The organism is Sulfuriferula sp., from assembly GCF_054605375.1.
In genome coordinates this window covers 1-57,671 of sequence record NZ_JBTSEG010000004.1, presented here as the reverse complement: position 1 = coordinate 57,671, position 57,671 = coordinate 1, and the positions used below count along the sequence as shown (strand labels likewise).

Below are 57,671 nucleotides of genomic sequence, written 5' to 3'. Positions count from 1 at the left end.
ATCCTTCCGGCGTTGCTGCATGCGCGCGAGCATACCGGACGGCGCTTGCGCATCTGGAGCGCCGGTTGCTGCACGGGCGAGGAAGCCTATTCCATCGCCATGCTGCTCGACCGGTTGATCCCCGGCCATGAAAAATGGAATGTCACCATCCTGGCCACCGACATCAACCCGGCGTTTCTGGGCAAGGCGGCAGCGGGGATATACGGTGAATGGTCGTTCCGCGACACGCCGGCCTGGATCCGGGCGCGTCATTTCAAACATGAAAAAAATGCGTGCTTCGAAATTCAGCCGCGCATCCGAAAGCAGGTGACATTTTCCTACCTCAACCTCGCCGACGACGTTTACCCTTCGCTTACCAACAACACCAACGCGATGGACGTGATCTTCTGCCGCAATGTGCTGATGTATTTCACTGCGGCACGGGCGAAGCAGGTCATCGAGAATTTCCGCCGCTCGCTCGTCGATGGCGGGTGGCTTATCGTCAGCCCCGTGGAAACCTCGACCAGCCTGTTTTCCGGGTTCACCGCCGTCGGCTTTCCCGGAGCGGTTCTCTACCGCAAACTCGCCAACTCGGAATCGCCGGCTGTCGCAAGCATTTACCCCGCTGCGCTACCCGGCCTATTGCCCGAGACCTTGCTGCCGGAATGCATGGTTGGGGATGCAATCCTCTCTATCCCGTTGCATAAAGCGCTATTGAATTTGGATCGCCCGGCAGAGCAACCAGACGAAGCACCTCTGGTCGAGGTGAATGATAACGCAGCGCCGTCCCGCGCGGCGCGGGCCTGTGCCAACCAGGGCAAACTCGCCGAAGCGGCCGAATGGTGCGAAAAAGCAGTCGCCGCCGACAAGCTGAATCCCGCGCACCCGTATCTCCTCGCCACCATCCTGCAGGAGCAGGGCCACTATGACCTCGCCGTGCAGTCGTTGATGCGCGCGCTCTATCTCGATCCCGATTTCGTACTCGCGCATTTCGGGTTGGGTAACCTGCGTCTGGCGCAGGGCCGCCGCCGCGAGGCAGAGCGGCATTTCAGAAATACCCTCGCGCTCCTGCATCGGCACCCGCGCGACGAACCCCTGCCCGAGTCGGACGGGCTGAGCGCCGGCCGGCTGGTCGAGATCATCACATCCGTGCTGTCCAGCCTGCCGCGCGCTGCGCCGGCCGGCATATGAGAGGAATAGGCATGAGCACACCCAAGCCAGGGTCGCGAGAACAGAAAAAAGCGTCTGTCGACTGGCGCGATATAGAGCGGCGCATGGCGGCCACGCGCGCCGCGATCGAGCTTGGATCGACGCCGCCACCCGCAGAGACGCAACGCATCCTGAAGGCAAGAGCGCAGGCGCTGGCCCGGGAGCCCGCGCCGGAAGAGGCCGCCAATGCGCGCATCGAGGTCGTGGAATTCCTGCTGGCCTACGAGCACTACGCGGTCGAATCGCGTTATGTCCGGGAGGTTTACCCCTTGGAAAGCCTCACGCCGCTGCCGAGCACGCCGGCCTTCGTGCTCGGCATCATCAACCTGCGCGGCGAGATTCTCTCGGTCATCGACATCAGGAAATTTTTCGAGCTGCCGGAGCAAGGGCTGACCGATCTCAACAAGGTCATCGTGCTGCGCTCCGGAAACATGCTCTTCGGCATCCTGGCGGATGCGATTACCGGCGTGCGCCGCATCCCCATCGCCGGCATTCAGTCATCCCTGCCCACGCTCACGGATGTCCGGGCAGCGTATTTGCGGGGCGTGACGCCTGATCGGACAGTCATTCTCGATGCGGAAAAACTCCTGTCCGACGCAAACATCATCGTGCAGGAGCAAGTGGACGGGTAAGAGAACGGCCCGGACTGGACAGAATCACAAGCGGAGGCAGCAAAATGAAATGGAATATTGGCACAAAGATTGGGGCTGGATACGCGCTGGCACTGGCCATGCTGGTCGTCCTTGGGCTGGTCTCATACCGGAACACGACCGGCTTCATCGAAGCCGAGCAGATGAAAGCGCACTCCTACCAGGTGCTCGACAATCTCAACCAGGTGCTCTCTACCTTGCAGGATGCCGAGACCGGACAGCGCGGCTATATCATAACCGGAGAAGACCGTTATCTGGAGCCGTATCAGGCGGCAACGGCAGAGGAGAGCCAAACCATCCGGAATCTCCGCCGGTTGACGGCGGACAACCCCAGCCAGCAGCATCGGCTCGATGCGCTCGGGCCCCTTATTGCGGCAAAACTTTCCGAACTCAAGGAAACCATCGGTTTGCGGAAGACCAAGGGGTTCGAGGCTGCGTTACAGGTGATCCGTACGGACAAGGGAAAGCAGGCGATGGATGATATTCGAAAACTCATCGCCGCGATGGGGAGCGAAGAGAAGGCGTTATTGGAACAGCGGGATGTCGGGGTAAAGGCGAGTTCCAAAGCCACGATTTCCACCATTATTTACGGTATCCCCCTTGCCTTTGCGGTATTGGCCCTGTTTGGTTTCCTGGTCACTCGCGTCATTGTCCGTCCGCTGCGGGTGATCTCGGATGTCGCCGAGCGGGTAACGTCAGGCGATCTTACCGTCAACGTCCCGGAAAACGATCGCGCCGATGAGATCGGGATCCTTGGACGCGCGTTCCACGGGATGGTCGAAAATCTGCGGCGGCTCACACGCGAGATTAACGAAGGGGTTGAGGTACTGACCTCGACCTCAAGCGAGATTTTAGCCACCACCACCCAGGTTGCCTCCGGCGCGGCCGAGACCGCCAGTGCGGTGAGCGAGACCACGGCGACAGTAGAGGAAGTCAAGCAGACCGCCCAGGTGGCGAGCCAGAAAGCGCGCTACGTCTCCGACAGCGCACAGAAGACCGCGCAGATCTCGCAGACCGGAAGCAAGGCGGTGGAAGATGCGACTGCCGGCATGCAGCATATCCAGGAACAGATGGAATCCATCGCCGAAAGCATCGTGCGCCTGTCCGAACAAAGCCAGGCCATCGGCGAGATCATCGCCACCGTCAACGACCTTGCCGAGCAATCGAACGTGCTGGCGGTGAACGCCGCCATCGAAGCGGCCAGGGCCGGCGAACACGGCAAGGGCTTCGGCGTGGTGGCGCAGGAGGTCAAGAGCCTGGCGGAACAATCCAAGCAGGCCACCGGCCAGGTGCGCGCGATTCTGGGCGACATCCAGAAGGCCACCGGTGCCGCCGTGCTGGCCACCGAGCAGGGCAACAAGGCGGTCGAGGCCGGAGTCAAGCAGACCACGGAGACCGGTGAATCCATCCGCCTGCTGGCCGAGAGCATCCATGAAGCGGCCCAGGCGGCCACGCAGATTGCCGCATCGAGCCAGCAGCAGATGGCGGGTATGGATCAGGTGGCGCTGGCAATGGAGAACATCAAGCAGGCCAGCGTGCAGAACGTGTCCGGCACCCGGCAGGCGGAAGTCGCGGCGCAGGGGCTGCATGAATTGGGGCAGCGGCTGAAGCAGTTGGCGGAACAGTACAAAGTTTGACGGTCTTCAATCCAAATAGAGAGGATGGCTATATGAAATGGTCCATTGGCACAAAAATTGGAGCCGGATACGCGCTGGCACTGTTTATTCTGGCTGTTCTCGGCATGGTTTCATACCGGAACACGACCGGCTTCATCGAAGCCGCACAGTTGAAAGTTCATACCTACCAGGTACTTGATAATCTCAACAAGGTGCTCTCCGCCTTGCAGGATGCCGAGACCGGGCAGCGTGGCTACATCATAGTCGGAGAAGACCCTTATCTGGAACCGTACCAGACCGGCACGGCGGCTGTGAATAAGGCGCTCCAGAATCTCCGGCACCTGACGGCGGACAACCCCAGCCAGCAGCATCGGCTCGATGCGATCGAACCGCTCATTGCGGCGAAATTTTCCGAACTCAAGGAAACCATCGATTTGCGGAAGAGCAAGGGGTTCGAGGCTGCATTACAGGTGATCCGGACGGACAAGGGAAAGCAGGCGATGGACGATATTCGAAAGCTCATCACCGCGATGGGGAACGAAGGGAAGGCATTATTGGAACAGCGGGATAATGAGGTGAAAGCCAATTCCGAAACCACGATTGCCACCATCGTTTACGGTATTCCTCTTGCCTTTGCAGTATTGGCTCTGTTTGGTTTCCTGCTCACTCGCACCATTACCCGCCAGTTGCGTGAAAGCATTAACCTGCTGTCGTCCTCCGCAGCCGAGATTTTAGCCACCACCACCCAGGTTGCCTCCGGCGCGGCCGAGACCGCCAGTGCGGTGAGCGAGACCACGGCGACAGTAGAGGAAGTCAAGCAGACCGCCCAGGTGGCGAGCCAGAAGGCGCGCTATGTTTCCGACAGCGCGCAGAAGACCGCGCAGATCTCGCAGACCGGAAGCAAGGCGGTGGAAGATGCGACTGCCGGCATGCAGCATATCCAGGAACAGATGGAATCCATCGCCGAAAGCATCGTGCGCCTGTCCGAACAAAGCCAGGCCATCGGCGAGATCATCGCCACCGTCAACGACCTTGCCGAGCAATCGAACGTGCTGGCGGTGAACGCCGCCATCGAAGCGGCCAGGGCCGGCGAACACGGCAAGGGCTTCGGCGTGGTGGCGCAGGAGGTCAAGAGCCTGGCGGAACAATCCAAGCAGGCCACCGGCCAGGTGCGCGCGATTCTGGGCGACATCCAGAAGGCCACCGGTGCCGCCGTGCTGGCCACCGAGCAGGGCAACAAGGCGGTCGAGGCCGGAGTCAAGCAGACCACGGAGACCGGTGAATCCATCCGCCTGCTGGCCGAGAGCATCCATGAAGCGGCCCAGGCGGCCACGCAGATTGCCGCATCGAGCCAGCAGCAGATGGCGGGTATGGATCAGGTGGCGCTGGCAATGGAGAACATCAAGCAGGCCAGCGTGCAGAACGTGTCCGGCACCCGGCAGGCGGAAGTCGCGGCGCAAAACCTGCATGAACTGGGGCAGAAACTGGCCATATTAATCGGCCGCAAGGCCGCCTGAGCGGACAGCCGAATACTGGAAACGGAACAGAACCATGGCCAAACAAAACGATGAATTTCTGAAAAGGCTGCTCGCGACGTTCCGGATCGAGGCGGACGAGCACCTCAAGGTGATGTCCGCCGGGCTGTTCGAGCTGGAGAAAATGCCGGTTGGCGCCCGGCGCGCGGAAATTGTCGAGCGAGTGTTCCGTGAAGCGCACAGCCTGAAGGGCGCCGCCCGTGCCGTGAATCTGACGCAGATCGAAACGGTCTGCCAGCCGCTGGAGAGCGTGTTCGCAGCGCTGAAGAGCAATCAGCTCGCCGTCTCGCCGCCGTTGCTGGATTTCCTGCACCAGACGATTGATGCCCTCGGCGGCTTGCTGATTCCGCAAACCGGTGCGCCGGAAACCCGCAATCCGGTAATCGGCAGGCTGATTCGGCAACTAGACGATGCGTTGACAGGGCCATTGCCGATGCTCGCACAGCCGGACGCAGCGCCGCCGCATGCGATTCCGCCGGTATCCACGCCCACCGCACCGGATGAAGCTGTCGAGACGGGCAGTGTACCTGCACCCATTCCACCACACAGTTTGACCTCCAAAACCATCCGGGTTTCCACGGCGAAGCTCGACGGCGTGATGCGGCAGGTTGAAGAACTGCTATCCCCCCGGCTGGCGTCAAGTCAGCGCGCCAGGGAGCTGCGCGAGACCGCTGCCTTGCTCGCAGGCTGGAAAAAGGAACGGGTGCGGATTCAGCCCACACTCAGGCTGGTCGAAAGTTTATGCGAACCGGGTGGCAAGAACAACGAAGCCGCCAGGGGCCCGCAGCAAATCCGCAAGCTGCTCGACTATCTGGATGTCGAACAAGGCTACATCAAAACGCTCGAAGACCGTCTGGCGAAATTGAAGAAATCCGCCGGACACGATCTGCGCACGCTGACCGGTATGACCGGCAGCCTGCTGCACGACGTGAAGGAGATGCAGTTGCTGCCGTTCGCGTCGCTGCTCGAGATTCTCCCGCGCTTCGCCCGCGAGCTGGCGCGCGAGCAGGGCAAGGAGATAGAGCTGCTGTTCCAGGGCGGCGAGATTGAAATCGATCGGCGCATTCTGGAGGAGATGAAGGATCCGCTCATCCACCTGTTGCGCAACGGCATCGATCACGGCATCGAAAAACCGGCGCTGCGCCGGGAGAGGCAGAAGCCGCCGCACGGAACGTTCAGCGTGGCGATCTCGCAACAGGACAGCGGCAAGGTCGAGATACGCATTGCCGATGACGGGGCGGGCATCGACGCCGCCAGTGTGAAGGCCGCGGCCGGCAGGCTTGGCATGGTTGCGCCCGAGGCTGCAGAAAGCCTCGGCGAAGCGGAAGCGCTGGCACTGGTTTTCCAGTCCGGCATTTCCACCAGCCCCCTCATCACGGACGTCTCCGGGCGCGGGCTCGGTCTTGCGATCGTGCGCGAAAAGGTCGAGCGGCTGGGCGGCACGGTCGCTATCGAATCCCACCCCGGCGCGGGAACGGCGTTCCGCATCGTCCTGCCGCTGACGCTGGCCAACTTCCAGGGTGTCACCGTCCGCGCCGGCGGTCACCTGTTCATCCTTCCCGCCATCAGTATCGAGCGTGTGGTGCGCGCGGCCAGCCAGGACATCCAGACCGTGGAAAACCGGGAAACGATTGCCCTTGATGGCCAGGTGCTTGCGCTGGTCTGGCTCAGCGATGTGCTGGAACTGCCGCGCAAGGGCACGGCGGGCGAACCGGCGGACAGCCTGCAGGCCGTCGTGCTTGCACTGGGTTCGCAACGTATCGCATTCTGTGTGGAGGATATCGTCGGGGAACAGGAAGTGCTGGTCAAGCCGCTTGGGCCGCAACTCACGCGCGTGCGCAACGTCGCCGGCGCGAGCGTCCTGGGAACGGGGGAAGTCGTGCCGGTTCTCAATGTTCCCGACCTGCTGAAGTCGGCCGTGAAGCGGCCTATGGCGCCGTTTGCGCCCGCTGCCGAAAAACATGCGGAAACGGAAAGCCAATCCATCCTGGTGGTGGAAGACTCGATCACATCGCGGGCATTGCTCAAGAACATACTCGAATCGGCAGGCTATCGCGTCACCACGGCGGTGGATGGTGTAGACGCCTATACCGCACTCAAGACCGGCACGTTCGACCTGATCGTCTCGGACGTGGAAATGCCGCGCATGGACGGCTTCGACCTGACGGCCAAGGTGCGTGCGGATAAGCAACTCGCGGAGCTGCCGGTGGTGCTGGTGACGGCGCTGGGCTCGCGCGAACACCGCGAACGCGGCATCGATGCCGGCGCCAACGCTTATATCGTGAAAAGCAGCTTCGACCAGAGCAACCTGCTGGAAGTCATCGGCAGGCTCGTTTGAGCGGCGGGCGTCAGCGCCGGCGTTCGATGCAACGGCAACCATAATCTAAGTATTTTTGTAGGAAAAATCGTGACGAACCGACTATTCGTGAGTATGCGAACTTGATGAAAGCGATTGCCATGGCCCGCTTCCATGCACTGCAACTCTCTTTACGCATGCGTTTCACCCTGGGGCTAGTTGCGGTGCTGCTGCCGTTTCTGTTGGCGGCTGCCGTGGGTCTGTTTTATCTTTTGCCGCGTCTGGTCGATCCGCTGGAAGACATCGTCAGAGAAGTCACCGAGGAGATGAATCCCGTGATGCATCTTCAAGCGGATTTGCTCACGGCAGCCATGCCGGTCAACGATTACCTCGTCAATGGCGATCCAGGAGAGTTAATGCGGTTCATTCAACTGAGCCACCGGGTGGAGCTTGCCTTCAAGGAGGCCGCGCCGGAGCGATTCTCCCTGGCGCAGGAGCGCGAGCTGATCGTATCCGCCCGTAGGGAATGGCAGCAGGCCAGGCAGATCGGTGAGGCGCTGCTGCGTTTGCGCGATCCCATCGGCGACCCGCAAGCCGCGCGCGACATGAAGCGTTTCGATGCGCATGTCTATCTGTCCGTAGGCCTGTTGGACCAAATCCACGATATTTCCCGCCGGTTCATCGATGCGGATCGGGCAACAGCGCGTGTCACCAGGACACGCAGTATCTGGATCACATTCGGCGCTTTCACGGCAGCGCTGGCAACCGGCCTGCTGGTCAGCGTCGCACTGGCGCGCTCCATCCTCACCGGTGTGGACGCCCTGCGCCAGGGCGCCGCGCGCCTGTCCGCAGGCGAGCTTTCCCACCGCGTAAGCCTGGCGCAGCGCGACGAACTGGGCGAACTCGCCACGACGTTCAATGCCATGGCGGAGAAGCTGGAACAAAACCAGAAAGCCCTCTACGAACTCGCGACCCGCGACGGCCTCACCGGGCTCTACAACCACCACACCTTCTACGCGCTGCTCGCCGATGAAATCGGACGCGCGCAGCGTTTCAAGCGGCCTGTCGCGCTGCTGCTGCTCGACATTGACCACTTCAAGCACGTCAACGACACGCACGGACATCAGGCGGGAGACACCATTCTCAAGGGACTGAGCGAACTGTTGAACCATCAGGCGCGCGTCATCGACCGCGTATGCCGCTACGGCGGCGAAGAAATCGCTGTCATCCTGCCGGAGACTGATTCCGACGCCGCCGCCGATATCGCCGAGCGCCTGCGCGCCAGCGTGGAAACGCAGCCGTTTGACATCAACACGGGCGCGCCTGTACGCATTACCGTCAGTATCGGAGTCGCGTCCTGGCCGCTGCATGGAGACGGGGCGGACACGCTGGTCGCGGCCGCCGATGCGGCCCTGTACGCAGCCAAACGGAGCGGCAGAAACCGGATTAGCCGTTATGAACCAATGCGCCAGGGATGAGCATATGCAGAAGCTTGCACAATTCATCGTTTCGGGAAAAAGCACAATGAGGCAACTCCTTTGATCAACGTCCTGGTGGTGGAAGATTCGCCCGCGGTGCGTGAATTTCTCATTCACGTTCTCGGCTCGGACCCAGGTATCCGCGTGGTGGGCACGGCGTGCGACGGCGAGGAGGCGCTCGACGCCGTGCGCCGCTATCGGCCCGACGTGGTCACGATGGACATCCACATGCCGAAAATGGATGGCCTGGAAGCGACACGTCGTATCATGGAAACCGATCCGACCCCCATCGTGATCGTGAGCGGGAGCACCGATCCGCGCGAAACCGCAATGATGTTTCGCGCCATGGAAGCGGGTGCTTTGGCCGTACTCATGCGGCCAAACGGCATCGGCCATCCGCATCATGAAACCACCGCGAGGGAACTGGTGCAGACGGTGAAACTGATGTCGGAAGTGAAGGTGGTGCGGCGCTGGTCCCATGCGCGGCGCGATGCGCCGGCTCTACGCCCGGCGGAGATGGGGCTCGCGCGCGCGCCGGCACAAGTGCGGATCATCGCCATCGGCGCTTCAACCGGCGGCCCGCCGGCGCTCCATACCATACTGGCGGGATTGCCAAAGACGTTTCCGGCGCCGGTATTGATCGTCCAGCATATGGCGGCTGGCTTTATCCAGGGATTCGCCGAGTGGCTGGCACAGTCGGCCAGCCTGCCGGTGCATGTCGCCATCCACGGCGAGCTTCTTCTTCCCGGCCACGTCTACATTGCGCCCGACGAGTACCAGATGAAAGTGGAACGCAGCGGCAAGATCGTCCTGACCCGGGACGCGCCCGAAAACGGGCTGCGCCCGTCGGTGTCTTATCTTTTCCGCTCGATCGCCGATAATTACGGGGGCGACGCCGTCGCCGGCCTGCTCACCGGCATGGGCCGCGACGGCGCCGATGAATTGCGGCTATTGAAACAAAAGGGCGCAGTCACCTTCGCCCAGGACAAGGACAGTTCGGTCGTGCACGGCATGCCGGGCGAGGCAATCAAGCTCGATGCGGCGACATTTGTCCTTCCTCCGGACAAGATTGCCGCAGTGCTGACGAATCTGGCGAACCACCGAGGCAAAAATGGAGCGTGACCCATGAAATCCAGAAAGAACAAGAACAACGGCATTGAAATTCTCATTGCCGAGGACAGCCGCACCCAGGCCGAACAGCTCAGTTTCCTGCTTGAGCAGCACGGTTACCGGGTGACCATTACGGCTGATGGCAAGCAGGCTTTGCTGGCGGCACAGGCACAAAAACCTGCTCTGATTATCAGCGACATCGTGATGCCCGAGATGAATGGCTATGAATTGTGCAAGGCGATCAAGTCCGACGAGGCGTTGAAGGACATTCCGGTCATCCTGGTCACCACGCTGTCCGATGTGCTGGACATCATGAAGGGGCTGGAGTGCGGCGCCGACAACTTCATCCGCAAGCCGTACGATGAGAAATATCTGCTCGCCCGCGTCGATTACCTGCTGATGAATCAGGAAATGCGCAAGAGCCAGAAGATGCTGATGGGGATGGAAATCCATCTCGGCGGACAACGGCATTTCATCACCGCCGAGCGGCAGCAGATCGTGGATCTGCTGATTTCGGTCTACGAGGAGGCGATCCACCTCAACGAGGAACTCAAGGTGAAGCAGAACGAGCTGGCAGACTCGAACCGCGCGTTGACCGGCCTCTACCATGTCGCCGAGGGGCTGAATCATGCGGTGAGCGAGCGCGAGGTGTGCGAGAGGGCGCTCGAACACGTGGTGGAAATACCGGGAGTGCGGGCTGGCTGGATTTCCCTGCGAGAAGGCGAGACCGGATTCCGGCTCGCCGCCGCGCGCAATCTGCCGCCGGCATTGCAGGCCCCAGGCGCGATGGAGGGCTTGTGCGAATGCCGGCGCCGCCTGCTCGCGGGCGAGCTGGATCACGTCACCAGCATCCTGGAATGCGAGCGGCTCGGCAAGGCCGCGGGCGACACCCAGGGCTTGCGCTATCACGCCAGCGTGCCGTTGTGGAACGGCGACTATATCCTGGGCGTCATGAACCTGGTCGGCGCGGATCAGGGCCTGTTCAGGGAAGACGAACTGGAAACGCTCTACGGGGTCGGGCACCAGGTGGGCATCGCGCTGGAGCGCGCCAGACTGCATGAACATCTCGAGAGGCTGGTGGAAGAGAGAACCGCTGCGCTGACCGCAGAAGTAGCAGAGCGCAAACGTATTCAGGAAGAACAGGCAAGGCTGGTGGCGATTATCGAGGCTACACCCGACATGGTGGGTACGGCGAGCCCGGACGGCCGCCTGCTCTATATCAATCAGGCGGGCCTGAGAATGCTGGGGTACGAGAAAGGTGACGACGTTTCTACGCAACAGATCAAGGACCGCCATCCCGGCTGGGCTGGCAAGCTGGTGCTGGAAGAAGGCATTCCGCATGCTCTCCGTCACGGTACCTGGAGCGGGGAAACGGCATTTCTGCGGCGCGACGGGAGTGAAGTGCCCGTTCTGCAAGTGGTTATCGCGCACAAAAAGCCGGATGGATCACTGGAATACTTGTCCACAGTCGGGCATGACATCACTCAGCGCAAGGAGCAGGAATCAAAGATCAATCGCCTCAACCGCATCTACAGCGTGCTCAGCGGCATCAACACGACGATCGTGCGCGTTAGGGAACCGCAGGAACTCTTCGACGCAGCCTGCCGCATCGCGGTGGAGCACGGTAAATTCGCTTTCGCGTGGATCGGCACGTTTGACGCGGACACGCAGCAGGTCACGCCGGTCGCCAGGGCGGGTCGCGACGATGGCTATCTGGCGCGGATCAATTTGAGCGTTGTAGAAGATGCGCCGGGAAATTGCCCGCTGACGGCGGAGGCGATCACGCAGGCGAAGCCGGTCATCTGCAACGACATCGCCACGGACGAGTGCATCATGTGTTGGCGTGACGAAGCGTTGCAGCGCGGCTATCGTTCCGTGGTGGTTTTCCCCTTGATACTGAGAGATCAGGCGGTTGGCGTATTCGTGCTGTATGCCCCGGAAGCGAACGTTTTCGACGCGGAGGAGATGCGGCTGCTGGTCGAGATGGCCGGGGATATTTCATTCGCGCTGGATCACCTCGAGAAAGAACAGCGGCTCAATTATCTGGCCTATTACGATGCCGTCACCGGTTTGCCGAACCGAGCCCTGTTCCTGGATCGAGTCACCCAGAAAATCAATGCGGCGCACCGCGATGGCGAGATGTTTTCCGTCATCATGCTCGACCTCAACCGGTTCAGCGGCATCAATGAAACACTGGGCCGGCAGGCAGGCGACGATGTGTTGCGCCAGGTCACGCAGCGGCTGCAGGGAATACTCGGCGAAACGGACATCCTGGCCCATTTTTCAGCCGATTACTTCGGCATCGCCACCCGCTACGACGCTGCAAGCGCAAACATCATTCACGCCCTGGAGAGCATATTGTCCGTGATCCAGAATCAGCCGTTTGTGATCGGCGGACACGAGTTGCGTATTTCGGCCAGAGCCGGGGTGTCGTCCTATTCCGCTGACGGCGAGGACATCGAGACCCTTTTCCATAATGCCGAGTCAGCGCTGAAAAAAGCCAAGCTCTCCGGTGACAAGTACCTGTTCTATGCGCCTGAGTTCAATGCCCGCGTTGCCGAGAAGCTGTCGCTGGAAAACAAGTTGCGCCGGGCGCTGGAGCAGGAACAGCTGGTGTTGCATTACCAGCCCAAGATCGATCTCGACAGCGGGCAGATTTGCGGGCTGGAAGCGTTGCTGCGCTGGAACAATCCCGACACCGGCCTGGTGCCGCCGCTGCAGTTCATTCCCTTGCTTGAAGAAACCGGGATGATTCTGGAAGCCGGTCAGTGGGCGCTGGAAAAAGCAGTAGCGGATTCCCTGGTGTGGCTGGCGAAAGGACTGCTTTCTCCGAGGGTCGCCGTGAATGTCTCACCGATCCAGTTACAACAGAAAAATTTCGTCAGCATGATAGAAGGCGTGGTGAAGGGTAACGAGGGTGTCGCCAGCAGGCTGGAACTCGAGATCACCGAAAGCCTGATCATGCAGGACATCGAGACCAACATCGAGAAGCTTCAAGCGATCCGGGAAATGGGCATAGAGGTGGCTATCGACGATTTTGGTACTGGTTATTCGTCACTCAGCTATATTGCCAAGCTGCCGGTCAGCACCTTGAAGATCGACCGGGCGTTCATCATGAACATGACCAGCAACTCCGACGACCTGAGCATTGTGTCCACGATCATCTCACTTGCCCATTCTCTGAAGATGCGGGTGGTCGCGGAAGGTGTCGAAACCGGGGAGCAGGCAAGGCTGCTGCGCTTGCTCAAATGCGACGAGATACAGGGATTCCTGTTCAGTCCGGCGGTGTCTGCGGAACAGATTGAGCAATTCCTGCGCGAGCGGAAATCCCTGTTGGGATAATAAAACAGAAAGTGTCCAACCGACCTCCGTCTGTATCGGTGCTTGATAGCGTATTGGTTAGCGCCGGGCTTGGTGTTACGGATGGTGATATCTGTAAGCATTTGACGGTACTCATTTTGACGATAGGCCTGTTACCGTCAAAAAAATCGGATGTCAAAGGATTGGTTAGCGTAGTAATCGGCCCCATGCCGCAAATCGCGCCGAAGAAACACGTGGCGGCCACGTTGTGGCAAAGTGGAATGCGGCGCTGCGGAAGACCGATATAGCAATGGTGCATATTGCCCGCGGGTTAGCGTGGTCATGGGAGACGTCATCGACATTGGTGAATCGGCTTGGCGGTTCAGAGCCGCCGGGCCGATATCCCGTTTGAGAGAGTGAGCAAGACGACGTACCCGATGCGGCGCCCCATTCCAACCTGAATGATGGAGCAAGCCATGTCCCAACGCAATGCAAAAATCAGCCTCAAACCGGGCAAATCCCGAGCCGTCCTGACGATCACCCACCCCAACGCCGCCGGCATCGACATCGGCAGCGCCAGCCACTTTGTCGCCGTGCCGCCGGACCGGGATGACGAACCGGTGCGCGAGTTTCCCAGCTTCACGGTCGACCTCCATGCCCTGGCCGACTGGCTCATGGCCTGCGGCGTCGACACGGTCGCGATGGAATCCACCGGCGTGTACTGGATTCCCCTGTTCGAGCTGCTGGAATCGCGCGGCTTCACCGTACTGCTGGTTAATGCGCGGCATGTGAAGAACGTCTCGGGCCGCAAGTCCGATGTGCTGGACTGCCAGTGGCTGCAACAGCTCATGACCTACGGCTTGCTCAATGGCGCGTTTCGCCCGGCCGACGCGGTGTGCGCATTGCGCTCGCTGTGGCGCCAGCGCGGGATGCTCCTGCGCAGCCAGGGGCGGCATGTGCAACACATGCAAAAGGCGCTCACCCAGATGAACCTCCAGCTCACCAACGTCATCTCTGACGTGGTGGGCGAGACCGGCCAGAAGATCTTGCGTGCCATCGTCAATGGCGAGCGCGACGGTCAGGTACTGGCCGCGATGAAGAACGTGCGCATCCGCGCCAGCCGGGACGAGATCGCCAAGAGCCTGCAAGGCAACTGGCGCGCCGAGCATCTGTTTGCGCTGAAGCAGGCGTTGGCCATGTTCGACTTCATTGGCACGCAATTGGCCGAGTGCGACCGGGAGATCGAGCAACAGTTGCAAAGCCTGCAAGCTCATGACGGCGAACCGGCGAAGGGAAAAAAGCGTGGCCGTGCCCGTAACGCGCCGAAGTTTGATCTGCGCACGCAGCTGTTCAGGATGTGCGGCGTGGATCTCACGCGCATCGACGGCATCGACGTGACCACCGCGCTCGCGGTGATCTCCGAGACTGGCGCGGACATGTCACGCTTCGCCACGGTCGGGCACTTCACCAGTTGGCTGGGTCTGTGCCCGGGCACCAAGATCACCGGTGGCAAAGTGATGAGGCAAGACTAAGCGCGTGGCCAACCGCGCGGCACAAGCCTTGAGGCTGGCCGCAGCGGCGCTGCGCAGCAGTCAGTCGGCGCTGGGTGCGTACTTCCGTCGAATGTGTTCACGCATGGACAAACCCAAGGCGGTGACCGCTGCCGCGCACAAGTTGGCGCGGCTGATCTACACCATGCTCACCAAGGGCGAGGAATACACCGACCAAGGTCAGGACTACTACGAGGAACGCTACCGCCAACGGGTGCTGCGGCAACTGGCCCAGCGCGCCGAAAAAATGGGCATGAAACTCGTCGCCACCGAACAGCCAGCCTGAAAACATCATTTATAACCAGTTACTTGGGATGTGTTTCTTGAGAGGACTGTTCTGGACAAGAAAGCCTGCGCTATCCATTGCTAGATGCGGGGTTTGCGGACTTTCCTGGACTGCTGCGGAAGGGTGAATGGTGGGTCTGCACGGACTTGAACCGTGGACCAAGGGATTATGAGTCCCCTGCTCTAACCAACTGAGCTACAGACCCGAAAACGAGGCGAACTATACCATCGGTAGCTTTGCCGCGCTACGCCATCGAGCGTCGCGCGGCATGGGCAATTAAGAATTGCCGTTGCTATCGATGAAGCTCTTAAGGCGATCAGAGCGTGATGGGTGACGTAATTTGCGCAGCGCTTTAGCCTCGATTTGGCGGATACGCTCACGGGTTACGTCAAACTGTTTGCCGACTTCTTCCAGGGTGTGGTCGGTATTCATCTCAATGCCGAAACGCATGCGCAGTACTTTGGCTTCGCGCTGCGTGAGGCCGTCCAGAATATCCTTGGTCACATCCTGAAGGCTGTCGTAAACGGCAGCATCAATTGGGGCTAGTGTAGTGGTATCTTCAATGAAGTCGCCCAGATGAGAATCCTCATCGTCGCCGATAGGCGTTTCCATGGAAATAGGCTCTTTGGAGATCTTGAGTATCTTGCGGATCTTCTCCTCGGTCATTTCCATTTTTTCGGCCAGCAATTCGGGGTCCGGTTCCTTGCCGGTTTCCTGAAGGATCTGGCGCGAAATGCGATTCATCTTGTTGATGGTCTCGATCATGTGCACCGGAATCCGAATGGTGCGTGCCTGATCCGCGATGGAACGGGTGATAGCCTGACGTATCCACCATGTGGCATAGGTCGAGAATTTGTAACCGCGCCGGTATTCGAATTTGTCTACGGCCTTCATCAGGCCGATATTGCCTTCCTGAATCAGATCGAGGAATTGCAGGCCGCGATTGGTGTATTTTTTTGCAATGGAAATCACCAGGCGCAGGTTGGCCTCGATCATCTCCCGTTTGGCGCGGCGTGCACGCGCTTCGCCGGTCGTCATCTGGCGATTGATTTCCTTGAGGTCCTTGATCGGAATGCCGACTTTTTCCTGCAGGGCAATCAGGCGCTGCTGACGTTCGACGATGGTATGTTGATGGCGGGTCAACTCCTCAGCGTAAGCTTTTTTCGAGTTGATTTCCTTGGTTACCCAGTCCAGGTTGCTTTCGTTGCCGGGAAATACCTTGATGAAATGGGCGCGCGGCATGCCCGATTTGTGCACGGCGAATTCCATGATGTCACGCTCATGGCTGCGGATTTCTTCCACCAGCTGGCGTACACCATCGCATAATGCCTCAACCTGCTTGGCTGAAAAGCGGATATTCATTAATTCCGCAGAAAGCTCTTCCTGCAGGAGCAGATATTGCGGGTTGCCGAAACCGTTTTTCTTCAATGAAGCATGGATGCGCTTGAATATCTTGCGAATGACTTCAAAATGCGTCATCGCGTCGATCTTCAGCTGGGCGAGATTGGCCGCCGCCAATGCACTGCCGTCATCTTCTTCGGCGTCATCGTCTACTTCATCATCATTTTCTTCGGTTTCGTTATCGTCGGTCTCGGGCTCGTCAGCAATTTCTTCGATTTCTTCAGCGACGACGCCATCGACAAAGTCGTCAATACGGATTTCCTCACGCTCGACCTTGTCCACCAGTGCCAGAATTTCCTGTATGGTGGTGGGGCAGGCAGAAATCGCCTGAATCATGTGTTTCAGGCCGTCTTCAATGCGCTTGGCAATTTCGATTTCGCCTTCACGCGTCAGCAGTTCCACGGAACCCATTTCGCGCATATACATGCGTACCGGGTCAGTGGTGCGGCCAAATTCGGAGTCCACAGTGGACAGTGCTGCCTCGGCCTCTGCGACGACGTCCTCGTCGGTGACAGCCGGGGTAGCGTCAGACATTAGCAAGGTCTCGGCGTCGGGGGCTTCATCGTAGACCTGGATGCCCATGTCATTGATCATGCTGATGATGCCTTCGATCTGTTCGGCATCCAGCATGTCATCTGGAAGATGGTCGTTGATCTCGGCGTAGGTCAGGTAACCCCGCTCTTTACCGAGCACAATCAGATTCTTCAGGCGTGTGCGCCGGTCATCAGCATCTACCGTTTTCACCTCGCCTTTTTCGTGATCGTTTGCCATATATCTATGTCCAGTTAAATTTGGTGCATCAGAAAAACTGATAATTATACATTTGTTCGAGCCCCATCGCTCATTTTTTCACCTGCCCGGCTCCGTGAACCAGTTGTCGCGACGCCTCCTTTTCAGCATCGCTTAGCGAGTTGAAAGACTTGTCAGGAACCTGCGTACCGAGCAGTTTGTCGATTTGCATGCGTGCCTGATTACAGGCGCCCTCGAATTCGGCGCTTATGTCGAGATCATCTGTCCAGCTCATTATTTCCGCGCTGGCAGGTTGCAAGGTTGATATCAAGGGGCTATCCCGAAAATGATCCACTACGCTTGCAGTGCCTAAATTGGGATGGTTGCGCAGCAATTCAACTATGGCACGTAACGCATCGGCATCCGGGTCAGTTGGGGCAATCAAATTGGCATCAAGTTCCCGTGCCAGGCTAGGCATAAATAAAATCATACACAATAGCTTATGCCAAATGGAGGCAGGCGCCTGGCGGACGGCTCGGGCAGGAACGCGCCTTGCATTGGATTGCCGGGATTTGATTTCCCACAGGTTGTCGAGCTCGGACAATTGCAGATTTGCCAATTCGGCGCAACGTTTGCGCAACATGAGTGACAGTGCGGAGGCGCGTATCTGGCTTAACAGAGGACGCGCAGTCTGCAAAAAGGCGCTACGTCCTTCGCTGCTACCCAGGTCATGCAGCGCGGCCAGTTCCTTGAACAGGTAGGCGGAGAGCGGCACAACTTCGCCGGTCAGCAAGGCTTCAAAGGCCTCTTTGCCAAATGCCCGAATATAGCTGTCGGGATCATGTTCAGGCGCGAGAAATAGAAATCCGATACGGCTGTCATCCTTGAGTATGGCCAAGCTGTTTTCCATCGCGCGCCAGGCAGCACGGCGACCCGCGGCGTCACCATCAAAACAAAAGACGATTTCATCGGTATGGCGTAGCAGCTTCTGCACGTGGATTGGTGTAGTGGCGGTACCCAGCGTGGCGACAGCATAATCGACCCCGTGTTGCGCCAGTGCCACAACGTCCATATAGCCTTCCACCACAATTGCGCGACCGGCATCACGAATTGCGCGACGCGCCTGGAACAGGCCATAGAGTTCATTGCCTTTCTGGAACAGGGGCGTTTCCGGCGAATTCAGGTATTTTGGTTCACCAGCATCAATGATACGGCCGCCAAAACCGATGACATCCCCGCGTTGTCCCACAATCGGGAACATGATTCGATCCCGAAACCGGTCATAACGCTGACCCGCGTCATTAGTAATGACCAGCCCGGCTTCGGCCAGCGCGGGGTCGGTATAGCTGTCAAATATTGCTTCAAGATTCTGCCAGCCGGTTGGGGCATAGCCGAGCCCAAAACGTGCGGCAATTTCGCCCGTCAGGCCGCGTTTCTTGAGATAGTCAATTGCGAGCGGTGTTTGTTTGAGGCGCTGGCGATAAAATTGTGCAGCGCGTTGCATGATTTCCACCAGGCTGGCCGCCTGCTTGACGCGTTCCGGATTGACCGCGGTTGTCTCGGGCACGCTCAAGCCCAATTGGCCAGCCAGTTCCTTGATGGCGTCCACATAACCCAGGCCTGCGTATTCCATCAAAAAGCCGATGGCAGTACCGTGCGCGCCACAGCCAAAGCAATGGTAAAACTGTTTGGTGGGAGAGACAGTGAAAGACGGGGATTTTTCGTTATGGAACGGACAGCATGCTTGATAATTTGCGCCGGCTTTTTTCAGCGGCACGCGACGATCAATCACCTCCACGATATCCACGCGGCTCAGCAACGTTTGGATAAAATCCTGCGGGATCATTTTTACTCCCGGGGGTGGGCGTTACAGCGTCGCTACGCGGCGGCCAATCAGCCCGCCAGTTTAGCTTTGATGTGGGTAGAGACCTGCGCCATATCTGCGCGTCCGGCCAATTGTGTCTTCAGAATTGCCATCACCTTGCCCATATCCTTGATACCGGTTGCGCCGGTACTCGTAATGGCCTGGATGATCAGGCTGTCGATTTCCCCTGCTGAGGCAGCCTGGGGCATATAAGCCTGCAATATGTCTATTTCGGATTTTTCAATGTCGGCCAGTTCTTGGCGACCGGCAGCTTCGAATTGAGTAATCGAGTCCCGGCGCTGTTTGAGCATCTTGTCAATGACGGCAATGATTTGCGTGTCATCCAGCTCGATACGCTCATCCACTTCGCGTTGCTTGATCGCGGCTAGCAACAACCGAATTGCTCCCAAACGAGCCGTATCCTTGGCGCGCATGGCAGTTTTCATGTCTTCGGTGATTTGTGCTTTGAGACTCATAATCATAACGGGCTGGCAACATGCCCGATGTGATGATTAATACATCTTGGGAGGCAGGGTCTGGCTACGGATACGCTTGAAGTGACGCTTGACCGCTGCGGCCAGCTTGCGCTTGCGTTCAGCAGTCGGTTTTTCGTAGAATTCGCGTGCGCGTAGTTCGGTCAACAGACCGGTTTTCTCAACTGTGCGCTTGAAACGACGCATGGCAACTTCAAAAGGCTCGTTTTCCTTGACGCGAATGTTTGGCATGAAATCTGGTCTCCAGGGACGGAAAAAACCTCAATTATAACTGAAAAAGCGTTTTTTTCAAGGTTTGCATTGTCCTGCAGGAGCGGTGCGTCTAAACTGCTGCCCATGCTTATTCTTGGAATCGAATCTTCCTGCGACGAAACCGGTATTGCTCTCTACGATACCGGGCACGGTTTGTTGGCGCATGCGCTGCATTCCCAGATCGCCATGCACGCCGAATACGGCGGGGTCGTACCCGAACTCGCTTCCCGTGACCATATCCGGCGCGTATTGCCACTGACCCGTCAGGTACTGGCACAGGCAGGCCGTACGTTGACTGACGTAGACGCGATTGCCTACACCGAAGGCCCCGGACTGGCTGGCGCACTGCTGGTCGGCGCCGGGATCGCACATGCATTGGGCGTGGCGTTGGAAGTGCCGGTGCTGGGTGTGCATCATCTGGAAGGGCATTTGCTTTCAGCACTTATTTCTGAAGACGATCCACCGCCATTTCCATTTGTGGCCTTGCTGGTATCCGGTGGTCATACGCAGCTGATGCAGGTCGACAATGTGGGGTGCTACACCACATTGGGCGATACCCTGGATGATGCGGCAGGGGAGGCATTCGACAAGACCGCACAATTGCTCGGCCTCGGCTATCCCGGTGGCGCGGCACTCTCGGCGTTAGCGCTGACAGGTGACCCGCTGCGCTTCAAGCTACCGCGGCCGATGTTGCATTCCGGCGATCTCAATTTCAGTTTCAGTGGCTTGAAGACGGCCGTGCTCATCCTTACGCAAAAGCATCCGGATCCCGCCGACCATGCCGACATTGCTGCCGCATTTCAGCTCGCCATGGCTGAGGTGCTCACGGCAAAATCACTGGCGGCACTCAAACAAACCCGGTCCAGACGGCTCGTGGTAGCCGGCGGTGTCGGGGCTAACCGGCAGTTGCGCGAGGCACTGAATGCGGGGGTGGCCAAACTGGGTGGCAAGGTATTTTTCCCGCGTCTGGAATTTTGTACCGATAATGGGGCGATGATCGCGTTTGCGGGAGCGATGCGGTTAGTACACGGTGGACACCCCGCAGGTGTATTTACGGTTAAACCCCGTTGGGATTTGCAGGAAATGCCATCACTCTCATAACTTGAAATGAGGCGCCATGCCATGCACCCAGTCGAGCAGTGCCTTGCCGCCCGGCAGTTGCGCCAGTATGTCAGGAAACAAAACCAGGCCGAAAAGCAGTGCCAGCACACAGATTAATAACAGTGTGGAGAACACGCTCTGCGGCCGTAATACACCCCAGTAACGCATGGCAAGAAACATGACATCCTTGCGGTGTTCCGACATGCGTTGCCAGCGTAACATCAGGCGCACGACCAGATATACCGCATAGCCGCCCGTGAGGGATGCGAACACAATACGAAACACGCCAAACAAATCGATGCCGCCTGCTACAAAATGCTGGTACAGCCAGGATATAAATCCCACCAGAATAGATGCGCTGACCGCAATGAGTATATTGAAAAATAAGCGCCGTCGCTCACGTGACAAATCCTGCTGGCGCTGGATGAAAAAGCTATCCACTTCCAGTTTGAAATATTCCACTTTGTCTTGTACCAGCGTGGATATCTCCTGTTTGGCGACCGCCATGCGCTCATCCAGTACGCTACCCAGACGAGCTGCCGCATAATCCACCAGTTCGCGTACATCGTCCTTGGTGAATTGCCGCTGGTTATGCAACTCGGCAGAAATCTTGTCGAGTTTGGCGTCTATTTCCTGACTGGCGCTCACGACAACGTCGCGTAATTCCGCGCCGACGCTGGCGGCACCTTCCTTGACCACGCTGCCCAGTTTGTCGCCCGCCAGCTCGATACTCTCTTTTGAGACCTGGGTGAGGCTCTCGCGTGCGTAATTGATTTCTTTTTCAAACCAGGCCATGGTTGTCTCGGTTTATTCGGAAGAGGTGTCCGCAGGTTTGGCGAAGCGCCCTTCCTCACCCGCCAGCAGGCGGCGGATATTGGTGCGGTGGCGCCAAAAAATCAGTGCGCTGATGATGCACAACGCGGCCACAGGCAGGGTACCACCGATTAGGTACGACCCGAGTATGGGTGCCAGCGTGGCCGCACTGAGTGCGGCGAGTGACGAGATGCGGGTGAGGGCAAACACGATAAGCCAGCTCGCCAGCGCCACCAAACCCAGCCACGGCGATAGCGCGAGTAGTACACCCAGCGCGGTGGCCACACCCTTGCCCCCCTTGAAGCTGAAAAATATCGGATATAAATGTCCCAGGAACACGGCTACCGCAGCGCCGTAGGTCGCGGCAATTTCTACGCCGTGTTGGGCGCCAAAATAACGCGCCAGATACACTGCCAACCAGCCTTTGACCATGTCTCCGATGAGGGTTAATGCTGCAGCTGATTTGCGCCCGGTGCGCAGCATGTTGGTTGCGCCTGGATTGCCGGAGCCATGTTTGCGCGGATCCGGCAGGCCGAATAAACGGCTGACGATTACCGCGAAGGATAGCGAGCCGATCAGGTAGGCTAGTACGATGAGAAATGAAATGAACATCAGGGATTCCGCTTAAATATGCAATTTTCGCGCTTTGACATCTACGCAAGGACATTCTGTTCTCGGAATTTGCAGAGTGGAAGTCATTATCGGTATTTACGAGCATGAACGCAAAGTGCCCTGCCGGTATTGTTCAAGGCCACTAAATTAGCCGCGTGGATGATGTTTGGCATGCAACTGTTTCAGACGCTCGCGTGCGACGTGAGTATAAATTTGCGTGGTTGAAATATCCGCATGACCGAGCAGCATTTGTACCACGCGCAAGTCTGCGCCGTGGTTAAGCAGATGCGTGGCGAAGGCGTGACGCAAAACGTGGGGTGAGGGCAGGCGCGCCAGCCCGGCCTGTAGCGCACGGCGCTTGATCAGATACCAGAATGCCTGGCGCGTCATGGCCGCACCGCGCTGGGTGACAAACAGCGCATCGCTGATTGTCGTTCCCAATATCAACTGGCGTGCGTCCGACAGATAACGTGAAAGCCAGAGCAGCGCTTCTTCACCCAGCGGCACCATGCGCTCCTTGCCTCCTTTGCCCATGACGCTCAGTACACCCATGTCCAGGCTCGCATTGACTACCCTCAGTGTCACCAGTTCGGAGACGCGCAGGCCGCTGGCGTAAAGGGTTTCCAGCATGGCTTTGTCGCGCAGTCCAAGCGGCTCTGTGGTATCAGGTGTGTTTAAAAGCCTGTCCACATCGGCTTCCGACAAGCTCTTGGGCAGCGAACGCGGCAGCTTGGGAGTGTCAATCTTCAGGGTCGGGTCCAGAGCGATGCGACCATCGCGCAGTGCCAGCCGATAAAAACGTTTCAGGGCGGAGAGCAGCCGTGCCGTACTGCGCGGGCTGGTTTTACGCGAAAAACGGTATTGCAGGTAGGCTTCGATATCTGCCTGATTGACGTCCAGCAACAGCGTGCTGCGTATTGTTTCCAGCCAGACTGAGAACTGGGTCAGGTCGCGCCGATAGCTCTGCAGCGTGTTGGGAGAAAGCCCATCCTCCAGCCACAGCAAGTCGCAAAAACCATCAAGCGCCTGCTGTGATACGGGATTCATGATTGAGGAGCCAGTCCTTGTATGTGAGCGGCGCGCCATTTGTGGCGTGCATGAAACCGCCGGGTCCGTTCGCCGCGACCACGCGGTGACAGGGGATAATAATAGGGAGCCGATTGGCGCCGCAGGCCTGACCCACGGCGCGCGGACTTGAACCCAGCAAGCGTGCGAGCTGCCCGTAAGTAGTGGTTAGCCCAGGCGGGATCGCAGTCAGCGCACGCCATACCCTGGTTTGATGCGCCGTGCCGAGGATTGCCAGCGGCACGTCAAAGCTGCTTTCCGGGTCATCAAAATAACGATTCAAAGCTGAGGCGACACGACGTGCCAGCGGCGTGACAGGCGTTTGCACAGGGTAATTCGCGGGTAGAAAATCGATGCCGTGAAGTTCGTCATTGGTCAGCAGTATACCGACACACCCGAAAGGGGTGGGCAGTACGGCCTGATAGCGGGATTGGATTGTGTAGTCCTTCATGGCCGGATTTTAGCGCCAAATCGCTTACACAAACAAAAAATGGCAAGTCATTACGACTTGCCATTTTTTTACAGCAGCGCAACGCCAATTAAGCTGTGGCTTGCGCTTTGCGCTTGCTGGTCGGCAGCTTTTCCTTGATGCGCGCGGATTTTCCTGAGCGCTCACGCAGGTAGTAAAGCTTGGCGCGGCGCACATCGCCGCGGCGCTTGACTTCAATCGCGGCAACCAGCGGCGAGTAGGTCTGGAAGGTACGCTCCACACCTTCACCAGCGGAAATTTTGCGCACGATGAAGGAAGAATTGAGGCCGCGGTTACGTTTGGCGATGACAATGCCTTCGTAAGCCTGCAAACGCTCACGCGTTCCTTCCTTCACTTTGACTTGCACGACGACAGTATCGCCGGGTGCGAAATCAGGGATGGTTTTGCCCAGACGGGCGATTTCTTCTTGTTCCAGTTGCTGGATCAGGTTCATTGCGTTTCTCCTAGTCAAAAAAGTTTGAGCCTTGGGCTCATCCGGGTGGAGCAGGCCGCCGCCTGACACACGGGTTTCTTATTGCGTACTGTTGCCAGCCGCTTGCGCTTCCTGCCTGAATTCTTCAAGCAAGGAAATTTCGGTGGGGCTCATGCCCCGTTGTTCGAGTAAATCCGGGCGTAACCGCCAGGTTGCGCCGAGCGCCTGTTTCAGGCGCCAGCGCGCGATATGAGCATGATTGCCGCCCATCAATACTGTTGGTACCGGTGTGTCCCGATATACTTCGGGGCGGGTATAGTGCGGGCAATCCAGCAAGCCGTTGACAAACGAATCCTGAATCGCAGATTCCGCATCCCCCAGCACGCCGGGAAGTTGCCGTACCACGCTATCGATCACTACCATTGCCGCCAGCTCACCGCCCGACAGCACATAATCGCCGATGGAAACCGATTCATGCACCCGGCTATCCAGTAATCGCTGGTCTATGCCCTCATAACGTCCGGCCAGTAAAATCAGGCCGGGACGTGCGGCCAATTCCATTACCAATGCATGATTCAGCGTGCGTCCCTGCGGTGACAAATACATCACTTGGGGCATTGTCACACCGGCTTCACGCTGGCGCGCTTCGGCGGCATCGAGTGCCGCCTCAAGCGGTTCTGCCAGCATAACCATGCCTGGGCCGCCACCATAAGGGCGGTCATCCACAGTGCGGTAGTTGTCTTCGGTGAAATCACGCGGATTCCACAAATGCAAACTGGCCTGGCCGCGCTCGAAAGCGCGGCTGCTGATGCCGTACTCGCTAAGCGCTGCAAACATCGGCGGGAATAGCGTCACCACGTCAATCTGCAGTGCCATCAGTAGTCGGCTTCCCAATCCACTTCCAGCGTCTCGGCTGCGAGGTCGATCTTTTTCACAATCTGGCCGACGAACGGTATCAATCGTTCGCGGTCACCGCTGACCACCAGCACGTCGTGCGCGCCAGACTCCAGCAATTCCTTGACCTTGCCGAACGCGACGCCCTGGGTGTTGATGACATCCAGGCCAATCAAATCCGACCAGTAGTATTCATTTTCCGGTGCAGGGGGCAGCGTTTCGCGGGGAACGGCGATTTCGCTGCCTTTTAGCGCTAATGCAGCATCGCGGTCAACGATGCCTTCCAGTTCGGCAACCAGCGTGTTGGTGTGCAGGCGCGCATTTAAAATACGAACCGCGCGCCAGCTGCCGGCACGCCCAATCTGCCATTCGGGATAATCTGCGAGTGTGTCTGCCGACTCGCTGAAGGTCTGGATCTTGACCCAGCCCTTGATGCCGTAGGGCGCAGCGATGCGCCCCATTACCACCAGATTATCCAGCGACTTTGGCGCTTTCACGTTTGACCAGCTTGGCAACAGCGTCGGACACTTGGGCGCCCTGAGATTGCCAGTGTGTCACACGATCCAGGCTCAGGCGCAGGCCTTCGGTACCTTCTTTGGCTACCGGATTATAGAAACCGACGCGCTCGATAAAGCGGCCATCGCGACGATTGCGCGAATCCGCTACCACCACGTTATAAAAGGGGCGGTTTTTGGCGCCGCCGCGGGCAAGACGAATAATAACCATCGTGAGTGCCTAACCAATTGAAATTAAAAAGAGCGTGATTATACGAGCAAAAATGCCGCGCTGACAAGTTATGTCTGCAAAGCTCACATTCCCGGTATCATGCCTTTCATTCCGCGCATCATTTTGGAAAGGCCGCCTTTGGACATCATTTTCATCATTTTCTGCGCTTGTTCGAACTGCTTGAGCAGGCGATTGATTTCCTGTACCTGAACGCCGGCGCCCGCAGCGATGCGGCGTTTGCGTGAAGCCTTGAGTAGCTCGGGTTTGCGACGCTCGGCAGGGGTCATGGAATTGATAATGCCTTCAACGCGGTTCATGGCTTTTTCATCGGCGCCCGCTGGCAGTGCTGCCGCAGCTGCCCCCGGCAGCTTGTCCATCATGGCCGAGAGGCCACCCATTTTGCGCATCTGAGTGATTTGTGCCTTAAAATCCTCAAGATCGAAATTTTTGCCGGATTTGACTTTGTCGGCGAGTTTTTTGGCTTCGGCATGATCCACGCCGCGTTGGGCATCCTCGATCAGCGAGAGTACGTCGCCCATGCCCAGCACGCGCGAAGCCATGCGCTCGGGATGGAAGGCTTCCAAACCGGTAAGTTTTTCACCCATACCGACAAATTTAATCGGTTTGCCGGTAATGTGGCGTACCGACAGCGCTGCGCCACCGCGTGAATCGCCATCCAGCTTGGTGAGGATGATGCCGGTAAGCGGCAATGTATCGTTGAAGGCGCGCGCAGTATTGACGGCATCCTGACCTTGCATGGCATCCACCACGAACAGGGTTTCGATGGGCTTTACGGCACCATGCAGCGCGCGGATTTCGTCCATCATGGCCTGGTCGATGCCGAGCCGTCCCGCAGTGTCGACAATAAGTACGTCGTGAAAATGTTTTTTGGCATAGTCATGCGCGGCTAATGCGATATCGACTGGTTTTTGGGTTTCGCTGGATGGAAAGAAATCGATATCAAGCTGCCCGGCCAGGGTTTTCAGTTGCTCGATGGCCGCCGGGCGATACACGTCGCAACTCACCAGCAGAACCTTTTTCTTCGTCTGCTCCTTGAGCAACTTGGCCAATTTGCCACTGCTGGTGGTTTTGCCTGAGCCTTGTAGTCCGGCCATCAGGATGACGGCAGGAGGGGTGGTAGCGAGGTTCAGCGCGGCATTGTGTTCGCCCATGAGACGGGTCAGTTCGTCGTGAACCACGCCGATCAAAGCCTGGCCGGGTGTCAGGCTTTGCAGCACCTCCACCCCAACTGCTTTTTCTCTGACACGAGCGATAAAATCCTTGACAACAGGTAGCGCGACGTCAGCTTCCAGCAGCGCCATGCGCACTTCGCGCAGCGCATCCTGGATATTGGTTTCAGTAAGCCGCGCCTGGCCGCGCAGGTTTTTAATGACGGAAGATAGGCGGGAAGTCAGATTATCAAGCATGGGGTGTGTTCCGGTGGCGGTCAAAAAGCGGCGCTGTTAGTGTAGACTGATGCTGTTTTTTTCTATTCTAACCCAGATGAACCTTGACTTGTTCTATCCACTGGTCAGCTTGTTGTATGCCCTGGTTGGCTGGCATTTTTGGCGTACTCGCTGGCGCACCACGCAAACCGGCGCAGTATGGGAAAAAATGTTGCCATTGCCTGCGCTTGTATTGCATCTCCTGTTGTTGGTTGACACGGTGTCGAATCCTGCTGGCCTCACTCTGGGAGTGGGCAACGCGCTGTCAGCCATTATCTGGCTGGCGGTACTGATTTACTGGTTGGGTAGTTTCCGTTACCGCGTCGAGGTTTTGCTGGCCCCCTTGGCGGCACTGGCTGCCATAGCGGTTCTCACGCCACTTGTATTGCCTGCAACCCATGTATTGGGCAATACGGAATTACTGGCATTTCGGGTACACCTGATCATTGCCCTGTTGGCGTACAGCCTGTTCACGATTGCAGCGCTTCATGCTGCATTGATGGCCATGGTGGAAAAACGTCTGCATAACGTCAACCAGCCGGGGGTAGTCGCCAATCTGCCGCCCTTGCTCACGCTGGAGAGTCTTCTGTTTCGCATTATCGGCGTGGGTTTTGTATTGCTGACATTGACGCTGGCAAGCGGGATGCTGTTTTCTGAAGAGCTTTTTCATGAGCCGATGCAGTTCAACCACAAAACCATATTTGCCATTTTGTCATGGGTGGTATTTGCGGCGCTATTGAGTGGCCGTCGATTGTGGGGCTGGCGTGGACGCATCGCTATCAGATGGACACTGGCAGGATTTGTGATGCTGATGCTGGCTTATATCGGTAGCAAATTTGTGCTGGAAATCCTGTTGCACCGTTGATTTTCGCTCACTTGACAGGCGCTCCCCAAGCTCTAAACTTGATCCAATTCTTTATTCTGATTCATATCCCGCTTGAACGACATACCAATTAGCGCGCTCCTGGCAGCCCTGGTAGTTCTGCTACTTATCTCAGCATTTTTCTCATCTTCCGAGACCAGCATGATGGCGATCAATCGCTATCGGCTGCGCCATCTGGCTAAGCATGGACACCGCGGAGCGAGGCGCACAGCCCGTTTGCTGGCCAATACTGACAAGCTGCTGGGTGTGATTTTGCTGGGCAATAATTTAATCAATGCGGCAGTTGCCACATTGGCTACCGTGATTGCCATCCGTGTGTTCGGCCAGGGTGAACTGGCTTTGGGGTTGGCAACTTTGGGGGTAACCTTTGTTATTCTGGTGTTTAGTGAAGTCACCCCCAAGGTGATCGGCGCCACTTACCCGGAAAAAATAGCGTTTGCTGCGAGCTTCGTACTGGCACCCTTGTTGAAACTGGCCTATCCAGTCGTGTGGTTCATCAATCTTTTTGTGCAGGGGCTGTTGCGCTTACTGAGATTACGCCCACACGAAGATGGACAGAGCAGTGAATTGGGCATTGAAGAGTTGCGGACGCTGGTATTGGAATCCGGGAAGCTATTGCCTTCGGCGCATCAGGGAATATTGCTGAATCTGCTGGACCTGGAAAAAATCACCGTGGATGATGTCATGACCCCGCGTAGCCAGATGGAAGCCGTCGACATGGAGGCGGAAGCAGATATTTTGTTGCGTCAACTATCCACCAGCCACCATACCCGATTGCCGCTGTACTGCGGACATCTGGACGATATTGTAGGCATGTTGCATGTTCGTGATGTCGCGTATCACTTGCGCACTAGCGAGTTCGATGTGGAGGCATTGCTGCAGAGTCGCCAGGAGGCCTATTTTATTCCTTCAGGCACCCCGTTGTTTACCCAGCTGCGCCATTTCCAGGAAAACCAGCGCCGTATTGGATTGGTTGTGGATGAGTACGGCGAGTTGATGGGGCTGGTAACGCTTGAAGATATTCTCGAAGAACTGGTCGGCGAGTTTACTACCCAGGCGCCCGCCCAATTGTCTGGTTTCATCACTCAGCCTGACGGCAGTTGGCTGGTAGAAGGGGCCAGCCTGGTTCGTAGTATCAATCGCAAGCTGGGATTGCACCTGCCGTTGGAAGGCCCAAAAACCCTGAATGGCTTGGTGCTGGAGCATCTGGAGGACATCCCTGAGCCAGGAACGACACTGAAGATCAGCAACTACGCTGTTGAAATTGTCCAAGTGCAGGAACGCGCGGTCAAAGTGGCTCGCATCTTTCCAATAGCAGGCGAAACGGATGCTGTAGCTAGCTAGTTGATATTCTTTACAAATCAGCGTTGGCAGCGCACTATTTGGCAAATCGCATTAACTTATTATGGTCTTTATTGAGATAACCAAAGTATGGCAGCTAGCATAGCAAATTCTGGTTTGACTGGTTTGGCGCGAGCGCTGATCCAGGAGAAATGGCTTACCGAGTCTGAAGCGGAAGCGTTGGCCAAGCAAGCGGCGAGCACGGGCGAAGGGTTTATTACCCAAGCAATTAGTGTCAAAAAAATCAAACCGGTGCAGATTGCCGAATTTGCGGCCGCCCAATTCGGCTTCCCGTATTTTGACCTGCTGGCGTTAGATCCGGAAGTCCTGCCCAAAAGTTTGCTGGATCCAAAGCTGGCTCAAAAACGCCGGGTACTTGCGCTTTATCAGCGCGGCAACCGGTTGTCTGTCGCCGTGTCTGACCCCACCAATCTGCAAGCTATTGACGAAGTCAAGTTTCAGACTAATCTCGGTGTAGATATTGTGGTGGTGGAGGATGACAAACTCGGCAAGTTGATAGAACAGAACAGCGAGGGAAGCGCCAGTGTACTGGATAACCTCGATAGCGAAGATATCGATCTGGAGTTTACCGACGATGATGCGCTGACCAAGGTGGATGAAGCAGCCAGTATGGATATCGACGATGCGCCTATCGTCCGTTATCTGCAAAAAATTCTGCTGGATGCGATCAATACCGGTGTATCCGATATTCACTTTGAGCCATTCGAGAAGTTTTATCGTATCCGTTACCGCCTCGATGGACAGCTTTATGAAGTTGCCCAGCCGCCAATTGCGATCAAGGAAAAAATCTCCTCGCGCATCAAGGTGATCTCCAAACTCGATATTGCCGAAAAGCGCGTCCCGCAAGACGGGCGCATGAAACTGGTGCTGTCCAAGAACCGCGCCATTGATTTTCGGGTGAGTTCGTTACCCACGCTATATGGCGAAAAAATCGTGATGCGTATTCTTGATCCGGCCAGCGCGCAACTCGGTATCGATGCGCTGGGCTACGATTCTGATCAGAAAGAGATATTGCTCAATGCTGTGCAGCGACCCTATGGCATGGTGCTGGTTACCGGCCCCACCGGTAGCGGTAAAACCGTGTCGTTGTATACCTGCCTGAATATCCTCAACAAGCCCGGCGTCAACATCTCGACGGCTGAAGACCCGGCTGAAATCAATTTGCCCGGCATCAATCAGGTTAACGTCAACGACAAGGCTGGGCTGACCTTCTCGGCCGCGCTGCGAGCTTTCCTGCGCCAGGATCCGGATGTCATTATGGTTGGTGAGATTCGTGATCTGGAGACAGCGGATATTTCCATCAAGGCTGCGCAAACCGGACATATGGTGTTGTCGACTTTGCATACCAATGATGCGCCTACCACGCTTACCAGGCTGATGAATATGGGCGTGGCGCCATTTAATATTGCTTCCAGCGTGATTCTGATTACCGCGCAGCGGCTGGCAAGGCGATTGTGCAGCTGCAAGCAGCCCGCGACGATTCCCAAGGAAGCATTGATGCGTGCCGGTTTCAAGGAAGAAGACCTGGATGGGAGTTGGCAGCCCTATCGTGCGGTCGGATGTGACCTGTGCAAAAATACCGGTTATAAAGGCCGGGTAGGCATCTATCAGGTTATGCCGATTACTGATGAGATGACCCGTATTATCATGAAAAACGGTAATGCCATCGATATTGCAGATCAGGCGCGGCGTGAGGGGGTGCGTGATTTACGTCAGGCCGGGCTGCTCAAGGTCAAGGCTGGCATGACTTCATTAGAAGAAGTTGAAGCGGTCACCAATGAGTAGATAAATAAAGTTAGGTCGGAACCTGCCGTTAAAGGCTAAACCCGAGAATTACGCAATATTACTGGCACGTTCCGCCCGATGTAAAAATCTTGTGCAGCCTGGTATGGAGTTTGGGTTATTGATGCATAAAACTTCATGGCAGTCCGCACGAATTAATAATCATGTGTCCAGATGTAATCCGAATTTATCTCTAGTAGGTATGTGGAGCCCGATATGGCAGTAGCAAAAACAACCGCGCTCAAAAAAGAAGTGCCTTTCGTGTGGGAGGGTGTGGACAAAAAGGGTAAAAAAGTCAAAGGCGAAATGAACGCCGGCGGCGAGGCTTTTGTGAATGCAACCTTGCGCCGTCAGGGTATTTCTGTCACCAAAGTTAAAAAACGCAGTGGTTTAGGGCGCGGTAAAAAAATTACTGAAAAAGATGTGGCGCTATTTACGCGCCAACTCGCCACGATGATGAAATCAGGCGTACCGCTGCTGCAATCATTTGATATCGTGTCGCGCGGCCATGCCAATCCGGCTGTACAAAAACTTCTGATCGACATTAAAAGCAGTATTGAAACCGGTAGCAGCATGAGCCAGGCATTTGCCAAACATCCTTTGTATTTTGACCAGCTTTATATCAACCTGGTGAACGCAGGTGAACAAGCCGGTATTCTGGATGCGGTGCTTGATCGCTTGGCTACTTACAAAGAAAAAATTATTGCCATCAAAGGCAAGATCAAGTCTGCATTATTTTATCCAACGGCAGTGCTGGTAGTGGCGTTTGTCATCACCGCTGTCATTATGCTGTTCGTGGTGCCGGCCTTTAAAGAGTTATTCAGCAGTTTTGGTGCCGATCTGCCTGGGCCTACGCTCGTTTTGATGGGCATTTCAGATTTCTTCGTGGCTTACTGGTGGTTGATATTCAGTGTAATAGGGGGTGGGTTCTGGTTTTTTTTCTATACCTGGAAACGCTCCAGAAAAATGCAGGCGATCATGGATCGAGCGATGCTCAAACTGCCTATTTTCGGTCCGTTGATTGAGAAAGCAGCTATAGCGCGCTGGACGCGTACTTTGTCCACCATGTTTGCAGCGGGTGTGCCATTGGTAGAAGCACTAACTTCTGTTGCCGGGGCCGCTGGTAACCAGGTATTTTACGAGGCAACTCAAAAAATAAAAACCGAAGTGAGTACTGGTACCAGCCTGACCGTGGCGATGCAAAATAGCGGTATATTCCCCAATATGGTGCAGCAGATGGTTTCTATCGGGGAAGAATCCGGCGCACTTGATTCAATGCTGGATAAGGTGGCGGACTTCTTTGAGCGCGAGGTGGACGATGCGGTAGAGGCACTCTCCAGTTTGATGGAACCGATCATTATGGTTGTATTGGGTACACTAATTGGAGGCATGGTAATCGCCATGTACTTACCTATTTTCAAAATGGGCAGTGTGGTCGGGTAATTCCAGGCTTCACCATTTCAGGAGCCGATGGCCTTGTTTTCGTCTTTTACTGTGTTATTGAGCGCTGATCCACAGCTATTTGCCATTATCTGCGGTGTATTCGGTCTGTTGATCGGCAGCTTTCTGAATGTAGTCATTCACCGCCTGCCAAAAATCATGGAGCGCGACTGGCGCGCCCAGTGTGTTGCGTTACAGGGTGGGGATGGGCCATCAGTTGTTGCGCCTTACAATCTGATGGTGCCGCGTTCGGCCTGTATTAGTTGCGGTCGGCCCATAGGTGCGTTGGAAAACATTCCTGTGCTGAGTTATGCCTGGTTACGCGGCAAGTGCGCAGGCTGTGGCGCGCATATCAGTGTACGTTATCCGCTGGTAGAGGTGTTTACCGCGCTCTTGTCAGCATTCACAGCGTGGCATTTCGGTTTTGGCTGGGCTGTTGTAGGCGCCTTGCTGTTGGTTTGGGCGTTAATTGCACTGACTTTTATTGATTTCGACACCCAGCTTTTGCCCGATGACATTACGTTGCCTTTACTCTGGCTGGGATTATTGTTCAATCTCAATGATATATTCGTTCCGCTCGATCAGGCGGTCGTCGGTGCCATCATGGGTTATATGGTGCTATGGAGCATTTACTGGCTTTTCAAACTGGTGACGGGAAAAGAAGGGATGGGCTATGGCGATTTCAAATTGCTTGCGGCCATCGGCGCCTGGCTGGGTTGGAAAATGCTGCCTCTGGTTATCCTGCTGTCATCCTTTATCGGGGCCCTGGTTGGCATTGCGCTGATTATACTCGCGCGGCGCGGGCGTTCGGTGCCCATCCCTTTCGGCCCCTATCTGGCGGGAGGTGGTCTGGTTGCCCTGATTTGGGGGCAGCCGATTTTGCAGGCCTATTTGGCCGGGTTTTGACGTGACCTGGTACGTGGGATTGACCGGCGGTATCGGATCCGGCAAAACCAGCGTGAGCCGCCTATTTGCCGAACTGGGTGCCGGTGTGGTGGATACCGATGAGATTACACATGCGCTGACTGCCCCGGACGGTGTGGCGATACCTGCAATCAGGCGCGAGTTTGGCGACGAATTCATGGCGCCCGATGGTGCGCTTGATCGTGCGGCCATGCGCAGACTTATTTTCGAAGACGATGCTGCCAAAGCGCATCTGGAGGCAATCCTTCACCCGATGATACGGGAGCGCGCTTTGTCGGCTGCGGCGCAATCAGCTGCGCCTTATGTGATGCTGGTTGTGCCCTTGTTATTTGAATCGGGTAACTATCGCGAAGCGGTTAAACGGGTGTTGGTCGTGGATTGTGATGAGGAATTGCAAGTGGCGCGCACCATGCAACGCGCAGCGCTGAGTGAGGGGCAGGTACAGGCCATCATGTCGCACCAGTTGTCACGCGAGGAACGACTGGCCAGTGCAGACGATCTCATCGTCAATAATGGCAATCTGGCCGACTTGCAGCAGCAAGTACATGCATTGCATCAGGTCTACCTTGGGCTTTCGACAAGTTGAGCTACATCTCATCTTTTGCCTGAATAATGTTTGCCAACTCAATCTTTATCAGTCAGAATCGACTTTAAATTACCTCAAAGACTTGTGTTTGAGAGTAATGCCCCCTCGTACATAGTTAAGAGGCGCGCTGGTCGTGAGTTTTTCCATTCTTTCTTTCGATTTTTTCCGGATGCCGCAGTGATTTGTTACGAATATCCTCTGAGCGAGCGAGTACGCACCCTGTTGCGGCTGGAGGATATGTTCGACAAGGTGCGCTATTTCGCCATTCAGGAAGACAGCCGTCAACATCATGCCGCCTTGTTGGCATTATTTGAAATTCTCGAAGTAGCCAGTCGCGCCGACCTTAAATCCGATCTGCTCCAGGAACTGGAACGCCAGCGCCACGGACTGGAGTTACTGCGCAGCAACCCCGCGATTTCAGAGCAACGATTGAATCAGGTACTGGATGACATTGCCAGCTGCATTGCCAATATCCATGCAATTCCCGGCAAGCTGGGCCAGCATCTGCGCGATAACGAATGGCTGATGGCAATCAAGCAACGTACCAATATCCCCGGGGGAGCGTGTGAGTTCGATTTGCCTGCGTATCATTACTGGCTGCATCTGCCGGTAGCGCGCAGGCAGGATGAAATCGGTGAATGGCTATCCCCGATGCTGCCGATTTATGATGGCCTGAGCGTCGTGCTCAAGCTGTTGAGGGAGAGCGGAAAACCTACTCACCACATTGCATTTGGAGGCGCTTACCAGCAAATGCTGGCAGGTAAGAGCGCACAAATGTTGCGCATCAATCTGCGCCGCGAACTGCCTTGCGCCCCTGAAATCAGCGCCAATAAATACGCGCTTAATATTCGCTTCATGTCGCTTGGCAAGGGGCGCCCGCGGTTGTGCGAAAGCGATGTCGAGTTTGAACTAACTTTCTTTAATCTGTGAAAAAGCCGGTCAAAGTTACCTGCCCGAATTGCGGCGCTTTGGTGGAATGGACTGAGTCCAGCAGGTTTCGTCCTTTTTGTTCAGAACGCTGTCGCCTGATTGATCTGGGACAATGGGCTACGGAAAGTTATCGCATTCCCGAGCCTGATAAACCTGAGCCAGAGAATGCCGATCCGGAAAACGAAAGTTAGTCTGCCTGCATAATTTGCACGCCGTCTATGCTGCCCAGGAGCAATACATCGGCAGGGCGTTGGGCAAACAGACCGTTGGTGACCACACCCGTAATCTGGTTGATTTGCGTTTCCAGTTCAACCGGATTCGCAATGGCCAGGTTGTGTACATCCAGAATCACATTCCCATTGTCGGTAGTGAACCCTGTACGTAGCTTGGGTTGGCCACCCAGTTTGACCAATTCGCGTGCTACGTATCCTTGTGCCATGGGAATCACTTCGACAGGTAAAGGGAACGAGCCCAATACGTCGACCAATTTGGATGCGTCTGCCATGCAAATGAATTTTTTGCTGCACGCGGCTACGATTTTTTCACGCGTGAGCGCACCGCCGCCACCCTTGATCATGTGCATGTGACGCGTAATTTCATCAGCACCATCCACATAAATTTCCAGTTCTCCCACGCTATTCAGATCGAGGACCTGAATGCCATGATTCCTCAACCGCTGTGCGGTGGCTTCGGAACTGGCTACAGCCGCTTCGAAACGGTCTTTAATGTTGGCCAGTTCATCAATAAAGAAATTGGCGGTAGAGCCTGTGCCCACACCGATAATTCCTTGTGGAACATAATCAATTGCGGCGTGCGCGACAGCCTGTTTCAGTTGATCCTGCGTCATTGTCATTATGCAACCCTCGTTTACAACAAAACTTGCAGGATAGCTATATTCTGCTTTTTTCACAAACACCTCAAAGCCTGCTAATCTTGACTGCTGTTCTTGTCCAAAGTTGCATCATGTCAACCGCACACGCACTCAATGATTATCTGGTCCGCATTCTCACTTCCCGGGTCTACGACGTTGCCATCGAATCTCCGCTCGAACGCGCACCTAATTTATCCGCGCGCATCGGAAATAACGTATGGTTGAAACGCGAGGATTTACAGTCGGTTTTCTCGTTCAAACTGCGTGGTGCCTATAACAAAATTTCCGGTTTATCCAAACAGGCGCTCGCTGCCGGCGTGATCACCGCATCTGCCGGAAACCACGCACAGGGCGTTGCGCTGGCGGCACAGAAACTGGGCTGCCATGCCACTATCGTCATGCCGTTACCCACACCGCAAATCAAGGTGAACGCGGTCAGGGCGCGTGGCGCTGAAGCGGTCCTGTTTGGTGATTCCTATGATGAAGCTTATGCACATGCGCAGATACTGGCTCAGGCAAGCGGAGCGACCTATGTGCATGCTTACGATGACCCGGATGTGATTGCCGGTCAGGGCACGGTTGCCATGGAAATCCTGCGCCAATATAGCGGCCACCTTGACGCCGTATTCGTGCCCGTGGGCGGTGGTGGCCTGATAGCCGGAATAGCCGTGTATATCAAGGCGCTCCGGCCGGACATAAAGGTGATAGGCGTGGAACCGGAAGACGCTGATGCGATGGCGCGTTCGCTGGAACAGCACGAGCGGGTATTGCTGAATCAGGTAGGCTTATTCGCAGATGGTGTCGCGGTGAAACAGGTGGGAGAAGAAACTTTCCGCTTGGCCAGCCAGTATGTGGATGAAATCATCCGTGTGGACAATGATGCGATCTGTGCTGCGATCAAGGATGTATTTGAGGATACTCGTTCGATCCTGGAACCTTCAGGGGCTTTAAGTGTGGCTGGCGCCAAGCTGTGGTGCGCGCGCGAGGAGGCTACTGACAAAACCCTGGTTGCGATTGCCAGTGGCGCAAACATGAATTTCGAGCGGCTGCGTCACATTGCTGAACGCGCTGAATTGGGTGAACAGCGCGAAGCCGTGCTGGCAGTCACTATTCCTGAGGCGCCAGGTAGTTTCAAGGCGTTTTGCACGTTGCTGGGCACGCGTAACATTACCGAATTCAATTACCGTTATTCGGATAATAGCGATGCGCATGTATTTGCAGGGGTACAAGTGTCGAGCCGCGACGAGGCAGCGCAACTGGTTACCATACTTAAAGACAATGGCCTGACTGCCGTGGATTTGACCGAGAACGAAATGGCCAAGCTGCATGTGCGTTATCTGGTCGGTGGTCATGCGCCACAGGTGGAAAATGAACGCGTCTACCGGTTTGAATTTCCGGAACGTCCCGGTGCATTGATGCGTTTTCTCAACAGTATCGGTCAGCAGTGGAACATTAGTCTGTTCCATTATCGTAACCACGGGGCTGATTATGGCCGCGTGCTGGTAGGCATACAGGTGCCGTCGGCAGAACAGGTGAACTTCCGCGCGTCGCTGGATCAATTGGGTTATCGCTACTGGGACGAAAGCCTGAATCCGGCTTATACCTTGTTTTTGGGTTAGGCCTGTGAAGCATTTCTTCCGATACCTGTTGCGTTTGAGCACAAAATTGCGCACCGCCATTGCCGTGTTTGTGATTTGTCTGGGCTTGTTGCCGCTATCAGGATATGCAAATGACGACGCAGATTTCCTGGCGGCGCGCGAGGCTTTCCGCACCGGTAAAACCCAATTGCTCCCCGGATATGTTGAGCGTCTCAAAGGCTCCATCCTGCTGCCATACGTTCAATACTGGGAGTTATCGTCACGCCTGAAAGATGCCAGCCCGTATGAAATACGCGATTTCATGGCGCGTAATACTGACAGTGTCCTGTCGGACAAGCTGCGAGGAGATTGGCTGCAATTACTGGGGAAGAATCAGGATTGGAACACGTTCCTGACGGAGTACCCCTTGCTGGTCAAATCGGATTTGGGCCTCCAGTGCTATGCCATACGTGGTCGCATTGCCCAGGGTGAGATGCTGGCGCAGAAAGACGGCGTGGCACTGTGGTTTACCGGCAGGGATCTACCAGAAGCGTGTACGCCATTGTTTGAAAATCTTGTCGCAGCCCAGCTCATTAGCACGGATGATATCTGGCAGCGCTTCCGCCTGGCGCTGGGATCCGGTAATCAAAGCGTGGCGAAGGTGGTGCTTGGCTATTTGCCCAAACAGCAGTCGAACGCGCGTCTCGTCGATGCGGTGGCAAGCAACCCTGAACGGATGCTGGGTAAATCGGCTCTGGACCTGGATAGCAGGTACGGGCGCGAATTGACGATCTATGCCATCGAACGGCTGGCGCGAAAGGATGCGCGCAATGCTGTTTCCCCCTGGGAAGCAATCCGTGCTGATTTTTCAGCGTCGGATCAACGCTATGTCTGGGGGCAGCTGGGGCTGTATGCGGCGCGCCAGCATCTTCCGGAGGCATTGGGCTGGTTTGATCGGGCTGGCGTTGACGGCATGAATGATGAATTGCTTGCCTGGAAAGTACGTGAAGCACTACGGCTAGGCAATTGGGATGTGGTGCAAGCAACCATTCTGCAGATGAGTGACAGTGAACGAGGCGAGTCGGCGTGGCGTTACTGGCTGGCGCGAGCCTACAAGGTGCACAACAAGCTATATCAGGCGAATACCTTGTTGGCGCCGCTGTCGCGTGAGCATGATTTTTACGGCTTGCTGGCAGAAGAGGAACTGGGCACCTCGCTGGGTGAACGGACCATTAACTTTAAAGTGGGGGGGGATGAAGTCGCCGCCATGGGGCGCGTCACGGATATTGCCAGGGCGCTCGCTTTATACAAGCTGGATCTGAGTGCCGAAGCAAACAGGGAGTGGATCTGGGCGACGCGTAATTTTGATGACCGGCGCTTGCTCGCCGCCGCCGAACTGGCACGTCAGAACGATTGGTACGACCGCGCTATCAATACGGCCAACCGGACCAAGCAGTTGCATGACTTTGATCTGCGTTTTTTGGCGCCTTATCGTGACGTCGCTCACAAATACGCCAAGGAATACGGTCTGGACGAAGCCTGGGTATACGGTCTGATGCGTCAGGAGAGTCGTTTTGTATCGCAGGCCAAATCCGGCGTGGGGGCCGCAGGGCTGATGCAGATCATGCCGGCAACAGCGCGCTGGATTGCCAACAAACTGGGAATCAGTCATTTCAAGGCAAGTAGCATCCATGAGCTGGATACCAATATGCAGTTTGGTATGTACTATCTGAAAACCATACAGCAAAAGCTGGATGGATCGATTGTGCTGGCTACTGCAGGTTACAACGCAGGGCCGGGGAGAGCCCGGCGCTGGCGTGGGGAACAGACGCTAGAAGGGGCAATTTATGCAGAGAGCATTCCTTTTAGCGAAACGCGTGATTACGTCAAGAAAGTCATGGCCAATGCAATCTATTACGCACGCAGTTTCGGCCAGCCTGGAAAGTCACTCAAGGAGCGGCTAGGCAGCATCACAGGAGTGGCGGCACCCCCGCTGTGTGGAGGAACCGATGAAAATGCGCCATCTTGCGACAATTGACCCACCCCGCAGCGGGCGCGGATTTTAGGTTAAAATCCACGGTTTTGTAAGCTTCTCTTCAGGATCAGGCAATGAAATTCAATAATATTTGTGTATTGGGTGGCAATGGATTTGTAGGGGCCAACATCGTGCGTATGCTGGCTGCGCAAGGCCGCAAAGTACGCGTTCTTACTCGTAACCGTGAGCGAGCCAAAGATCTGATTGTGTTGCCTACTGTGGAGGTGGTTGATGCCGATATCCACGACCCGGCACAACTCAAGCACCATTTTCAGGGCATGGATGCTGTCATCAATCTGGTCGGGATCCTGCATGAAATTCGCCTCGGGCGCACCGATAAACCTGGTGCACGGCGCGGTGATTTTCAGCAGCTGCATGTCGAATTGCCGCGCAAGGTAGTCCATGCCTGCACAGAAAATGGTATCCAGCGTCTGTTGCAGATGAGCGCATTGGGTGCGTCCGGTACCTCCAACAGCGCCTATCAGCGTTCCAAGGGAATCGGTGAGGCACTCGTACGCGAGGCCGGTATGCCGCATTCCGATAATGAACGCTGGTATCTGGACGGCCCGAAATTTGTGCGCGGTGCCAGGTTGTACACCACAATTTTCAGACCTTCGGTGATTTTTGGCCGGGGTGACAGCTTCCTCACCCTGTTTGCCAGGTTGGCGCAGGCATTCCCGTTTATTCCGTTGGGCAGTGCGCACGCAAAATTCCAGCCGGTGTGGGTGGAGGATGTGGCGCGAGCGTTTGTACAAGCCATGGATGACACTGCCAGCTTCGGGCAGACTTATGACCTGTGTGGGCCCAGGGTCTACACTTTGGAGGAGTTGGTGGAATTGGCTGGCCAGACCGTTGGCGTGCATCCACGCATCCTTGCGCTGTGTGACATGCTGTCCTATTGGCAGGCCTGGGCGATGGAATTCAAGCCGGGTAAAAAAGTCATGACGCGCGACAATTACTTCGCCATGCAAGTGGATAATATCTGCAGCGGTGAATTTCCGGCACCTGCGGGCTACAAGCCGGCGGCACTTGAATCCGTTGCCCCCGAGTATCTTCGTGACAGTCATCCGCGCGGGCGCTATCAGGCATTCCGCAATCGTGCCGGTCGCTGATTACTGACATGCAGATATATGCGGTCGGCGGCGCAGTGCGAGACGAATTGCTCGGTCTGCCCGTTAAAGATCGCGATTATGTGGTGGTGGGCAGTACCCCCGAAGCCATGTCGAAACTGGGTTACCAACCGGTAGGACGTGATTTCCCGGTATTTTTACACCCGGTTACGCATGATGAATATGCGCTTGCCCGTACCGAGCGCAAGACCACGCGGGGCTATAAGGGGTTTGAAGTGAGCGCCGCTCCGGAAGTCACGCTGGAGCAGGATCTTGCCCGCCGCGACCTGACTATCAATGCGATCGCCAAAGCCGAGACCGGTGAGCTGATTGATCCTTATGGTGGTTGCCGTGACATTGAGGCGCGCGTGTTCCGCCATGTCAGTGCTGCGTTCATTGAGGATCCGGTCAGGGTTTTGCGTGTGGCGCGTTTCATGGCACGTTTTACCGATTTTTCCATTGCGCCGGAAACGCTGGCTTTGATGCGCGAAATAGTTAGCAGCGGTGAAGTCGATCATCTGGTAGCGGAACGTGTCTGGCAGGAACTGGCGCGTGGCCTGATGGAAGCGCAGCCCTCACGCATGTTCGAGACGCTGCGTGCCTGCGGCGCCCTGGCGCGGATCATGCCCGAAGTCGATCGGTTGTTCGGTGTGCCGCAACCACCGCAATACCATCCAGAAATTGATACAGGCATCCACGTGATGCTGGTGGTGGATTACTCGGCCGCCCAAAACTACACCTTGCCGGTGCGCTTCGCCGCGCTTACCCATGACCTGGGCAAGGGCACCACGCCGTCCGCGGAATGGCCACGTCATCATGGCCATGAAGCGCGCAGCGTCGGGTTGGTCAAAGCACTCTGTCAACGTATCCGGGTACCTAACGAGTGCCGTGATCTGGCGCTGATGACCGCCCGTTATCATGGTGATGTTCACCGGGCGCAGCAGCTGCGACCCATCACCATTCTCAACATGCTGGAAGCGACAGATGCCATGCGTCGGCCGGAGCGCTTTGCGCAATTTCTGCAGGCCTGCGAATGTGACGCACGCGGCCGGCCAGGTTTTGAAACCTGCGACTACCCGGCGGCGGATCACCTGCGTAACGCTTTGACAGCGGCGCAAAGTGTGGATGCGGGCGCGATAGCGCATAACGGTGCAACCAGCGATGTCGGCGAGCGCATTCGTGCTGCGCGTCTGCTGGCAATACGTCATGCGCTGGGTGTGATGCAGGACGACGATGTACCGTGATCCTGGTTGCGGTTAAATGTGATTGCGGTACCGTTGTGATTATCAGTAATTGCCCTGATTCTGCGCCACGGTTGCACTGACATTGAGATCAAGTGTATTACCCGGATCGTAAGGCAGCGTCGTGGTAAAGTCGCGGCCACGATAACGGTACACCACGTTGTAGCCTGATACTACCTGGCGGTAATTGTCCTGTACCCGGCAGCGCTCAACCTGACGTGGCTGGTAGCCATAGTTGTCGCGGTTGCTGATATTGTCACCCACCATAGCGCCGGTGACCGCGCCCACTGCTGTCGCTGCCGTACGCCCATTACCCTTGCCTACGGTATTGCCGAGCAAACCACCTATCAAGCCCCCGACAATGGCCCCCCCATACGAGCGGTTTTCATTGCGGTATTCACCCCCGACAGTTTCGGTCCAGCACTCGCGATGCGGCTCGTTTATCTGTTGATAGACGGGAGTCGAGGAGACCACTTGAGCGCGATCGGTAAAGTTCATACCCGGATCAGCCTGCGCAATGCTGGCAGTCGCTGTCAGTAACAGGGCAGATACGATGGTTTTTTGGGAATGCATGACGGTTCTCCTCATATGCTGGTGTGACATGGATCGGCCAAACGCGGCGCTACTGACGCCCACGGCCATCGTTCCCGGTTTGCTGGCCGCGCTCCTGGCGGCGTTCGAAGCCGTAGCCAAAACGGCCCGGACGATCATCACGCCGCACTTCATTCTGCTGTCTGCGATTACCTCCGTCGCCCCGTTGTTCGGCACGATCACGGCCGTTGTCACGCGCATCATTGCCGTCATCGCGGCTTGCCAGCAGAAGCGGCATGACGTTATTCATGGCGGGTATGATGTTAAAAGCAGGTTCGGCAAATACGGGCGCAACACTGCCGAGAAAAATACCAAAAAAAACAATGGGAATAAGGTTACGTATTTTCATGGTTGGCTCCTTTGCGCGTAATGGTGTTTCCGAATCCACAGTTGCACTATGGACGATAGAGCTTGCAAAAACATTTCCAATCGGCATAAAACTGTAACAGTGTGTAACCGGGTAGCTAAATCACTCGTGACGGCTGTATATTGGCGACATGGAAAATAACCAAGAACACATTCTGGTCGTGGATGACGACGCCGGCCTGCGCACGTTGCTGGAACAATACCTTGTCAGTCAGGGCTATACAGTAACCTGTGTAGCAGATGGCAGGGAAATGGATGAGGCACTGAGCCGGATAGAGCCGCATCTGGTGATCCTGGATTTGATGTTGCCTGGCGAAGACGGCCTGTCGATTGCGCGCAGGCTGCGTGCCAGCACGGCACTACCGATCATTATGCTGTCAGCGCGAGGCGAGGATATTGATCGTATAGTCGGGCTGGAAGTGGGTGCAGACGATTACATGCCCAAACCCTTCAATCCGCGCGAATTGCTGGCGCGTATACGTGCTGTGTTGCGCCGCAAGCAGGGGACTGCTACCGCAGAAGCAGCCATCAACAGTATTGCCAGCTTCGGCCCATTCAGTCTGGACATGGATGCCCAGCGACTGTTGCGTGACAGCGAAGAAATACCGATCACCACCGCCGAATTCGCCATTCTGCGTATCTTTGTCGAACATCCCAATCGTGTCCTCACTCGTGACAGCCTGATGGATATGATCAAAGGCTACGAGCGTGATCCATTTGATCGCAGCATCGATGTACGCGTTACCCGTCTGCGGCGCAAAATTGAACCCGATCCGGGCAATCCGGTATTCATCCGTACGGTTTGGGGACAAGGTTATCTGTTTGCGCCCAAAGGCGCCGCTGCATGAGGCTGTTGCCGGCTTCGCTGTTCGGACGCACTGCGACGATTCTCGGGCTGGCATTTCTGGTGTTTCAGATTGCCGCGCTGGCAGTGGTGGCACTTACAATCCTGAAGCCAATGGCGCTACGTTCGGCCGACGATCTGGCGGGATTGATGGTGTTGTCGGTTCAGACCTGGGTGGAATTGCCGCCGGAAACACGGCCTTATTTTGAGCGGGAGCTCGCTGTGCATCATCACTTGCTCATCAAGCGCGTGGATGCGCCGCTGGAAGAGCGGGCCGACAGTTTTCTGAATAGTCACTATATCGAACAATCGCTTACCCGGCGCACCGGGCAGGATATTTTGCTAAAAGCGGGTGAAAATGGTTGGGTCTGGGCGGAAATGCGTATGGGCGGACACCTTATCCGTATTGGATTCGAGCGTGACCGCTATGGCGTGCAATCGCCCCTGGCTGCTGTTGGCCTGGTGAGTCTGGGCGCCTTGTTGACCTGGCTGACTGCCATGGTCATGGTGCGGCGCATCAGTCGTACGCTGGTGCGGCTGGGTGCGGCGGCAGGCGAAGTGGGGCAAGGACAAATGCCGCAGCCGCTGCCGGAATCGGGTGCTACGGAGCTGGCTTCGCTGACCCGAGCCTTCAACCTCATGGCCAATGAAGTCCAGGCTTTGCTGGCCAATCGCACGACTCTGCTGGCCGGCATATCACATGATTTGCGTACGCCTATCGCACGCATGCGGCTGGCTCTGGCCATGTTGCCGCAAGATGCTGATGCACGCTTGATCGGGCAAATTGAGCACGACCTGGAAGAAATGAACCGCCTGATTGGCAGCTTTCTTGAACTGTCGCGGGGCTTGCAGGCAGAGTCAGTACAAAAGCTTGATCTCCGTGCATTGCTGGACGAACTGGCCGAAGATGCCCGCCGTAGCGGAGGAAAGGTGGAATGGAGCGCATCACATACCTGTATCGCTACAGCAGGCCCCAATTCCTTGCGTCGGGTGTTATCGAACCTGATTGAGAACGCGCTACGTTATGGTGACAATAAACCGGTTACGCTGGAATGTGTATGCACAGCCAGAGAGGCGCTGATTAGAATTATGGATCGTGGTCCGGGCATTCCGCCAGATCAGATCGAGGCAGTATTTCGTCCGTTCTACCGCCTGGAAACTTCACGTAACAAAGCAACCGGTGGTAGTGGCTTGGGTTTGGCTATCGCGCAGCAGCTTGCACAAGCCAATCATTGGCAAGTCCTGTTATTGCCGCGCACAGGTGGAGGCTTGAGTGCTGAAGTGCATATCCCGACTGTATCTTCCATTGCCGTGCCATAGCGCGCTGTTCTACGCGCGTTCAAATTCAAGCCTTTGCTTTATTGTTTCATCAGCACTTTCAACCTGATCCATTTGTTCTGCAGAATCCAGCAGCGATTGTACCGCCCGCTCGAAAAGTGGCTGATCCTCAATGAATCGTACACGCTGATTTTTCACCAGTCGCCGGAATACATTCAGACGCATCAGGATCGGCGAACTTTGTTCATCCAGGCTTAATATCAAGTTGGATGCATCTGCACTCACCCAGCTTAAACGGGCGCGGCTCGGTGTTTTGCTTAATTTTATCTCGATGAAAATGCCACTATGAAGACGTTCGGTAATGCTATCGTCAAATTGAGTTTGCGCTTCGTGTGTAGCGGGGTCGATGCTGTCGGTGTTGGCTGTTGCATTGGTAGCGTCAGCGGGCTCTTCTGCCTGGTCGAAATCAGAATCAAACGATAAAATATCCGCATCCAGCTGCTTGATGATCCCATCCAACAAGGCGACCTCAGCGGCACGTTGCACGTTTTCCGTTGTCGGCAACTGCTCAACAGGCACATTTTTAACCAGGTGCTCGAAGGATTTGTGCATCACGGGCAGGGACGGTATTTGAAAAGACTTGTTGATTGAACGCAATGCGCGCGTATGCGCATCAAATAACCAGTCAAACAATTCTTTCTCTTGCTTTTCCGGCCAGGCAATCAGCGCCAGCCCTTCGCGCAGGTTACGAATCATGATGGGCAATATTACCGACATTTCCTGACGGTCAAACTCATCCACCTTGGGTATGATGCTCCACACCAGATCGGGGACCAGTGATCGAAATCGTTCCGTGTGCATCGCATTCGTGCTTTCGGCACGCTCGATTACCAGTACCCATGTGTTCGACAGGAAATTGTGCAGATAGGTGTCGAGCGTAAGGCCCGCCAATGTTTCCGCCATTTGTGCCCAGATGTGGGTAAATCGTAACGTCCGGCTTTGCACATTCTCAATTGCTTCAACTGCGCGATTCAATTTTTCATCTTTGCTGCGCAGTTCTGCTGCCACAAACGCATCAAAATCATCCAGCAATTTAGCGAACAAGGAGGCAAACGTGTCCAGGTTATCCACTGCCTCGTTCAACAGCGTTTCCACGATCAGACAGATTTCCGCGCTCATCCTGACGCTGTCCGGGTCTAATTGCTTTAACCCAACGGAAATGGTGCCTATACGGTTGATCAGTACCCGGACTGGATGGCCTTTTTGAGTCAGTAAAGAAGGGTCGCGTAGCGCCAGCTTCAACACCAGAAACTGTAATCTGCCCAGCTGTGCGCGTACTTCTGACGGTACCTGGTTGTCACGTAAAATGAACTCGAACAGCATGGCGACCACATCAATGGTCATTTGCTCATCGATTTCCTGAGTCTGTTCACCAAGCTTGGCGCGTTGCTCCAGAATCAGGTTGCGCACCTCGCCGTTACTGCCCAGCATGTCGGCTGTAGCGGGGGTTTGTTCTTGCAGAAGTGTGTCTATTGATTGCGCCAGCTGAACCGTTAGTACTCGGGGGGCCGTAGGGGGTGTATAGGATTTGGATGCATTTGATGTGCTTGCGGGTGTCTCGTGATTACCCAAAAACTTGCGTAGTACCTGGCCTACTTTCTGGGCGCCGCTTAACCAACCGGTTGCCGCGGGATCGTTGGCGTGTGCCTGCTTTGTCGTCTCCGTGCTACCCATCTGCGGGGTCTCAGCGTTCGATCCAGGTGCGTTGCTAAGCCCGGACGCCTTATCGCTATAGCGCTTTACCATGCTTAACAGCTGATCAACTTTTTGTTCATGCGTGCCCGCCGAAATCCCCTGACTGGCGGGTTGATTTGTCCCCGTGGATGGATTTCCTCCATCGCCAATGTTGTTGGTGTTGGAAATGTCGGCGCCAGGTTTTTGGAATGCTTGTTGTGTTGCATGCTGGTTTGATGCGGCGTTTGCCATGCTTTTGATGGTTTGTGGAAACTGTTCCACGCGCTGCGCTGATGGAGGAACGGATACATTTCTACGGGCTGCCTGATCCATACCCGAAGGGGAGCTTCCATGGTAGCCAGCAGACGATGATGCTGCTTCTGTACCATCATCCAGAATTATTTCGTGATCCGCCAGGTTGACTCGCCTGGTTTCGCTGGGTGATTTCTTGATTCGAAGCGGCAGTTCGGCCGCAATGCCGTTTTGTGCCAGGAACGCATTCACACTGGCATAAATGCCATCGATAGAACCTTCCATCCCGGTGGCCAATAACTGCGTCAGCACGTGTGTTAACTCATTTGGCAAGCCCATATTTTCAGCCGCATCGGCAAGCGATCGTGAAACGAGATAAGGCCGAAACGGGCCTTCCCGTTCCTTGATGTCATCCTGGCCGAACAACAAGGCAACCCGGATATTCAGGTCGCGCAGCTGTTCTGCGGCTTCATTGCGAAAACGGTCGGTATATTTGACCAGCTGCAATTCACCTTCAAATACAGAGGTTTCTACCAGAGACAGTGTATTTTCCTGACCCGGCTGCGAAAAAGCCGGACGGAACGTGCTGTAAGCCGTTTGCATGCTGCGATTAAGCAATTTATCCATACTGTCGTTCAGGTGTTGCCTGAGTTCGACATGGCGCCCGCGCAATACTGCATGCACAGTGAAATAATGACTCTGTTCTAATGAAGACCGGCTGTTGTCTGCCTTTTTGAATGCATTTTCAATACTGAGAGGAAGGAATTGGTCAAATGCACTCAAATATGCTTGCAAAAACTCTATCTTTGCAGCAATCAACAGCTCTTTTGGATCGGTCATGACCCTACCCTTCTAATCGAGATAACACAGACCTGAATCTGTCCCATTTTTTAATTAAAGCCAATTTAACTGCGTAGTGCCTGAAATTTAACAGACAGGGACGGTTTTTTTTTATTTTTCTGGTTGCCAGAATCTTCGCGCAAAGTAAGTCAGTTCGAGATTTTGCAGCTCTGAAAATCATGGGCTATTGTAAGATGAATATCTGTAATTTATTGATATTAATTGAGTTTGTTGCTAAGTATTGGGAATTTTCAGTGAAAAATAAGCCTTTTATTTTTTACGAACCCCGATACGGCACCCTTTGGTTCGCGCTGCTTCCGTCTTGGCATTTGCGCATTTACGGCAACACCAGCGTACATTGCCTTTTGAATCGGCAATGCGCGCACCGTCGGTACCAGCTGGGTAATGCCGGGCACATCCGTAGCAAAATAGCTGCTCAGCAGTCACTTATCTTTCTCCTGTTACATGGATGTCTAATCGTGTTTTCATTTCTTATGTCCATATTTCCAATGTGGGGCAGTAATTTGCCAGCTTTTCGCCTGTAGTCTGAAAGCGCTGCCTGTCTACGGTACCAAGCGAAATCAAATATGGACAGCGCTATATTTAAATAGTGGAATCGAACCAATGGCTATTGGTGTGGCGTTTTCAATATCGGACACCTTAAAAAAAACCCCCGTGCGAACACGGGGGCAAAAATCTGCCACGATGCTTTGTGGCAGAGAGGGTACGTCGCCCTACCAGGGACGCTGCTTGAGTATTTTTACTTCCAGAAACAATAAACTGACACACACCATCCGGGTGCGGTTGGTCTTGGCCTTGAAAAATTCAAACAGCGCCTGGGTGGGCGCAAATTGAATAGTGATTTTGTCGGATAGCTGCATAGTCATGGTAGAAGCCCTTTACAGCTATCAATGCAATCGCCGTGCCTGTGGGCGGTGGTTGGCGAGATGTCCTGTTTATGGCGGTTCATGCAGTTGTAATGGCGCTGAGCAGGGATGGATTGCGCGGAACTGTAGACAATCCTGTCGTGTTTTCGTCAGCTTGCCATACCATCGTCAGCGCAATTTGGACGCAAACGAAGTAAAATCCCGCTTTTAATAAAAAATGCACGCCCCATGCTGACTTTTCAGGAAATCATTCTCACGTTGCAGCAATACTGGGCCAAACAGGGCTGCGCGTTGTTGCAGGCTTACGATATGGAGGTGGGTGCGGGCACCAGTCACACGGCGACATTTCTGCGCGCACTCGGTCCCGAGCCATGGAAAGCGGCCTATGTCCAGCCATCGCGTCGTCCCAAAGATGGTCGCTATGGCGAAAATCCCAACCGCTTGCAGCACTACTATCAATTTCAGGTGGTACTCAAACCCGCACCCGAAAATATTCTGGAGTTGTATCTGGGTTCGCTGGAAGCGCTGGGCTTCGACCTGAAGCAGAACGACGTACGCTTTGTCGAGGACGACTGGGAAAATCCTACATTGGGTGCCTGGGGCCTGGGCTGGGAGGTATGGCTGAACGGCATGGAAGTGACGCAGTTCACGTATTTTCAGCAGGTCGGCGGCATCGACTGCAAGCCCATCACCGGCGAGATCACTTATGGTCTGGAACGTCTCGCCATGTATCTGCAAGGCGTGGAAAGCGTGTACGACCTGACCTGGACCGGGGGGCTCAGTTATCGCGATGTATATCATCAGAACGAAGTCGAGCAGTCCACCTATAACTTCGAGCACAGCGATGTGGAATTTCTGCTGACCGCATTTGGCAGCCACGAGCAAAAAGCGCAGGAACTCATGGAAGCGCAATTGTCGCTGCCAGCATACGAACAAGTGCTGAAAGCCGCGCATACGTTCAACCTGCTGGACGCGCGCGGCGCGATTTCAGTGACCGAACGCGCTGCTTATATTGGCCGCATCCGTAACCTTGCGCGCAGCGTAGCAAAAAACTATCTGGATAGCCGCGCGCGCCTGGGTTTTCCTATGGCGCCGCGTGCATGGGCGGATGAAACCCTGGCACAAATGGAAAAGAAAGTGGCAGCGGCATGAACGCACAACATTTACTGATTGAATTATTCGTAGAGGAATTGCCGCCCAAGTCGCTGAAAAAACTGGGTGAAGCTTTTGCCACGCTTCTGGCGGACAGTCTTAAATCGCAAGGATTGGCTGCCGCAAATGCAGCCGTTACCATTTTCGCAACACCGCGTCGATTGGCTGTGCGGGTATCGGAAGTGGTTGCCCGCGCGCCGGACAAACCCGTTTCGCACAAGCTGATGCCGGTGAGCGTAGGGCTGGACGCGGCAGGGAATGCGACGCCCGCCCTAATCAAGCGTTTATCCGCATTGGGGGTTGCTGCCTCGGTGGTGCCGCAACTCAGACGTGCGGCTGACGGCAAAAACGAAGCTTTGTTCTACGACAGTATTGCCCCCGGTACCGTGCTCGTGGATGGCGTGCAGGCCGCGCTGGAAACGGCCATGGCAAAGCTGCCGATTCCCAAGCTAATGAGCTACCAGCTGGCTGATGGCTGGACCAGCGTCAGCTTCGTGCGACCAGTTCACGGGTTGGTGGCGCTGCATGGCGCGGATGTTGTGCCGGTTAGCGTGTTGGGGTTGAGCGCCGGACGCGAAACCCAAGGCCACCGCTTCGAAGCCAGTGCCAATCCGGTGGTCATCCGGGATGCAGACAGTTATGCGGAACAACTGCTAAACGAAGGCGCTGTAATTGCCAGTTTTGCCGAGCGCCGGGCTGAAATAGTGCGCCAGTTCGACGCCCTGACCGCGCAGCATGGCTTGAAACCCATTGAAGACGACGCGCTTCTGGATGAGGTAACTGCGTTGGTTGAGCGCCCGAATGTCTTGCTCGGGAAATTCGACCAGGCTTTCCTTGATGTGCCGCAGGAATGCCTGATTTTGACCATGAAGGCGAACCAGAAATATTTTCCATTACTGGATGCGGCAGGCAAGCTCACCAATAAATTCCTTATCGTCTCCAACATCAGTCCAGCCGATATTAGCGCCGTCATCGGCGGCAACGAGCGTGTAGTGCGTCCGCGCCTAGCCGATGCCAAGTTCTTCTTCGACCAGGATCGCAAGAAGACGCTGGATTCGCGCGTGGCGGGGCTGGCTAAAGTTGTTTACCACAACAAGCTGGGTACCCAGGGCGAACGGGTCGAGCGGGTGCGGTCAATTGCCCGCAACATCACGCATCAGTTACGTGATCCATCGCTAATGGTCGACCCAGCCGCGCAACTGGCCAAAGCCGACCTTCTCACCGACATGGTGGGAGAGTTTCCAGAGTTGCAAGGCATCATGGGCCGTTATTACGCGCAGCACGATGGGCTGGCCGACGACATCGCTTTTGCCATCGAGGATCACTACAAGCCCCGCTTTGCGGGCGATGAACTGCCACGCAATCAAGTGGGCGTGTGCGTTGCGCTGGCCGACAAATTGGAAACGCTGGTGGGCATGTTCGGCATCGGGGAGATACCGACGGGAGATAAAGACCCTTTCGCGTTGCGCCGTCATGCACTGGGCGTGATCCGTATGCTGGTGGAACGGGAACTGCCACTCCAGTTGGATGATTTAATCAGCACCGCCGTTCAGGTTTTTGAAAAAAAGGAGATTCAAGAGTTCTGGTCTGAACGTATACATGAGGAGGTGAAAGGCAAAAACTCGGCAACAGGTTACTCAGAGCACCAACTTGGCCCGAACACCAAGAGGCTGGTCATGGACTTTATCTACGATCGCCTAGCTGGTTTGTTGCGTGAACAAGGCTATAGCCCGCAGGAGATAGATGCGGTGTTGGCACTACGTCCGCAAAACCTGGGCGATGTTACAAAGCGTCTGGCTGCCGTGCATGCGTTTGCTGCGTTGCCTGAGGCAGCAAGCCTGGCCGCCGCTAACAAACGCGTGGGTAATATCCTCAAGAAAGTGGAGGGCGAAGTGCCGGTTGAGGTCAATACAGCGCTATTCAAAGAGCCTGCAGAAACTGTGCTGTTTGAGTCGCTGGCGCAAATCAAACCTAAGGCTGATGCGGCGTTTGAGGCTGGGGATTACACCCCCTCATTGCAAGCGCTGGCTGCACTAAAAATACCGGTCGACGCTTTCTTCGATAGTGTGATGGTCAACGCCGACGATCCCGCCCTCAAGGCGAATCGGCTGGCGCTGCTGAACCAGTTGCACCAGACCATGAACCGGGTAGCTGACATTTCCCGGCTCGCCGCTTAAACTCATGTCATGAAGCTCATTATTCTCGACCGAGACGGCGTCATTAACGTGGATTCCGATCAATTCATCAAGTCGCCGGACGAATGGAAGCCCATTCCAGGTAGCCTGGAGGCGATAGCTCGCCTCAATCAGGCAGGTTATCGGGTTGCCGTGGCAACCAATCAATCGGGGATAGGGCGCGGGCTATTTGATATGGCCATGCTCAATGCCATCCATATCAAGATGCATAAGGAGTTGTCGCAAGCGGGTGGGCGGATCGATGCGCTGTTTTATTGCCCGCATGCCGCTGATTCAAAATGCGCGTGTCGTAAACCATTGCCGGGCATGTTCCTGGATATGGCGGCGCGGTTTAATGTGCAATTGTCGACCATCCCGGCCGTAGGAGACAGTTTGCGTGATCTGCAAGCCGCGGCAGCCGTCGGTGCCGCCCCGATACTGGTCAAGACCGGCAAAGGCGCGGCTACATTTAACGCCGGAAACCTGCCTGAAGGCACCGTCGTTTTTGCTGATCTGGCCGAAGTGGTTACTCACTTGCTTGCACAATGATCGTACTGCGTTCGGCGCTCTTTGCTGTGTTACAAACTGTGCTAACAGTAATATTTTCTGTCATTGCGCTGTTTACATTTCCATTTTCCGCGCGCATCCGCTACCGCACCATTACGTTGTGGAACCGGATCGTGGTGTGGCTGGCCGCAGTGATCTGCGGCATCCGTTATCGTGTAATCGGCCTGGAAAATCTGCCCGGGACGCCTGCGGTAGTGATGGCCAAACACCAATCCGCCTGGGAGACCATCGCGCTGCCGGTATTGCTGCCGCCGATGGCGATAGTGATCAAACGCGAACTGCTGTGGGTGCCGTTTTTCGGCTGGGGCATGGCGATGTTGTCACCCATTGCCATTAACCGTGCTGAAGGGCGTGCCGCACTCAAACAAATTGTGGAACAGGGGCGTGTGCGGTTGGCTGAAGGTTTCGGCGTCATGATATTTCCGGAAGGCACACGCATGGCACCAGGTGAAATCGGCCGTTATGGCATCGGCGGGTCATGGTTGGCCAGCCATGTAAATGCTTTGGTAGTGCCTGTGGCCCACAATGCCGGCGAATTCTGGCCGAAAAATTCCTTTCTCAAGCGCCCCGGCCTGATTACATTGAGTATCGGGCCTGTCATCGATGCAACCGGCATGAAGCCGGATGCCCTCAATGAGCAGGTGAAAACCTGGATAGAAGCCGAAATGCAGCAACTGCAAGGCTATGCCTGAACTGCGCCGTAGCTGCGAAACACGTAGTGTCAGCCTGAATGGCGCACGGCTTGACTATATCTTGAAACGCAGCAATGCGCGCCGCACGCTGGCGCTGACTATCAAAGGCAGTGGCCTGTCGGTCAATGCGCCCTGGCGTCTGCCGCTCACCGAAGTGGAGCGTTTCATCCTGTACAAGGCCGATTGGCTACGTGTCCATCTCGACGCAGCCAAGTCCGTGCCGGCACCGGTAATCAACTGGCATGAAGGGATGCTGCTCCCCTATCGGGGGAGTCAATTGCGCTTATGCAGCCTGGCCCCTGATGGTTTGGGCAAGATGCAAGACCAGCGGCTCTGGCTGCCGATCAAGCCGGGTAGCACGGTGCAAGAGGCGGTGTTGAACTGGTACCGGAGTGCCGCTCTGGTTTATTTTCAGGCGCGCTTGCAGACCTTTTTACCTTTGTTGCGTCGTGTGCCTGCTGATTTTCTCATCAGCAACGCACAGACCCGCTGGGGAAGTTGTACGCGTGCCGGGGTAGTACGGCTCAACTGGCGTCTGATCCAAGCGCCAGATGCTCAAATTGATTATGTGCTGGCGCACGAACTGGCGCACCTCGCGCATCTTGACCACTCTCCGGCATTTTGGCGGGAAGTGGCCCGGCTATATCCCGATTTTGCTACCGCGCGCGCGATGTTGCATCAGCAAGGCCAGTCCTATCATCGTTTTTGAGCGGGCAGCCAATATGCAACTTAATTTCAACTACAATCTCTAAAAATATAACTTAACCTGGAGCGATCATGCGTCCGATACCGTTTTATCTTGCTGCCGCGGGCCTGTGCTTGGCGTTTGGCATCCAATTTCCTGCTTATGCTGAGCAAGCTGTGCCCGCCAAGGCGGTTAAGGCAGCCAAGTCTACAGCGGCAATGACGCTTCCCAAGGTGGAGTTGACCAGCCAGCTGCTGTACGAGTTTCTGGTGGCGGAAATCGCCGGTCAACGCGGCGATTACGGGGTGGCCAGCGAAGCCTATCTGGATCTTGCCAAGACTACGCGCGACCCGCGGATTGCCCAGCGGGCGACTGAAGTGGCGATGTTCGCGCATCGTGCGGCTGCTGCGCAGGCGGCGGCCAATATCTGGCTGGACACGCAACCCGATTCATTGAATGCGCAAAAATCCCTGGCGGCATTGCTGGTGAACGATGGCAAGCTTAATGAGGCCCGTCCGCATCTGGAGAAGCTGATTTCCGCAGAAGGAGACAATGCAGGTACCGGTTTCATGCACCTTGGTTCCTTGCTGTCGCACCAGAAAGACAAGCAGGCAGCCTTGGAGCTGGTCAAAAGCTTAGCCGCGCCTTACCCGGATATGCCAGAAGCGCATTTTGCGATTGCCCAGGCAGCAGCCAACGCGAGTCATTACGATGTGGCTATGAGCGAGATTGAAACGGCGGCCAAGCTCAAGCCGGGTTGGGAACTGGCTGCACTGTTCCAGTTTCAGCTGGTTAACCGCACGAACAAGGCGGACGGCACTGCATTTTTGCAAAACTTTCTCAAGCAATACCCTGAAGCCAAGGAGGTGCGCCTGGTTTATGCACGGCTACTGGTTGGACAGAATCAGTATGCGGCGGCTCGGGACGAGTTTCAGCGGCTGGAAAAAGAGGTGCCGGGCAATCCTGAACTTGGCATGGCGATTGGACTACTGTCATTGCAGTTGAATGACCTTGATAGCGCCGAGAGTGTGTTCAAAAACATGCTGAAATCGAACCAGGCAGATGTAGGCGCAGCCCAAATTTATCTGGGCCAGATAGCCGAGATACGCAAGCAATATGACCAGGCTGCCAAATGGTACCAATCGGTCGCACCGGGCGCGCATTATGTTTCGGCACAAATCCATTACGCTGGTTTGCTGGCGAAACAAGGAAAAATGACCGAAGCCCGCGCCTATCTGCATAACCTGAAGGTGGATGGCGAGGCTGACAAAATACAGCTGATCGAAGCAGACGCACAATTGCTGCGAGAAACCAAGGATTACAAGGGTGTATACGAGTTGCTTGGCAAGGCGTTGGCAACCCGGCCGGATTCGCCGGAACTATTGTATGACCATGCAATGGCGGCCGAACGTGTCAATAAGCTTGATGTGCTGGAAAAAGACCTGCGTCATCTGATTCAGATCAAGCCTGACTATGCGCAGGCCTACAATGCCCTGGGTTATACATTGGCAGATCGCACAAACCGGCTTGATGAGGCAGTGAAGCTGCTGGAGCATGCCTTGAAACTGGCGCCAAACGATGCATTCATCCTCGATAGCATGGGCTGGGCGCAGTACCGTCAGGGTAATCTGGACAAGTCGCTGGACTATCTGCAGCGCGCATTTGCGCAACGCAAGGACCCGGAAATAGCGGCGCATCTGGGCGAAGTGCTATGGGCCAAAGGCAACCGGGATGAGGCGCGCAAGCTATGGCAAACAGCGCTGGACAGTAGCCCGCAAAATCAGGCGCTGCTGGATGTGATGCAAAAATACAAGAAACCTTGAACATGCGTTCTATCAGGCAATGCTGGCGCACGCCCGCCAGCATTTTTTTTATATTCGGCCTGGCTGGTTGCGCCACACTACCACCAGAAGCTGCGGCGCCGGTGGCAAGCCAGGCGCCTCCTGTATTCGAGCTCTCCGGCAGGATTGCGGTGAAATACAAGGATCAGTCATCCTCGGGTAGTCTGCGTTGGCAACATCGTCCGGATCGGGACAACATTACTATACTCTCACCGCTGGGCCAGACAGTTACCCAGATTACCCGTGATGCCGATGGCGTGACTCTGATTGATCAGGCGCATAAAGTTCATCGCGCCGCGAATGCGGAAATACTTACTCAGGACATGCTGGGATGGCGTTTGCCGCTCTCCGGCCTGAGTTACTGGGTGGTTGGGCAACCCGTACCCTCGCTGCCATATCACGCCGACCGCAATGCGCAACAATACCCTACGCAGCTCATGCAGGATGGGTGGCGGGTGAATTACAGCGCTTGGCAAACGGTCGATGGGCAAGGCTTGCCACGCAAAATGACCTTGCAGCGTGACGGCCTGGAAATCCGTCTGGTGATGGATCAATGGATATTGAAAGCCGCGCCGCAATGAAGACGCTGGTATGCCCTGCACCGGCAAAACTCAATCTGTTCCTGCATGTAATAGGTCGGCGTGCGGATGGCTACCATTTGTTGCAGACGCTGTTTCGCATGATTGATTACGGCGATACGCTGCATCTGGACGTGCGTGAAGACGGGCGCATCGTTCGCCAGCAAGCGCTGGCAGGGGTGTCAGAGGCTGACGACCTGTGCATTCGCGCAGCGCAACTGTTGAAAGCAGCGACAGGCAGTGCGCTAGGCGTGGATATCCGGCTGGAAAAGTGTCTGCCCATGGGTGGTGGTTTAGGGGGCGGCAGTTCGGATGCAGCCAGTGTGTTATTGGGATTGAACCGTTTATGGAGGCTGGGTTTATCGCGCAGACGCCTGCAGGAATTAGCAATAAAACTGGGAGCGGATGTGCCATTTTTTGTATTTGGCCAGACCGCATTGGCCGAGGGCGTCGGCGACGTGCTGCATGCGGTGGCGCTGGCGCCGGTTTGGTATGTGGTGCTGATCCCCGCAGTCAGTGTTTCGACTCGGGCGGTATTTGTGCATCCGGATTTGACAAGAGACAGCGAAATCATCAAAATAGCCGACTTTTCGGAAGCCAGAATATCTGGCATGCGGAACGACCTGCAAGCTGTTGTTTGTCGTGATTATCCGGAAGTGGCGCAGCATCTGGATTGGTTGGGTCAGTATGGCGTTGCACGAATGAGTGGATCCGGCGCGTGTGTTTTTGCTGCGTTTGAAACGGCCGAAACAGCACAGGATGTGCTGGCGAAAATGCCGCAGGACATGCGTGGTTTTGTGGCTGCAGGTTTGGATAAACATCCGCTTTATGATTGTGTGGATGGAACGAAGTAGCGCAGCGTTAAGTAATAGGGGAGTCGCCAAGTGGTAAGGCAACGGGTTTTGATCCCGTCATTCGTAGGTTCGATCCCTACCTCCCCTGCCAGGGTTTTACGGTGCCCTTCTGGGCACCAGCAAGAAGCGTGTAATGAGTTGTTACACGCTTTAGTTTTTTTGGATGGGGTGATTGTGTCGTACGACAGCATGATGGTATTTACCGGCAATGCCAATCCCCGGCTAGCCGCAGACGTGGTGCGCCACCTTAATATACATCTGGGGCGCGCGACGGTTGCGCGGTTTTCCG

Annotated in this window: 50 protein-coding genes, 2 tRNA genes and 1 pseudogene (1 of these 53 running past the window's edge); 34 read left to right on the top strand and 19 right to left on the bottom strand. The window is 55.8% G+C overall.

From position 1 onward, the window contains the following. From ACYCZJ_RS04055 to ACYCZJ_RS04015, 9 genes and pseudogenes are all read left to right on the top strand, one after another. Positions 1–1,170 carry the 3' portion of a CheR family methyltransferase gene (locus ACYCZJ_RS04055; RefSeq protein ID WP_461552936.1) on the top strand. Its footprint begins 252 nt before the window's first position, so only the last 1,170 of its 1,422 coding nucleotides appear in the window; the start codon falls outside the window, past its left edge; it ends in the stop codon at positions 1,168–1,170. Positions 1,171–1,181: 11 nt separating this feature from the next. After that, entirely contained in the window at positions 1,182–1,820 is a 639-nt protein-coding gene (locus ACYCZJ_RS04050) for a chemotaxis protein CheW (RefSeq protein WP_461552935.1), read from the top strand. A gap of 44 nt (positions 1,821–1,864) precedes the next feature. Then, positions 1,865–3,475, top strand: coding sequence for a methyl-accepting chemotaxis protein (locus ACYCZJ_RS04045; RefSeq protein WP_461552934.1), 1,611 nt, complete (start codon positions 1,865–1,867; stop codon positions 3,473–3,475). Positions 3,476–3,507: 32 nt separating this feature from the next. Further along, positions 3,508–4,971: a CHASE3 domain-containing protein gene (locus tag ACYCZJ_RS04040; protein WP_461552933.1), complete on the top strand. Its 1,464-nt coding sequence runs from the start codon at positions 3,508–3,510 to the stop codon at positions 4,969–4,971. A 34-nt stretch (positions 4,972–5,005) separates the two neighbouring features. Beyond that, positions 5,006–7,327 carry a hybrid sensor histidine kinase/response regulator gene (locus tag ACYCZJ_RS04035; protein WP_461552932.1) on the top strand — a complete coding sequence of 774 codons (2,322 nt, stop codon included), beginning with the start codon at positions 5,006–5,008 and terminating at the stop codon, positions 7,325–7,327. Positions 7,328–7,431: 104 nt separating this feature from the next. Next, positions 7,432–8,763, top strand: coding sequence for a diguanylate cyclase (locus ACYCZJ_RS04030; protein ID WP_461552931.1), 1,332 nt, complete (start codon positions 7,432–7,434; stop codon positions 8,761–8,763). A 60-nt stretch (positions 8,764–8,823) separates the two neighbouring features. Then, positions 8,824–9,885, top strand: a complete 1,062-nt coding sequence (gene cheB, locus ACYCZJ_RS04025; RefSeq protein ID WP_461552930.1) for a chemotaxis-specific protein-glutamate methyltransferase CheB — start codon at positions 8,824–8,826, stop codon at positions 9,883–9,885. Between the two features lie 3 nt (positions 9,886–9,888). Next, positions 9,889–13,215: an EAL domain-containing protein gene (locus tag ACYCZJ_RS04020; protein ID WP_461552929.1), complete on the top strand. Its 3,327-nt coding sequence runs from the start codon at positions 9,889–9,891 to the stop codon at positions 13,213–13,215. A 434-nt stretch (positions 13,216–13,649) separates the two neighbouring features. Beyond that, positions 13,650–15,009 (top strand): annotated as a pseudogene (locus ACYCZJ_RS04015) (IS110 family RNA-guided transposase). Positions 15,010–15,137: 128 nt separating this feature from the next. Here the strand turns inward: ACYCZJ_RS04015 and ACYCZJ_RS04010 are convergent. The 5 genes from ACYCZJ_RS04010 to rpsU all read right to left on the bottom strand — a co-directional run bounded on the left by ACYCZJ_RS04010 (position 15,138) and on the right by rpsU (position 19,728). Next, positions 15,138–15,214: transfer RNA gene (locus ACYCZJ_RS04010), tRNA-Ile, on the bottom strand. 71 nt (positions 15,215–15,285) lie between these two features. Continuing rightward, positions 15,286–17,181 (bottom strand): RNA polymerase sigma factor RpoD, encoded by a 1,896-nt coding sequence (gene rpoD, locus ACYCZJ_RS04005; protein WP_461552928.1) that lies wholly within the window; start codon positions 17,179–17,181, stop codon positions 15,286–15,288. 70 nt (positions 17,182–17,251) lie between these two features. After that, positions 17,252–18,985, bottom strand: a complete 1,734-nt coding sequence (gene dnaG / locus ACYCZJ_RS04000; RefSeq protein ID WP_461552927.1) for a DNA primase — start codon at positions 18,983–18,985, stop codon at positions 17,252–17,254. A gap of 47 nt (positions 18,986–19,032) precedes the next feature. Next, a complete protein-coding gene (locus ACYCZJ_RS03995) occupies positions 19,033–19,479 on the bottom strand; it encodes a GatB/YqeY domain-containing protein (RefSeq protein WP_461552926.1) in 447 nt (148 codons plus the stop codon). A gap of 36 nt (positions 19,480–19,515) precedes the next feature. After that, positions 19,516–19,728: a 30S ribosomal protein S21 gene (gene rpsU / locus ACYCZJ_RS03990; RefSeq protein WP_124706067.1), complete on the bottom strand. Its 213-nt coding sequence runs from the start codon at positions 19,726–19,728 to the stop codon at positions 19,516–19,518. Positions 19,729–19,833: 105 nt separating this feature from the next. Between rpsU and tsaD the strand changes: the two genes are divergently transcribed. Next, positions 19,834–20,850, top strand: coding sequence for a tRNA (adenosine(37)-N6)-threonylcarbamoyltransferase complex transferase subunit TsaD (tsaD, locus tag ACYCZJ_RS03985; RefSeq protein WP_461552925.1), 1,017 nt, complete (start codon positions 19,834–19,836; stop codon positions 20,848–20,850). Here the strand turns inward: tsaD and ACYCZJ_RS03980 are convergent. From ACYCZJ_RS03980 to ffh, 9 genes are all read right to left on the bottom strand, one after another. Further along, positions 20,845–21,645 carry a hypothetical protein gene (locus tag ACYCZJ_RS03980; RefSeq protein ID WP_461552924.1) on the bottom strand — a complete coding sequence of 267 codons (801 nt, stop codon included), beginning with the start codon at positions 21,643–21,645 and terminating at the stop codon, positions 20,845–20,847. The two genes, tsaD and ACYCZJ_RS03980, sit on opposite strands and share 6 nt — an antisense overlap. Positions 21,646–21,657: 12 nt before the next feature. Then, positions 21,658–22,275 (bottom strand): glycerol-3-phosphate 1-O-acyltransferase PlsY, encoded by a 618-nt coding sequence (plsY, locus tag ACYCZJ_RS03975; protein WP_461552923.1) that lies wholly within the window; start codon positions 22,273–22,275, stop codon positions 21,658–21,660. Between the two features lie 147 nt (positions 22,276–22,422). Beyond that, positions 22,423–23,322, bottom strand: coding sequence for a site-specific tyrosine recombinase XerD (gene xerD, locus ACYCZJ_RS03970; RefSeq protein ID WP_461552922.1), 900 nt, complete (start codon positions 23,320–23,322; stop codon positions 22,423–22,425). Beyond that, entirely contained in the window at positions 23,294–23,791 is a 498-nt protein-coding gene (locus tag ACYCZJ_RS03965) for a methylated-DNA--[protein]-cysteine S-methyltransferase (protein WP_461552921.1), read from the bottom strand. Before ACYCZJ_RS03965 ends, xerD begins: the two co-directional genes overlap by 29 nt. Positions 23,792–23,879: 88 nt before the next feature. Then, on the bottom strand, positions 23,880–24,263 hold the full coding sequence (rplS, locus tag ACYCZJ_RS03960; protein WP_461552920.1) for a 50S ribosomal protein L19: 384 nt from the start codon (positions 24,261–24,263) through the stop codon (positions 23,880–23,882). A 78-nt stretch (positions 24,264–24,341) separates the two neighbouring features. Beyond that, on the bottom strand, positions 24,342–25,118 hold the full coding sequence (gene trmD, locus ACYCZJ_RS03955) for a tRNA (guanosine(37)-N1)-methyltransferase TrmD (protein ID WP_461552919.1): 777 nt from the start codon (positions 25,116–25,118) through the stop codon (positions 24,342–24,344). Next, positions 25,118–25,633, bottom strand: coding sequence for a ribosome maturation factor RimM (gene rimM, locus ACYCZJ_RS03950; RefSeq protein ID WP_461552918.1), 516 nt, complete (start codon positions 25,631–25,633; stop codon positions 25,118–25,120). The genes trmD and rimM overlap by 1 nt, the downstream gene beginning before the upstream one ends. Beyond that, the gene (gene rpsP, locus ACYCZJ_RS03945) at positions 25,608–25,862 is read right to left on the bottom strand and encodes a 30S ribosomal protein S16 (protein ID WP_147070771.1); all 255 of its coding nucleotides are present in this window, start codon (positions 25,860–25,862) and stop codon (positions 25,608–25,610) included. The genes rimM and rpsP overlap by 26 nt, the downstream gene beginning before the upstream one ends. Positions 25,863–25,945: 83 nt before the next feature. Continuing rightward, on the bottom strand, positions 25,946–27,289 hold the full coding sequence (gene ffh / locus ACYCZJ_RS03940) for a signal recognition particle protein (RefSeq protein WP_461552917.1): 1,344 nt from the start codon (positions 27,287–27,289) through the stop codon (positions 25,946–25,948). A 49-nt stretch (positions 27,290–27,338) separates the two neighbouring features. On the opposite strand from ffh, the gene ACYCZJ_RS03935 reads away from it, so the two are divergent. The 8 genes from ACYCZJ_RS03935 (at position 27,339) to yacG (ending at position 35,405) form a co-directional block, all read left to right on the top strand. Beyond that, the gene (locus tag ACYCZJ_RS03935; RefSeq protein ID WP_461552916.1) at positions 27,339–28,172 is read left to right on the top strand and encodes a cytochrome C assembly family protein; all 834 of its coding nucleotides are present in this window, start codon (positions 27,339–27,341) and stop codon (positions 28,170–28,172) included. Between the two features lie 72 nt (positions 28,173–28,244). Further along, positions 28,245–29,534 (top strand): HlyC/CorC family transporter, encoded by a 1,290-nt coding sequence (locus ACYCZJ_RS03930; protein ID WP_461552915.1) that lies wholly within the window; start codon positions 28,245–28,247, stop codon positions 29,532–29,534. An 87-nt stretch (positions 29,535–29,621) separates the two neighbouring features. Then, complete coding sequence (gene pilB, locus ACYCZJ_RS03925; protein WP_461552914.1) at positions 29,622–31,337, top strand: type IV-A pilus assembly ATPase PilB; 1,716 nt, start codon at positions 29,622–29,624, stop codon at positions 31,335–31,337. A gap of 213 nt (positions 31,338–31,550) precedes the next feature. Next, positions 31,551–32,777, top strand: a complete 1,227-nt coding sequence (locus tag ACYCZJ_RS03920) for a type II secretion system F family protein (protein ID WP_461552913.1) — start codon at positions 31,551–31,553, stop codon at positions 32,775–32,777. Positions 32,778–32,810: 33 nt separating this feature from the next. Then, complete coding sequence (locus ACYCZJ_RS03915) at positions 32,811–33,680, top strand: prepilin peptidase (protein WP_461552912.1); 870 nt, start codon at positions 32,811–32,813, stop codon at positions 33,678–33,680. Position 33,681: 1 nt separating this feature from the next. Next, on the top strand, positions 33,682–34,284 hold the full coding sequence (gene coaE, locus ACYCZJ_RS03910) for a dephospho-CoA kinase (RefSeq protein WP_461552911.1): 603 nt from the start codon (positions 33,682–33,684) through the stop codon (positions 34,282–34,284). Between the two features lie 177 nt (positions 34,285–34,461). Continuing rightward, a complete protein-coding gene (gene zapD / locus ACYCZJ_RS03905) occupies positions 34,462–35,214 on the top strand; it encodes a cell division protein ZapD (RefSeq protein WP_461552910.1) in 753 nt (250 codons plus the stop codon). Beyond that, on the top strand, positions 35,211–35,405 hold the full coding sequence (gene yacG, locus ACYCZJ_RS03900; RefSeq protein ID WP_461552909.1) for a DNA gyrase inhibitor YacG: 195 nt from the start codon (positions 35,211–35,213) through the stop codon (positions 35,403–35,405). Before zapD ends, yacG begins: the two co-directional genes overlap by 4 nt. Here the strand turns inward: yacG and rpiA are convergent. Continuing rightward, positions 35,402–36,061 carry a ribose-5-phosphate isomerase RpiA gene (rpiA, locus tag ACYCZJ_RS03895; protein WP_461553050.1) on the bottom strand — a complete coding sequence of 220 codons (660 nt, stop codon included), beginning with the start codon at positions 36,059–36,061 and terminating at the stop codon, positions 35,402–35,404. The two genes, yacG and rpiA, sit on opposite strands and share 4 nt — an antisense overlap. Positions 36,062–36,174: 113 nt before the next feature. Here rpiA and ilvA point away from each other — a divergent pair, with 113 nt between their 5' ends. The 4 genes from ilvA (at position 36,175) to ACYCZJ_RS03875 (ending at position 42,050) form a co-directional block, all read left to right on the top strand. Beyond that, complete coding sequence (gene ilvA / locus ACYCZJ_RS03890; protein WP_461553049.1) at positions 36,175–37,704, top strand: threonine ammonia-lyase, biosynthetic; 1,530 nt, start codon at positions 36,175–36,177, stop codon at positions 37,702–37,704. A gap of 46 nt (positions 37,705–37,750) precedes the next feature. Further along, entirely contained in the window at positions 37,751–39,700 is a 1,950-nt protein-coding gene (locus ACYCZJ_RS03885) for a transglycosylase SLT domain-containing protein (RefSeq protein ID WP_461552908.1), read from the top strand. 71 nt (positions 39,701–39,771) lie between these two features. Next, positions 39,772–40,809, top strand: a complete 1,038-nt coding sequence (locus ACYCZJ_RS03880) for a complex I NDUFA9 subunit family protein (protein ID WP_461552907.1) — start codon at positions 39,772–39,774, stop codon at positions 40,807–40,809. Positions 40,810–40,817: 8 nt separating this feature from the next. Beyond that, a complete protein-coding gene (locus ACYCZJ_RS03875) occupies positions 40,818–42,050 on the top strand; it encodes a multifunctional CCA addition/repair protein (protein WP_461552906.1) in 1,233 nt (410 codons plus the stop codon). Positions 42,051–42,092: 42 nt separating this feature from the next. Here ACYCZJ_RS03875 and ACYCZJ_RS03870 read toward each other — a convergent pair whose 3' ends face one another. After that, positions 42,093–42,620, bottom strand: a complete 528-nt coding sequence (locus tag ACYCZJ_RS03870; RefSeq protein WP_461552905.1) for a glycine zipper 2TM domain-containing protein — start codon at positions 42,618–42,620, stop codon at positions 42,093–42,095. A gap of 49 nt (positions 42,621–42,669) precedes the next feature. Next, positions 42,670–42,987 (bottom strand): hypothetical protein, encoded by a 318-nt coding sequence (locus tag ACYCZJ_RS03865; protein ID WP_461552904.1) that lies wholly within the window; start codon positions 42,985–42,987, stop codon positions 42,670–42,672. Positions 42,988–43,135: 148 nt separating this feature from the next. On the opposite strand from ACYCZJ_RS03865, the gene ACYCZJ_RS03860 reads away from it, so the two are divergent. Both ACYCZJ_RS03860 and ACYCZJ_RS03855 read left to right on the top strand, forming a co-directional pair. Next, entirely contained in the window at positions 43,136–43,852 is a 717-nt protein-coding gene (locus ACYCZJ_RS03860; protein WP_461552903.1) for a response regulator, read from the top strand. Next, positions 43,849–45,168 carry an ATP-binding protein gene (locus tag ACYCZJ_RS03855; RefSeq protein ID WP_461552902.1) on the top strand — a complete coding sequence of 440 codons (1,320 nt, stop codon included), beginning with the start codon at positions 43,849–43,851 and terminating at the stop codon, positions 45,166–45,168. Before ACYCZJ_RS03860 ends, ACYCZJ_RS03855 begins: the two co-directional genes overlap by 4 nt. A gap of 9 nt (positions 45,169–45,177) precedes the next feature. Here ACYCZJ_RS03855 and ACYCZJ_RS03850 read toward each other — a convergent pair whose 3' ends face one another. Both ACYCZJ_RS03850 and ACYCZJ_RS03845 read right to left on the bottom strand, forming a co-directional pair. Continuing rightward, a complete protein-coding gene (locus tag ACYCZJ_RS03850) occupies positions 45,178–47,952 on the bottom strand; it encodes a DUF1631 family protein (protein WP_461552901.1) in 2,775 nt (924 codons plus the stop codon). Positions 47,953–48,686: 734 nt separating this feature from the next. Next, positions 48,687–48,839 (bottom strand): hypothetical protein, encoded by a 153-nt coding sequence (locus tag ACYCZJ_RS03845; RefSeq protein WP_461552900.1) that lies wholly within the window; start codon positions 48,837–48,839, stop codon positions 48,687–48,689. Positions 48,840–49,067: 228 nt separating this feature from the next. Here ACYCZJ_RS03845 and glyQ point away from each other — a divergent pair, with 228 nt between their 5' ends. The 10 genes from glyQ to ACYCZJ_RS03795 all read left to right on the top strand — a co-directional run. Then, positions 49,068–49,991: a glycine--tRNA ligase subunit alpha gene (glyQ, locus tag ACYCZJ_RS03840; protein ID WP_461552899.1), complete on the top strand. Its 924-nt coding sequence runs from the start codon at positions 49,068–49,070 to the stop codon at positions 49,989–49,991. Continuing rightward, positions 49,988–52,168: a glycine--tRNA ligase subunit beta gene (gene glyS / locus ACYCZJ_RS03835; RefSeq protein WP_461552898.1), complete on the top strand. Its 2,181-nt coding sequence runs from the start codon at positions 49,988–49,990 to the stop codon at positions 52,166–52,168. The genes glyQ and glyS overlap by 4 nt, the downstream gene beginning before the upstream one ends. 9 nt (positions 52,169–52,177) lie before the next feature. After that, the gene (gene gmhB, locus ACYCZJ_RS03830) at positions 52,178–52,714 is read left to right on the top strand and encodes a D-glycero-beta-D-manno-heptose 1,7-bisphosphate 7-phosphatase (RefSeq protein WP_461552897.1); all 537 of its coding nucleotides are present in this window, start codon (positions 52,178–52,180) and stop codon (positions 52,712–52,714) included. 38 nt (positions 52,715–52,752) lie between these two features. Further along, on the top strand, positions 52,753–53,424 hold the full coding sequence (locus tag ACYCZJ_RS03825) for a lysophospholipid acyltransferase family protein (RefSeq protein ID WP_461552896.1): 672 nt from the start codon (positions 52,753–52,755) through the stop codon (positions 53,422–53,424). Then, positions 53,417–54,133 carry a M48 family metallopeptidase gene (locus ACYCZJ_RS03820; RefSeq protein WP_461552895.1) on the top strand — a complete coding sequence of 239 codons (717 nt, stop codon included), beginning with the start codon at positions 53,417–53,419 and terminating at the stop codon, positions 54,131–54,133. The genes ACYCZJ_RS03825 and ACYCZJ_RS03820 overlap by 8 nt, the downstream gene beginning before the upstream one ends. 68 nt (positions 54,134–54,201) lie before the next feature. Beyond that, on the top strand, positions 54,202–55,932 hold the full coding sequence (locus tag ACYCZJ_RS03815; RefSeq protein ID WP_461552894.1) for a tetratricopeptide repeat protein: 1,731 nt from the start codon (positions 54,202–54,204) through the stop codon (positions 55,930–55,932). Positions 55,933–55,934: 2 nt separating this feature from the next. Further along, a complete protein-coding gene (gene lolB, locus ACYCZJ_RS03810; RefSeq protein ID WP_461552893.1) occupies positions 55,935–56,531 on the top strand; it encodes a lipoprotein insertase outer membrane protein LolB in 597 nt (198 codons plus the stop codon). Then, positions 56,504–57,382, top strand: a complete 879-nt coding sequence (gene ispE, locus ACYCZJ_RS03805) for a 4-(cytidine 5'-diphospho)-2-C-methyl-D-erythritol kinase (protein WP_461552892.1) — start codon at positions 56,504–56,506, stop codon at positions 57,380–57,382. The genes lolB and ispE overlap by 28 nt, the downstream gene beginning before the upstream one ends. A 16-nt stretch (positions 57,383–57,398) precedes the next feature. Further along, positions 57,399–57,473 (top strand) — tRNA-Gln (locus ACYCZJ_RS03800). An 83-nt stretch (positions 57,474–57,556) separates the two neighbouring features. Further along, positions 57,557–57,671: ribose-phosphate pyrophosphokinase-like domain-containing protein (locus tag ACYCZJ_RS03795; protein ID WP_461553048.1), on the top strand; the 115-nt coding region annotated here is incomplete at its 3' end.

Bases quoted from the DNA above. Each gene is read 5' to 3' on its own strand.
- ACYCZJ_RS03860 (WP_461552903.1), top strand. From the start codon at position 43,136: ATGGAAAATAACCAAGAACACATTCTGGTCGTGGATGACGACGCCGGC.
- ACYCZJ_RS03995 (WP_461552926.1), bottom strand. From the start codon at position 19,479: ATGAGTCTCAAAGCACAAATCACCGAAGACATGAAAACTGCCATGCGC.
- ACYCZJ_RS03850 (WP_461552901.1), bottom strand. From the start codon at position 47,952: ATGACCGATCCAAAAGAGCTGTTGATTGCTGCAAAGATAGAGTTTTTG.
- trmD (WP_461552919.1), bottom strand. From the start codon at position 25,118: ATGGCACTGCAGATTGACGTGGTGACGCTATTCCCGCCGATGTTTGCA.
- tsaD (WP_461552925.1), top strand. From the start codon at position 19,834: ATGCTTATTCTTGGAATCGAATCTTCCTGCGACGAAACCGGTATTGCT.
- ACYCZJ_RS04050 (WP_461552935.1), top strand. From the start codon at position 1,182: ATGAGCACACCCAAGCCAGGGTCGCGAGAACAGAAAAAAGCGTCTGTC.
- glyS (WP_461552898.1), top strand. From the start codon at position 49,988: ATGAACGCACAACATTTACTGATTGAATTATTCGTAGAGGAATTGCCG.
- ACYCZJ_RS04030 (WP_461552931.1), top strand. From the start codon at position 7,432: ATGAAAGCGATTGCCATGGCCCGCTTCCATGCACTGCAACTCTCTTTA.
- ACYCZJ_RS03820 (WP_461552895.1), top strand. From the start codon at position 53,417: ATGCCTGAACTGCGCCGTAGCTGCGAAACACGTAGTGTCAGCCTGAAT.
- ACYCZJ_RS03880 (WP_461552907.1), top strand. From the start codon at position 39,772: ATGAAATTCAATAATATTTGTGTATTGGGTGGCAATGGATTTGTAGGG.
- rplS (WP_461552920.1), bottom strand. From the start codon at position 24,263: ATGAACCTGATCCAGCAACTGGAACAAGAAGAAATCGCCCGTCTGGGC.
- rpoD (WP_461552928.1), bottom strand. From the start codon at position 17,181: ATGGCAAACGATCACGAAAAAGGCGAGGTGAAAACGGTAGATGCTGAT.
- ACYCZJ_RS04035 (WP_461552932.1), top strand. From the start codon at position 5,006: ATGGCCAAACAAAACGATGAATTTCTGAAAAGGCTGCTCGCGACGTTC.
- ACYCZJ_RS03965 (WP_461552921.1), bottom strand. From the start codon at position 23,791: ATGAAGGACTACACAATCCAATCCCGCTATCAGGCCGTACTGCCCACC.
- dnaG (WP_461552927.1), bottom strand. From the start codon at position 18,985: ATGATCCCGCAGGATTTTATCCAAACGTTGCTGAGCCGCGTGGATATC.
- ACYCZJ_RS03875 (WP_461552906.1), top strand. From the start codon at position 40,818: ATGCAGATATATGCGGTCGGCGGCGCAGTGCGAGACGAATTGCTCGGT.
- rpsP (WP_147070771.1), bottom strand. From the start codon at position 25,862: ATGGTTATTATTCGTCTTGCCCGCGGCGGCGCCAAAAACCGCCCCTTT.
- rpsU (WP_124706067.1), bottom strand. From the start codon at position 19,728: ATGCCAAACATTCGCGTCAAGGAAAACGAGCCTTTTGAAGTTGCCATG.
- xerD (WP_461552922.1), bottom strand. From the start codon at position 23,322: ATGAATCCCGTATCACAGCAGGCGCTTGATGGTTTTTGCGACTTGCTG.
- ACYCZJ_RS03815 (WP_461552894.1), top strand. From the start codon at position 54,202: ATGCGTCCGATACCGTTTTATCTTGCTGCCGCGGGCCTGTGCTTGGCG.
- ffh (WP_461552917.1), bottom strand. From the start codon at position 27,289: ATGCTTGATAATCTGACTTCCCGCCTATCTTCCGTCATTAAAAACCTG.
- lolB (WP_461552893.1), top strand. From the start codon at position 55,935: ATGCGTTCTATCAGGCAATGCTGGCGCACGCCCGCCAGCATTTTTTTT.
- ACYCZJ_RS04040 (WP_461552933.1), top strand. From the start codon at position 3,508: ATGAAATGGTCCATTGGCACAAAAATTGGAGCCGGATACGCGCTGGCA.
- ispE (WP_461552892.1), top strand. From the start codon at position 56,504: ATGGATATTGAAAGCCGCGCCGCAATGAAGACGCTGGTATGCCCTGCA.
- ACYCZJ_RS03855 (WP_461552902.1), top strand. From the start codon at position 43,849: ATGAGGCTGTTGCCGGCTTCGCTGTTCGGACGCACTGCGACGATTCTC.
- ACYCZJ_RS03865 (WP_461552904.1), bottom strand. From the start codon at position 42,987: ATGAAAATACGTAACCTTATTCCCATTGTTTTTTTTGGTATTTTTCTC.
- pilB (WP_461552914.1), top strand. From the start codon at position 29,622: ATGGCAGCTAGCATAGCAAATTCTGGTTTGACTGGTTTGGCGCGAGCG.
- ACYCZJ_RS04020 (WP_461552929.1), top strand. From the start codon at position 9,889: ATGAAATCCAGAAAGAACAAGAACAACGGCATTGAAATTCTCATTGCC.
- ACYCZJ_RS03935 (WP_461552916.1), top strand. From the start codon at position 27,339: ATGCTGTTTTTTTCTATTCTAACCCAGATGAACCTTGACTTGTTCTAT.
- glyQ (WP_461552899.1), top strand. From the start codon at position 49,068: ATGCTGACTTTTCAGGAAATCATTCTCACGTTGCAGCAATACTGGGCC.
- ACYCZJ_RS03980 (WP_461552924.1), bottom strand. From the start codon at position 21,645: ATGGCCTGGTTTGAAAAAGAAATCAATTACGCACGCGAGAGCCTCACC.
- ACYCZJ_RS03845 (WP_461552900.1), bottom strand. From the start codon at position 48,839: ATGACTATGCAGCTATCCGACAAAATCACTATTCAATTTGCGCCCACC.
- ACYCZJ_RS04045 (WP_461552934.1), top strand. From the start codon at position 1,865: ATGAAATGGAATATTGGCACAAAGATTGGGGCTGGATACGCGCTGGCA.
- ACYCZJ_RS03920 (WP_461552913.1), top strand. From the start codon at position 31,551: ATGGCAGTAGCAAAAACAACCGCGCTCAAAAAAGAAGTGCCTTTCGTG.
- plsY (WP_461552923.1), bottom strand. From the start codon at position 22,275: ATGTTCATTTCATTTCTCATCGTACTAGCCTACCTGATCGGCTCGCTA.
- rpiA (WP_461553050.1), bottom strand. From the start codon at position 36,061: ATGACGCAGGATCAACTGAAACAGGCTGTCGCGCACGCCGCAATTGAT.
- gmhB (WP_461552897.1), top strand. From the start codon at position 52,178: ATGAAGCTCATTATTCTCGACCGAGACGGCGTCATTAACGTGGATTCC.
- ACYCZJ_RS03870 (WP_461552905.1), bottom strand. From the start codon at position 42,620: ATGCATTCCCAAAAAACCATCGTATCTGCCCTGTTACTGACAGCGACT.